This window comes from Microbacterium halophytorum (assembly GCF_002970975.1).
Taxonomy (GTDB): domain Bacteria; phylum Actinomycetota; class Actinomycetes; order Actinomycetales; family Microbacteriaceae; genus Microbacterium; species Microbacterium halophytorum.
The window spans coordinates 115,344-171,186 of the sequence record NZ_PNFA01000009.1; the positions used below are offsets into that span (position 1 = coordinate 115,344).

The 55,843-nt window shown below is 69.2% G+C and carries 58 protein-coding genes (1 of these 58 running past the window's edge); 30 read left to right on the forward strand and 28 right to left on the reverse strand.

All coding sequences use genetic code 11. From position 1 onward, the window contains the following. Positions 1–16 precede the first annotated feature (16 nt). Positions 17–853 (forward strand): aggregation-promoting factor C-terminal-like domain-containing protein, encoded by an 837-nt coding sequence (locus C0010_RS10710; RefSeq protein WP_105567073.1) that lies wholly within the window; start codon positions 17–19, stop codon positions 851–853. A gap of 241 nt (positions 854–1,094) precedes the next feature. Here the strand turns inward: C0010_RS10710 and C0010_RS10715 are convergent, their stop codons facing one another. The 4 genes from C0010_RS10715 to C0010_RS10730 are packed head-to-tail and all read right to left on the reverse strand — an operon-like array spanning position 1,095 to position 4,928. Further along, positions 1,095–1,853: an iron ABC transporter ATP-binding protein gene (locus C0010_RS10715; protein WP_105567074.1), complete on the reverse strand. Its 759-nt coding sequence runs from the start codon at positions 1,851–1,853 to the stop codon at positions 1,095–1,097. Further along, a complete protein-coding gene (locus C0010_RS10720; RefSeq protein ID WP_105567075.1) occupies positions 1,850–2,863 on the reverse strand; it encodes an iron chelate uptake ABC transporter family permease subunit in 1,014 nt (337 codons plus the stop codon). Before C0010_RS10720 ends, C0010_RS10715 begins: the two co-directional genes overlap by 4 nt. Next, the gene (locus C0010_RS10725; protein WP_105567076.1) at positions 2,853–3,863 is read right to left on the reverse strand and encodes an ABC transporter permease; all 1,011 of its coding nucleotides are present in this window, start codon (positions 3,861–3,863) and stop codon (positions 2,853–2,855) included. Before C0010_RS10725 ends, C0010_RS10720 begins: the two co-directional genes overlap by 11 nt. A gap of 36 nt (positions 3,864–3,899) precedes the next feature. After that, the gene (locus C0010_RS10730) at positions 3,900–4,928 is read right to left on the reverse strand and encodes a siderophore ABC transporter substrate-binding protein (protein WP_105567077.1); all 1,029 of its coding nucleotides are present in this window, start codon (positions 4,926–4,928) and stop codon (positions 3,900–3,902) included. A 225-nt stretch (positions 4,929–5,153) separates the two neighbouring features. Here C0010_RS10730 and bcp point away from each other — a divergent pair, with 225 nt between their 5' ends. Then, the gene (bcp, locus tag C0010_RS10735; RefSeq protein WP_105567078.1) at positions 5,154–5,627 is read left to right on the forward strand and encodes a thioredoxin-dependent thiol peroxidase; all 474 of its coding nucleotides are present in this window, start codon (positions 5,154–5,156) and stop codon (positions 5,625–5,627) included. A gap of 58 nt (positions 5,628–5,685) precedes the next feature. Here the strand turns inward: bcp and C0010_RS10740 are convergent, their stop codons facing one another. Then, positions 5,686–6,477, reverse strand: a complete 792-nt coding sequence (locus tag C0010_RS10740; protein ID WP_105567079.1) for an alpha/beta fold hydrolase — start codon at positions 6,475–6,477, stop codon at positions 5,686–5,688. Positions 6,478–6,708: 231 nt separating this feature from the next. Between C0010_RS10740 and C0010_RS10745 the strand changes: the two genes are divergently transcribed. Then, a complete protein-coding gene (locus tag C0010_RS10745) occupies positions 6,709–8,178 on the forward strand; it encodes an alanine/glycine:cation symporter family protein (protein WP_105567080.1) in 1,470 nt (489 codons plus the stop codon). Between the two features lie 166 nt (positions 8,179–8,344). On the opposite strand, the gene C0010_RS10750 is transcribed toward C0010_RS10745, so the two are convergent. Next, positions 8,345–8,914 (reverse strand): MarR family winged helix-turn-helix transcriptional regulator, encoded by a 570-nt coding sequence (locus C0010_RS10750; RefSeq protein ID WP_232531915.1) that lies wholly within the window; start codon positions 8,912–8,914, stop codon positions 8,345–8,347. 73 nt (positions 8,915–8,987) lie between these two features. On the opposite strand from C0010_RS10750, the gene idi reads away from it, so the two are divergent. The 12 genes from idi to C0010_RS10805 all read left to right on the forward strand — a co-directional run bounded on the left by idi (position 8,988) and on the right by C0010_RS10805 (position 19,944). Next, complete coding sequence (gene idi / locus C0010_RS10755; protein WP_105567181.1) at positions 8,988–9,530, forward strand: isopentenyl-diphosphate Delta-isomerase; 543 nt, start codon at positions 8,988–8,990, stop codon at positions 9,528–9,530. Further along, positions 9,523–10,587, forward strand: coding sequence for a polyprenyl synthetase family protein (locus C0010_RS10760; protein ID WP_105567081.1), 1,065 nt, complete (start codon positions 9,523–9,525; stop codon positions 10,585–10,587). Before idi ends, C0010_RS10760 begins: the two co-directional genes overlap by 8 nt. After that, the gene (locus C0010_RS15145) at positions 10,584–11,450 is read left to right on the forward strand and encodes a phytoene/squalene synthase family protein (RefSeq protein ID WP_174150292.1); all 867 of its coding nucleotides are present in this window, start codon (positions 10,584–10,586) and stop codon (positions 11,448–11,450) included. Before C0010_RS10760 ends, C0010_RS15145 begins: the two co-directional genes overlap by 4 nt. Further along, entirely contained in the window at positions 11,447–13,012 is a 1,566-nt protein-coding gene (crtI, locus tag C0010_RS15150) for a phytoene desaturase family protein (RefSeq protein WP_174150294.1), read from the forward strand. The genes C0010_RS15145 and crtI overlap by 4 nt, the downstream gene beginning before the upstream one ends. Further along, entirely contained in the window at positions 13,009–13,332 is a 324-nt protein-coding gene (locus tag C0010_RS10770) for a lycopene cyclase domain-containing protein (protein WP_105567082.1), read from the forward strand. Before crtI ends, C0010_RS10770 begins: the two co-directional genes overlap by 4 nt. After that, positions 13,329–13,664, forward strand: coding sequence for a lycopene cyclase domain-containing protein (locus tag C0010_RS10775; RefSeq protein ID WP_105567083.1), 336 nt, complete (start codon positions 13,329–13,331; stop codon positions 13,662–13,664). Before C0010_RS10770 ends, C0010_RS10775 begins: the two co-directional genes overlap by 4 nt. Next, positions 13,657–14,547 carry a prenyltransferase gene (locus C0010_RS10780; RefSeq protein ID WP_105567084.1) on the forward strand — a complete coding sequence of 297 codons (891 nt, stop codon included), beginning with the start codon at positions 13,657–13,659 and terminating at the stop codon, positions 14,545–14,547. Before C0010_RS10775 ends, C0010_RS10780 begins: the two co-directional genes overlap by 8 nt. After that, positions 14,544–16,016 (forward strand): SDR family oxidoreductase, encoded by a 1,473-nt coding sequence (locus C0010_RS10785; RefSeq protein ID WP_105567085.1) that lies wholly within the window; start codon positions 14,544–14,546, stop codon positions 16,014–16,016. Before C0010_RS10780 ends, C0010_RS10785 begins: the two co-directional genes overlap by 4 nt. Next, complete coding sequence (locus C0010_RS10790) at positions 16,013–16,510, forward strand: pyrimidine dimer DNA glycosylase/endonuclease V (protein WP_105567086.1); 498 nt, start codon at positions 16,013–16,015, stop codon at positions 16,508–16,510. Before C0010_RS10785 ends, C0010_RS10790 begins: the two co-directional genes overlap by 4 nt. A gap of 134 nt (positions 16,511–16,644) precedes the next feature. After that, complete coding sequence (locus C0010_RS10795) at positions 16,645–17,727, forward strand: ferrochelatase (protein ID WP_408631081.1); 1,083 nt, start codon at positions 16,645–16,647, stop codon at positions 17,725–17,727. A 155-nt stretch (positions 17,728–17,882) separates the two neighbouring features. Further along, entirely contained in the window at positions 17,883–19,142 is a 1,260-nt protein-coding gene (locus C0010_RS10800; RefSeq protein ID WP_232531916.1) for a GmrSD restriction endonuclease domain-containing protein, read from the forward strand. 52 nt (positions 19,143–19,194) lie between these two features. Then, positions 19,195–19,944 (forward strand): SDR family oxidoreductase, encoded by a 750-nt coding sequence (locus C0010_RS10805; protein ID WP_105567088.1) that lies wholly within the window; start codon positions 19,195–19,197, stop codon positions 19,942–19,944. A gap of 138 nt (positions 19,945–20,082) precedes the next feature. On the opposite strand, the gene C0010_RS10810 is transcribed toward C0010_RS10805, so the two are convergent. Beyond that, positions 20,083–20,910: a cytochrome c biogenesis CcdA family protein gene (locus tag C0010_RS10810; RefSeq protein WP_105567089.1), complete on the reverse strand. Its 828-nt coding sequence runs from the start codon at positions 20,908–20,910 to the stop codon at positions 20,083–20,085. 3 nt (positions 20,911–20,913) lie between these two features. Then, the gene (locus tag C0010_RS10815) at positions 20,914–21,717 is read right to left on the reverse strand and encodes a DsbA family protein (protein WP_105567090.1); all 804 of its coding nucleotides are present in this window, start codon (positions 21,715–21,717) and stop codon (positions 20,914–20,916) included. Positions 21,718–21,824: 107 nt separating this feature from the next. On the opposite strand from C0010_RS10815, the gene C0010_RS10820 reads away from it, so the two are divergent. The 5 genes from C0010_RS10820 to C0010_RS10840 all read left to right on the forward strand — a co-directional run bounded on the left by C0010_RS10820 (position 21,825) and on the right by C0010_RS10840 (position 26,760). Continuing rightward, positions 21,825–22,502 (forward strand): GntR family transcriptional regulator, encoded by a 678-nt coding sequence (locus C0010_RS10820; RefSeq protein ID WP_105567091.1) that lies wholly within the window; start codon positions 21,825–21,827, stop codon positions 22,500–22,502. A gap of 304 nt (positions 22,503–22,806) precedes the next feature. Then, positions 22,807–24,150 carry an MFS transporter gene (locus C0010_RS10825; protein ID WP_105567092.1) on the forward strand — a complete coding sequence of 448 codons (1,344 nt, stop codon included), beginning with the start codon at positions 22,807–22,809 and terminating at the stop codon, positions 24,148–24,150. Beyond that, positions 24,147–24,527: a thioredoxin gene (trxA, locus tag C0010_RS10830; RefSeq protein WP_105567093.1), complete on the forward strand. Its 381-nt coding sequence runs from the start codon at positions 24,147–24,149 to the stop codon at positions 24,525–24,527. Before C0010_RS10825 ends, trxA begins: the two co-directional genes overlap by 4 nt. A gap of 48 nt (positions 24,528–24,575) precedes the next feature. Further along, positions 24,576–24,974, forward strand: a complete 399-nt coding sequence (locus C0010_RS10835) for a VOC family protein (protein ID WP_105567094.1) — start codon at positions 24,576–24,578, stop codon at positions 24,972–24,974. Positions 24,975–25,056: 82 nt separating this feature from the next. Then, complete coding sequence (locus C0010_RS10840; protein ID WP_105567095.1) at positions 25,057–26,760, forward strand: AMP-binding protein; 1,704 nt, start codon at positions 25,057–25,059, stop codon at positions 26,758–26,760. A 51-nt stretch (positions 26,761–26,811) separates the two neighbouring features. Here C0010_RS10840 and C0010_RS10845 read toward each other — a convergent pair whose 3' ends face one another. After that, positions 26,812–27,381, reverse strand: a complete 570-nt coding sequence (locus tag C0010_RS10845; RefSeq protein WP_105567096.1) for a TetR/AcrR family transcriptional regulator — start codon at positions 27,379–27,381, stop codon at positions 26,812–26,814. A gap of 113 nt (positions 27,382–27,494) precedes the next feature. Between C0010_RS10845 and C0010_RS10850 the strand changes: the two genes are divergently transcribed. Continuing rightward, the gene (locus C0010_RS10850; protein ID WP_105567097.1) at positions 27,495–27,923 is read left to right on the forward strand and encodes an Ohr family peroxiredoxin; all 429 of its coding nucleotides are present in this window, start codon (positions 27,495–27,497) and stop codon (positions 27,921–27,923) included. Positions 27,924–28,064: 141 nt separating this feature from the next. Next, complete coding sequence (locus C0010_RS10855) at positions 28,065–29,480, forward strand: dihydrolipoyl dehydrogenase family protein (RefSeq protein WP_105567098.1); 1,416 nt, start codon at positions 28,065–28,067, stop codon at positions 29,478–29,480. Between the two features lie 113 nt (positions 29,481–29,593). Here the strand turns inward: C0010_RS10855 and C0010_RS10860 are convergent, their stop codons facing one another. From C0010_RS10860 to C0010_RS10875, 4 genes are all read right to left on the reverse strand, one after another. Beyond that, positions 29,594–31,765: a heavy metal translocating P-type ATPase gene (locus C0010_RS10860; RefSeq protein ID WP_105567099.1), complete on the reverse strand. Its 2,172-nt coding sequence runs from the start codon at positions 31,763–31,765 to the stop codon at positions 29,594–29,596. Between the two features lie 75 nt (positions 31,766–31,840). Then, the gene (locus tag C0010_RS10865) at positions 31,841–32,059 is read right to left on the reverse strand and encodes a heavy-metal-associated domain-containing protein (RefSeq protein WP_105567100.1); all 219 of its coding nucleotides are present in this window, start codon (positions 32,057–32,059) and stop codon (positions 31,841–31,843) included. A gap of 182 nt (positions 32,060–32,241) precedes the next feature. Next, on the reverse strand, positions 32,242–32,997 hold the full coding sequence (locus tag C0010_RS10870) for a lytic transglycosylase domain-containing protein (RefSeq protein ID WP_105567101.1): 756 nt from the start codon (positions 32,995–32,997) through the stop codon (positions 32,242–32,244). Between the two features lie 104 nt (positions 32,998–33,101). Continuing rightward, entirely contained in the window at positions 33,102–33,824 is a 723-nt protein-coding gene (locus C0010_RS10875) for an aminoglycoside 3'-phosphotransferase (RefSeq protein WP_105567102.1), read from the reverse strand. Between the two features lie 165 nt (positions 33,825–33,989). Between C0010_RS10875 and C0010_RS10880 the strand changes: the two genes are divergently transcribed. Next, entirely contained in the window at positions 33,990–34,661 is a 672-nt protein-coding gene (locus C0010_RS10880; protein WP_105567103.1) for a GAP family protein, read from the forward strand. Between the two features lie 73 nt (positions 34,662–34,734). Beyond that, positions 34,735–35,856: a serine hydrolase domain-containing protein gene (locus C0010_RS10885; RefSeq protein WP_232531917.1), complete on the forward strand. Its 1,122-nt coding sequence runs from the start codon at positions 34,735–34,737 to the stop codon at positions 35,854–35,856. Positions 35,857–35,873: 17 nt separating this feature from the next. Here C0010_RS10885 and C0010_RS10890 read toward each other — a convergent pair whose 3' ends face one another. Continuing rightward, positions 35,874–36,635: an AraC family transcriptional regulator gene (locus C0010_RS10890; RefSeq protein ID WP_105567104.1), complete on the reverse strand. Its 762-nt coding sequence runs from the start codon at positions 36,633–36,635 to the stop codon at positions 35,874–35,876. Between the two features lie 75 nt (positions 36,636–36,710). Here C0010_RS10890 and C0010_RS10895 point away from each other — a divergent pair, with 75 nt between their 5' ends. After that, entirely contained in the window at positions 36,711–37,535 is an 825-nt protein-coding gene (locus C0010_RS10895) for a sulfite exporter TauE/SafE family protein (protein WP_105567105.1), read from the forward strand. Positions 37,536–37,676: 141 nt separating this feature from the next. On the opposite strand, the gene C0010_RS10900 is transcribed toward C0010_RS10895, so the two are convergent. From C0010_RS10900 to C0010_RS10910, 3 genes are all read right to left on the reverse strand, one after another. After that, positions 37,677–38,774 (reverse strand): NAD(P)-dependent alcohol dehydrogenase, encoded by a 1,098-nt coding sequence (locus tag C0010_RS10900; protein ID WP_105567106.1) that lies wholly within the window; start codon positions 38,772–38,774, stop codon positions 37,677–37,679. 425 nt (positions 38,775–39,199) lie between these two features. Further along, complete coding sequence (locus tag C0010_RS10905; RefSeq protein WP_105567107.1) at positions 39,200–40,654, reverse strand: aldehyde dehydrogenase family protein; 1,455 nt, start codon at positions 40,652–40,654, stop codon at positions 39,200–39,202. 38 nt (positions 40,655–40,692) lie between these two features. Further along, on the reverse strand, positions 40,693–42,177 hold the full coding sequence (locus tag C0010_RS10910) for an APC family permease (protein ID WP_105567108.1): 1,485 nt from the start codon (positions 42,175–42,177) through the stop codon (positions 40,693–40,695). Positions 42,178–42,338: 161 nt separating this feature from the next. Here C0010_RS10910 and C0010_RS10915 point away from each other — a divergent pair, with 161 nt between their 5' ends. Together C0010_RS10915 and C0010_RS10920 are read left to right on the forward strand one after the other, a co-directional pair. After that, positions 42,339–43,271 (forward strand): LysR family transcriptional regulator, encoded by a 933-nt coding sequence (locus C0010_RS10915; protein WP_105567109.1) that lies wholly within the window; start codon positions 42,339–42,341, stop codon positions 43,269–43,271. Between the two features lie 161 nt (positions 43,272–43,432). After that, positions 43,433–44,776, forward strand: coding sequence for an aspartate aminotransferase family protein (locus tag C0010_RS10920; RefSeq protein ID WP_105567110.1), 1,344 nt, complete (start codon positions 43,433–43,435; stop codon positions 44,774–44,776). A gap of 171 nt (positions 44,777–44,947) precedes the next feature. On the opposite strand, the gene C0010_RS10925 is transcribed toward C0010_RS10920, so the two are convergent. Next, a complete protein-coding gene (locus C0010_RS10925; RefSeq protein WP_105567111.1) occupies positions 44,948–45,466 on the reverse strand; it encodes a GNAT family N-acetyltransferase in 519 nt (172 codons plus the stop codon). 372 nt (positions 45,467–45,838) lie between these two features. After that, positions 45,839–46,096, reverse strand: coding sequence for a hypothetical protein (locus C0010_RS10930; protein ID WP_158685464.1), 258 nt, complete (start codon positions 46,094–46,096; stop codon positions 45,839–45,841). Between the two features lie 46 nt (positions 46,097–46,142). Here C0010_RS10930 and C0010_RS10935 point away from each other — a divergent pair, with 46 nt between their 5' ends. The 3 genes from C0010_RS10935 to C0010_RS10945 all read left to right on the forward strand — a co-directional run bounded on the left by C0010_RS10935 (position 46,143) and on the right by C0010_RS10945 (position 48,241). Further along, a complete protein-coding gene (locus tag C0010_RS10935; RefSeq protein WP_105567113.1) occupies positions 46,143–46,841 on the forward strand; it encodes an SOS response-associated peptidase in 699 nt (232 codons plus the stop codon). Positions 46,842–47,157: 316 nt separating this feature from the next. Beyond that, positions 47,158–47,313: a hypothetical protein gene (locus C0010_RS15000; RefSeq protein ID WP_158685466.1), complete on the forward strand. Its 156-nt coding sequence runs from the start codon at positions 47,158–47,160 to the stop codon at positions 47,311–47,313. Between the two features lie 61 nt (positions 47,314–47,374). Next, on the forward strand, positions 47,375–48,241 hold the full coding sequence (locus C0010_RS10945) for a DUF4145 domain-containing protein (protein ID WP_105567115.1): 867 nt from the start codon (positions 47,375–47,377) through the stop codon (positions 48,239–48,241). Positions 48,242–48,609: 368 nt separating this feature from the next. Here the strand turns inward: C0010_RS10945 and C0010_RS10950 are convergent, their stop codons facing one another. The 9 genes from C0010_RS10950 to C0010_RS10990 form a co-directional block, all read right to left on the reverse strand. Beyond that, positions 48,610–49,119, reverse strand: a complete 510-nt coding sequence (locus C0010_RS10950; RefSeq protein ID WP_158685468.1) for a hypothetical protein — start codon at positions 49,117–49,119, stop codon at positions 48,610–48,612. Between the two features lie 71 nt (positions 49,120–49,190). Then, positions 49,191–49,520, reverse strand: a complete 330-nt coding sequence (locus C0010_RS10955) for a hypothetical protein (protein WP_158685470.1) — start codon at positions 49,518–49,520, stop codon at positions 49,191–49,193. A 302-nt stretch (positions 49,521–49,822) separates the two neighbouring features. Further along, complete coding sequence (locus C0010_RS10960; RefSeq protein WP_105567118.1) at positions 49,823–50,119, reverse strand: hypothetical protein; 297 nt, start codon at positions 50,117–50,119, stop codon at positions 49,823–49,825. After that, complete coding sequence (locus tag C0010_RS10965) at positions 50,116–50,394, reverse strand: hypothetical protein (RefSeq protein ID WP_105567119.1); 279 nt, start codon at positions 50,392–50,394, stop codon at positions 50,116–50,118. The genes C0010_RS10960 and C0010_RS10965 overlap by 4 nt, the downstream gene beginning before the upstream one ends. 3 nt (positions 50,395–50,397) lie before the next feature. Further along, entirely contained in the window at positions 50,398–50,835 is a 438-nt protein-coding gene (locus tag C0010_RS10970) for a hypothetical protein (protein ID WP_105567120.1), read from the reverse strand. Then, positions 50,832–51,641 carry a hypothetical protein gene (locus C0010_RS15155; RefSeq protein WP_198410830.1) on the reverse strand — a complete coding sequence of 270 codons (810 nt, stop codon included), beginning with the start codon at positions 51,639–51,641 and terminating at the stop codon, positions 50,832–50,834. Before C0010_RS15155 ends, C0010_RS10970 begins: the two co-directional genes overlap by 4 nt. Before the next feature lie 87 nt (positions 51,642–51,728). After that, positions 51,729–54,605, reverse strand: coding sequence for a serine hydrolase (locus C0010_RS10980; protein ID WP_105567121.1), 2,877 nt, complete (start codon positions 54,603–54,605; stop codon positions 51,729–51,731). Positions 54,606–54,699: 94 nt separating this feature from the next. Further along, positions 54,700–55,833 carry a M23 family metallopeptidase gene (locus tag C0010_RS10985; RefSeq protein WP_105567122.1) on the reverse strand — a complete coding sequence of 378 codons (1,134 nt, stop codon included), beginning with the start codon at positions 55,831–55,833 and terminating at the stop codon, positions 54,700–54,702. Then, positions 55,830–55,843, reverse strand: partial view of a hypothetical protein gene (locus C0010_RS10990; protein WP_105567123.1) — the 3' end only. Its footprint extends 1,093 nt past the window's final position; only the last 14 of its 1,107 coding nucleotides appear in the window; the start codon falls outside the window, past its right edge — the gene reads right to left on this strand; its stop codon occupies positions 55,830–55,832. Before C0010_RS10990 ends, C0010_RS10985 begins: the two co-directional genes overlap by 4 nt.

Genomic DNA, 55,843 nt, shown 5'->3' on the forward strand with positions numbered 1-55,843 from the left:
ACACATGGAACCCGGTATGACCTACGACTCCCCCCTCCCCTCGGCCTCCCCGATCTCGCCGGCGCGCGCCGCAAAGCCGCGCCGCACGCTGCGCCTCGCCGCCGTCGCCGCCCTCGTCGCGGGCGTCGCCGCCGCCGGAGCGATCGTCGCAGTCGCGCAGCCGGGCCAGGCCACGGAGGTCGCGGCGCACGCCACGCTCGCGAACGCCGAGGAGCTGCCCGCCGAGGTCACCGTCGGCACCGATGCGATCGCCGAGGCGAAGAGCGCGCTGGCGACGGCCGACAAGGCGAGCGAGGCGGCCGCCTCGAGCGTGAGCACCGAGAAGCTCGACAAGACCGCGGATGCCCTCGCCGACTACGCCGAGCTCTCCCGCGAAGACGTCGTCGGCCTCGCCGCCTCGGCGACCGAGCAGGCCGAGGCCGTCACCCAGCAGACCGCGGAGGCGGAGAAGCGCGCCGCCGAGGCCAAGAAGAAGGCCGCCGCCGAGAAGAAGGCTGCCGCGGAGGCCGCCGCCGCCGCGGAGGCGAAGATCGAGGCCGCACGCACGCCCGCCGGCGCGCAGGAGGCCGCCCGCGCGATCGCGGCGAACGAGTTCGGCTGGGGCGGCGACCAGTTCGGCTGCGTCTACAACCTGTGGCAGAAGGAATCCGGCTGGAACTACCAGGCCACCAACGCCGGCAGCGGCGCCTACGGCATCGTGCAGTCGCTGCCCGGCTCGAAGATGGCGTCGGTCGGCGCCGATTGGCAGACCAACCCGCTGACGCAGATCCGCTGGGGCCTCGGCTACATCCGCGACGCCTACGGCACCCCCTGCGCCGCGTGGGGGCACTCCCAGGCCATGAACTGGTACTGACCCTTCGGCCCGCGGCGGGCGCATCTCCGGCGTCGTCGTCGCTTGCAGTACCGAGTACAGCCGCACTCCTCCTCCTTGGAGCTGCATCCGCCGCGAACCGAAGCCGAACGGAGCGGGCGCATCTCCGGCGTCACCGCGAACCGAAGCCGAACGGAGCGGGCGCATCTCCGGCGTCGTCGCACACAAGCCACCCCGGCGACCGAGACCCCCATCATCGGTCGCCGGGGTTCCGTGCGTTCGGCTACGAGTAGTACAGCGCGACGGGGCGGCCGTCGATCTCGCGCACGTCGACGGCCGTGTCGTAGACGCGGCCGAGCACCTCGGGCGTGATGATCTCGTCGCGACCGGCATCGGCGACGATCCTGCCGTCGCGCATCGCGATGATCCGGTCGCTGTAGGTAGCCGCGAAATTGATGTCGTGCAGCACCACGACGATCTTCTTGCCGAGTTCCTCGCTCATCCGCCGCACGAGCTTCATGATCTCGGTCATGTGCTTCAGGTCGAGGTTGTTGAGCGGTTCGTCGAGCAACACGTACTTCGTGTCCTGCGCGAGCACCATGGCGATGAACGCCCGCTGCCGCTGACCGCCCGAGAGCTCGTCGAGGAACCGGTCGCGGAACCCGTCGAGATCGAGGTACGAGATGGCCTCGTCGATCTTGTCGCGGTCGACGCTGGTCAGCCGCCCCCGCGAGTGCGGGAAGCGCCCGAACTCGACGAGGTCCTGCACCGTCAGCCTCGCCGCGATCGTGTTGTCCTGGCGCAGCACCGCGATGGCGCGGGCCAGGTCGCGGCTCGGTGCCTTCGCGACGTCCATCTCGTCGATCCGGATGCTGCCGGCATCCGGATCGATCAACCGGCCGATCAGGCCGAAGAGCGTCGACTTCCCCGCCCCGTTCGGGCCGATGAGCGCCGTGACGCCCTCGTCGCCGAGCTCGAGCGAGACGTCGTCGAGCACGGTGTTGCCGTTGTAGTGCTTGCTCGCACCGTCGAGCACGATCATCGCGCCCCCTTTCGCAGAACCAGGTAGAGGAAGAACATGCCGCCGGCGAACTCGATGATCGTGGACAGCGCGCCTCCGAAGCCGAACAGCTGCTCGAGCACGATCTGCCCGCCCAACAGGCAGATCATGCCGAGGGCGACGGCGGCGGGCAGCGTCCAGCGGTGCCGGAACGAGCCGGCGTACGAGTACGCGAGGTTCGCCACGATCAGGCCGAAGAACAGGATGGGCCCGACGAGCGCCGTCGACGCGGCCACCATGACCGAGACGACCAGGAACAGCAGCATGACGAGGCGTCGGTACGCGATGCCGAGCCCGACCGCCACCGGCTCGCCGAGCGTGAGCACGTCGAGCTGGTTCAGCAGCGGCACCAGCGCGGCGCAGCCGCCGACGACCAGCACGGCCGTGAACAGCAGCAGCGTCGGGTCGGGCCGCGTCAGCGAGGCGAACATCGCGTCGGTGACGACCTGGAAGTCGAGCGGGTCGAGCATCCGCTGCATCCACTCCGTGAAGCTGCGGAAGAAGGTGCCGAGCACGATGCCGACGAGCAGCATCAGGTGGATCGAGCGGCGCTTGCCGGCGAACATCCACGTGAACAGCAGCACGCTGAAGGCGACCATCACGACGACCTGCAGCACCCACAGCATCAGGGAGTCGGCGGACAGGAACCCGCTCGCGCCGAACACGAACACCATCACGGTCGTGATGAGCCCGTAGAACGAGTCGAAGCCCATGATCGACGGGGTCAGGATGCGGTTCTGCGTGATCGTGTGGAACACGACCGTCGAGACGCCGACCGCGACCGCAACCACGGCCATCGCCGCGATCGTGAGCCCGCGGATCTTCGCGGCGAACGCATACGACCCCGGCACGTCGAAGAGCAGGTAGAAGGCGGCGAGCGCGACGACCGCGGCGCCGAGCACGCCGAGGCGCACGCCGGGCCTGGCCCACTGCTCGCGGGTGCCGGCGCGGGCCCGCGGTGCGGCGGTCCTCTCGAGAGCGTCAGTGGACACGGCTCCCCTTCCGCAGCAGCAGCCAGAGGAACAGCGCGGCGCCGATCACGCCGACGACCACCGAGAGCGGGATTTCGTACGGGAACCGCACGACGCGGGCGACGATGTCGCAGCCGAGCACGAACACGGCGCCGAGGCCGGCGACCCACGGGATCGCGCGGCGCACGTTGTCGCCGATGATCAGGCTGACGATGTTGGGCACGACGAGGCCGAGGAACGGCAGCATGCCAGCGGTGACGAGCACGGCCGACGTGATCACGGCGATCAGCACCATGCCGATCGCGACGACGTGACGGTAGTTCAGGCCGAGGTTCGTCGCGAACTCCTCACCCAGGCCGATCACGCTGAAGCGATCGGCGGCGATCCAGGCGATGATGACCATCGCACCGGCGAGCCAGAGCAACTCGTAGCGACCGCGCATCACGGTCGCGAACGAGCCCTGCGACCACGTGCCGAGCGCCTGCAGCAGGTCGAGCCGGTACGCGAAGAACGTCGTCACGGCACCGACGACGCCGCCGAGCATGATGCCGACGAGCGGCACGAGCACGAGCGATCGGACGGGAACGAACCGGATGATCCGCAGGAACACCCAGGTGCCGAGCAGGGCGAACAGCGACACCAGCACCATCCGGAGCGGGATCGGCATGCCGGGGAAGAACACGAGCGCCGCAAGCATGCCGAGCGAGCCGAACTCGGTCACGCCCGTCGTCGACGGCTCCACGAACTTGTTGCGCACGAGCATCTGCATGATGAGCCCGGCGATCGCGAGCGCGGCGCCCACGAGGACGAGCGCGAGCGTGCGGGGGAAGCGGCTGGCGGCGAGAAGGAACAGGGCGTCCTCGTCACCGGCCGCGACGGCGTCGAGCGAGACCGATTCGGAAGCACCGATCAACAGGCTCGCGCCCGAGAGCGCTACGAGGAGAACGCCGATCAGCACCCCCACCCAGGTGCGCCTGGGGCGCCGGGTGGGGGTGCTGCGCTCTGCTGTCGTCGCCGTCACGGCGATACGGGAGGCATTGCGAACGGACCTGGTGCGTTACGAGAGTGCGCCGGCCATGTCGTCGATCATGAGCTGTGTGGTCTCCAGGCCGCCGTAGACGATGTACCAAGCCGTCGGGTCGAGGTAGACGATCTGGTCCTCCTCCGCCGCCGTGGTCTGGTTCACGATGTCGTTGTCGAGCACCTCGGAGGCCGCGGCCGCGCCCTCCTCGCCGACGGCGGCGTTGCGGTCGGTGACGAACAGGTAGTCGGGGTCGTTCTGCTCGAGGAATTCGAACGACACGGGCTCGCCGTGCGTCGCCGCCTCGATGTCGTCGGTGACCGGCTGCACGCCGAACACGTCGTAGACGAGGCCGCCGCGCAGGTTGCGGCCCGAGAAGTCTCCGTTCGACGGCTTGAGCGCGCTGATCTCGTCGCCGGCGACCATGACGCTCAGGCCCGTGCCGATCTCGGCCGTCTTCTCGTTGATGTCGGCGATCTGCGCCTCGAGGTCCTCGACGGCGGCGGCCGCCTCGTCCTCCGCGCCGAGCACCTCACCGAGGAACGCGGTGTTGCGCTCGAGCGTGTCCTCGAACGAACCCTCCGACGAGAGGTTCACGGTCGGCGCGAGTTCCGAGAGGTCGTCGTACAGGCCGGCCGAACGGCCGGCGACGATGATGAGGTCGGGCTGCGACGCCTCGATCTCGACGAGGTCCGCCTCGAAGAGCGTGCCGGCGTTGATCGCGTCGTCGGCGAGGCCGTCCGCGAGGTACTCGGGAACGGAATCGAGCGGGGCGCCGGCGACGGCCGGGCCGCCGAGCGCCGTCCAGGTGTCGAGCGAGGCCATGTCGAAGATGACGACGTTCTCCGGGTCCTTCGGAACCTCGACGGTGACCTCCTCGTACACCGGCTCCTCGTCCTCGCCCGCCGTGTTGTTCTGGAACGTGAACTCGACCGTCTCGGCCGCTGCCCCGTCTTCGGAAGCGCCGTCCGCGCCGGCTTCGGCGGACTCGGATGCGCAGCCTGCGAGTGCGAGTGCGGATACCGCGACGAGGGAGAGGGTCGCGATCGGACGGTTGAAGGCCATGACTGCTCCAGCTGTGTGTATGTGATGGCGAGCGGCATCGTCGGCGCTGCGAGGGAGGACCGAGGTTAGGATATGCAAACCTTGTCGATCTGCTGGGAAGGCTACCCTAACCAAACTCGCGTTGCCAAGCCGATCCGTTTTCGATGACGCCGATCTCCGCCTCCGGGGCCGCCTTCGCTTCCCCTCCCAGGCCCTTCCCCGCCCGGACGCTCCTAGGCTGGAGGGATGACTGAACGCCTCGCAGAAGGAACCCCCGCACCCGACTTCACACTGCGGAACCAGGACGGCGAGACCGTCTCGCTGGCCGACTTCCGCGGCGAGAAGGTCGTGCTGTACTTCTACCCCGCCGCGATGACGCCCGGGTGCACGACCCAGGCGTGCGACTTCCGCGACTCGATCGCGTCGCTCGCCGGCGCCGGCTACACGGTCCTCGGCGTCTCGCGCGACGAACCCGCCAGGCTGAAGCAGTTCGCCGAGCGCGACGGGCTGACGTTCCCGCTGCTGAGCGACCCCGACCACGCCGTGCACGACGCGTATGCGACCTGGGGCGAGAAGATGAACTACGGCAAGGTCATCGAGGGCGTCATCCGGTCGACGTTCGTGATCGACGAGCAGGGCGCCATCGACAAGGCCCTTTACAACGTGAAGGCGACGGGCCACGTCGCCCGCCTGCGCAAGCAGCTCGGCATCGACGCATAGTCCGGCAGACGCACCCGTTCCCCCGCACCACACAGCACCGCTCGAGTGCGGGTGCTCCTCAGGCGACGCCGAAGAACTCCACGCCCGCGTCGCGGAAGTCGCGCGATCCGGGGGCGTTGAAGTGATTGCGGCCGGGGATCTCGAAGAACCAGCCGTCGGGCGCGCCCTCCGCCAACCGGCGCGACTGCTCGAGGATCGTGTCCTTCGACCCCGTCGCGAACAGGATGGGCTGCGGCGGCGGGTTGCCGAGATCGGGGTCGTCGGCGTCGAAGCGCATGCCCTCTGCGAGCGCGATCAGCGAGCGAAGCTCGTTGCCAGGCACGCGATCGGCGAGCTTGACGTAGTTGATCGTGTCGCGGTCGGTGACCTCGGTGCCGTGTTCGAGGTAGGCGTGCGCCTGCGCGAGGTCGATGCGGCCGAGCGGCTTGCCGTCGGGGATGCCGCCCAGCACGGCGCGATTGAGGCGGTGAGGCAGCGCCACCGCGGTGTGCCAGCCGACGCGGGCTCCGAGCGAGTAGCCGAGGTAGTGGAAATCCTCGACGAGGTGCTGGTCGAGGATCGTCTCCAGGTCGGCGACGAGGTGGTCCATCGAGAAGTCGTCCGGCTCGTGCGGCTTCTCGCTGAGGCCGTGCCCCCTCTGGTCGACGCCGAGCACGCGGAAGCCGGCGCGGGTGAGCTCGCGCACCCATCCGGTCGCCGCCCAGTTGTCGCGGCAGCTCGAGGCGAAGCCGTGCACTGCCAGCACGGTCGGGGCATCCGGATCGCCGAAAGAATAGGTCGCGAGCCGGAAGCCGTCCGAGCTCATCACGTACTGCGGGTCGGGCATCTCGGTGATGAGCGGAACGGCCATTCCCCCATTCTGCCCCTCCTCGCACATCCGGGCTCGGGCGATCGCCGGGGATTCCGCTCCGGAGGCCGGCCGTGCCCGCCCCGCCCCGCCCCGCACCGCCCCCGAGGCAGCGGATGTTTCGCGCGGCGAAACTCCCGCACGCGCCTCTAGCGGCCGAGCGCGCCCGCGCACTACGCTCAGCGAAAACGAGACGCCGGCGCCCCGGCGGCGGTGCGACGAAAAGGACGACACGTGACAGATGCGATCCAGGGCTTCCTCGATGCCGCGAGCGGCTTCGTGTGGGGGCCGTACCTGCTCATCCCCCTGCTGCTCGGCACGGGCCTGTACCTGACCATCCGGCTCGGCGGCATCCAGTTCGTCCGGCTCGGCGCGGGGCTCGGGCTGGGCCTGCTGCGTCGCCGCGACCGCGACGCCGACGGTGACATCTCGCAGTTCCAGGCGCTCACGACGGCGCTCGCGGCGACGGTCGGCACCGGCAACATCGTCGGCGTCGCGACGGCCCTCGCGGTCGGCGGCCCCGGCGCGCTGTTCTGGATGTGGATCACGGGCCTCGTCGGCATGGCCTCGAAGTACACCGAGGCGTTCCTCGGCGTGCGCTTCCGCCGCACGGACGCGGCGGGCGAGCGCAACGGCGGCCCGCAGCAGTACCTGGAGCGGGGCATCCCGAACGTGTTCGGCAAGATCCTCGCCTTCGCGTTCACGATCTTCGCCGTGCTGGCCTCGTTCGGCATCGGCAACATGACGCAGGGCAACTCGGTCTCGGCCAACCTCGAGTCGAGCTTCTCGATCCCCACGTGGGTCACGGGCATCGTCCTCACGGTCATCGCGCTCATCGTCCTCGTGGGCGGCATCAAGTCGATCGGGCGCGTCACCGCCGGCCTCGTGCCGATCATGATCGTCTTCTACGTGCTCGCCGCCCTCTACATCCTGATCGCGAACATCGGCGACGTGCCGGCGGCCCTCGGCCAGATCTTCGCCGACGCGTTCACGGGCTCCGCCGCGACCGGTGGCTTCGCCGGCTCGGCGATCATCATCGCGATCCAGATGGGTGTCGCCCGCGGCATCTTCTCGAACGAGTCGGGCATGGGCTCGGCCGCGATCGCCGCCGCCGCGGCCCAGACGAGCCACCCGGTGCGCCAGGGCCTCGTGTCGATGACGCAGACGTTCATCGACACGATCATCGTCGTCACGATGACGGGCCTCGTCATCATCACGACGGGCACGTACGCGGCCGTCGACGAGGCGGGGGATCAGCTCGATGCGGCGCTCATGACTGGCGAAGCGTTCTCGAACGGGCTCCCCGGCGAGTGGGGTCACTACATCGTCACGATCGGCCTATGCCTGTTCGCGTTCTCGACGATCCTCGGCTGGTCGTACTACGGCGAGCGCACGGCCGAGAAGCTGTTCGGGCGGCGCGCGGTGATGCCGTTCCGCGTCATCTTCTCGCTCGTCGTCTACGTCGGCTGCACCGTGCAGCTCAGCCTCGTGTGGTCCTTCTCCGACGTGATGAACGGCCTCATGGCGCTGCCGAACCTGATCGGGCTGCTCGTGCTCTCCGGCCTCGTCGCTCGCGAGACGCGCGCCTACCTGAAGCACGACCCGAAGCTGAAGGCGAGCAGGGCCGAGATCGACGCGTTCATGCAGGGCGAACCCGGGTGGGACGACTGGCGCAAGACGGAGCAGAAGGTCGAGACCCGGTAGCAGCCCGAGCCCCGTTCGGCAGTCCCGGATGCGCGATTCGCGCACCGGTGCCGCCGAGCGGGGCTGAGTACCCTCTCTCCGCGCGCGGCGCGTCGGTCACCGACGCTCGGCGGCTCGACTCACACAGGCCTGGGCGCCGCCCGTTCGGCGCGCGCGTCGCATGCCGCTACTCCGTCAGGTGTGCGGAACCGTCGAGGTCGCCCTGTGGCATGTCCGCCTCGATCAGCGCTTCGAGGAAGCGGATCACAGCGTCGCGATCTTCCGAACTCATTGCTGCCGCAGCGGTGAATCGCCGCGCGTGCTGGCGTCCGATGGTCTCGTGTGCGGAGCGGCGAGTCTCTTCGGTGACTTCGATGCAAGTGGTCCTGCGATCGGTCGGATGCGGCACCCGGACGAGGTGTCCGCCCGCAACGAGACGGTCGACCAGCTTCGTCGTCGACGCGCTCGAGATACCGACCTCCCTGGCGATGTCCTTCGGCGTCACGACGCGTTGCTGCCGTTGTGACCGGATGATCATGCGGATCGCACGCATGTCGCTCTCGTTGAGCCGCATGTAGCGCTTGGACGCTTCAGAGAGCGTTCGCGCGGCCTCCTGCCATCCGCGCAGCGCTTCCATCACGCGAACGCACTGCTCCAGTTCAGCGTCGGACAGCCGCGAGCGATCTACGAGGTCGGAATCCTTCGTGAAATAGCGCACGTCGGTCTCAGACGCTGCTCCTCGTTCTGGCTCGGCCACGATGACAGCCTACTCTTTCCTATGCTACGTTGAACTCTCGCCTAGCTAAAGAAATTGAGGTCCACCCGTGGAGATGGTCGTTCTCGTCGACAGCGACGGTTCCCCTGTCGGCGCACAGAGCAAAGCGAGCGTGCACGGCGCCACCACCCCTCGCCACCTCGCGTTCTCCTGCCACGTCCTCGATTCGAATGGCCGCCTCCTCGTAACCAGGCGCGCGCTGGGCAAAAGGACGTGGCCCGGTGTCTGGACGAACGCGTTCTGCGGCCATCCGGGCCCCGGCGAGGACCTCCATGACGCAGTGCGCCGCCGTGCCGAGTTCGAACTCGGTCTCGCGATCGACAGCATCGTGTGCGCGCTTCCTGATTTCAGCTACTCCGCGCGCGACGCGTCGGGAATCGAAGAGAACGAGCACTGCCCGGTCTTCATCGCCACGGCTGTGTCACCGCTGTCACCGAACCCCGATGAAGTCGCCGAGCTCCGATGGACCAGCGTTTCGTCCCTGTCGATCGCGACCACGGCCGTTCCCTGGGCCTTCAGCCCGTGGTTGACAGCCCATTTTCCCGAGCTCCTCCCGTACCTCTCTCGTATCGCCACCGAGTCGAGGCGTCATGCTTGAACCGACGGCACGACTCGGCGACGTCTCTGTCGCATTCGAGAGACGCCTGATGGAGGTGATCGCGGAGCGGCGGGAGCGCTCGCGCGCCTTTGCGACGCCCTATGGTCAGTTGTGGGACTCCCTGGAGCGGATGGCACGGGGTGGGAAGAAGCTCCGGCCGAGGCTGCTGCTCGACGCGTACCAGGCGCTCGGCGGCATCGATGAGCGCGCGGCTCTCGACGCGGCGTGCGCCCTGGAGCTCCTCCACATGGCGCTCGTGATCCATGACGACGTGATCGACAAAGACCTCATGCGCCGTGGCGAGATGAACATCTCCGGGCGCTTCGCATCCGAAGCGATGCTGCGCGGCACGACCAGACGCAGTGCGAACGCCTGGGGAGAGGCGTCATCTCTTCTCGCAGGTGACCTGATGCTCACGCTGGCGCACTCGCTCCTCGCCCGCCTCGACCTCCCGGACGCCCAGAGGCAGATGGTGCTCGATATCTTCGACGACACCGTCTTCGAGAGCGCGGCCGGCGAGCATTACGACGTCTGGCTGAGTATGCACCTCGAGCCAGCAAGCCCGCGAGATGTGCTCGCGATGGTGGATCAGAAGACGGCAGCCTACTCGTTCCAGGCCCCGCTCGCCCTGGCTGCTGTGCTGGTGGGAGCTTCGGCAGGTCTCCGAGAGGAGCTGGCGGCCATCGCTCGCCAGATCGGCGTCATCTACCAGTTGCGCGACGATGTCCTCGGGCTGTTCGGCGACGAGCGCGAGACGGGAAAGTCCATTCTCAGCGACCTGCGCGAGGGCAAGGAGACCCTCCTGATCGCCTACGCCCGTTCCGACGACGCCTGGGCCGAGGTCGAACCGCTCTTCGGCGACGAAGCACTCAGCCCCGCTGGTGGGCATCGACTGCGTCGAGTCGTCGAGGAGTCGGGAGCACTCGTCTTCGTGGAGTCCCTCATCGCCGAACGGAGCGAGAGCGTGCTCCGACTGATTCAGGAGACCTCTCTGCCCGATGCACTGCGTGAGCAGTTGGCCGTTGCCGTCACCGTCTGCAGCACCCGCGCCTCATGACCGCCACAGGCCTGGAACTGTACAGCTCCACGGCGGAGGAGAGCTCCGCCGTGGTCATCCGGCGCTACTCGACGTCCTTCGCGTGGGCCAGTCGTCTGCTCGGCGTTCCCCTGCGAGACCACATCGCGCGCATCTATGCGCTCGTCCGCATCGCCGACGAGTTGGTCGACGGGCCGGCGGAGACCGCAGGAGTCGACAAGGCAACGCGACACCTGCTGCTCGACGAGCTCGAGGCGGAGACGGAACGAGCTCTCCGGCTCGGCTTCAGCACCAATCTCGTCGTGCACGCCTTCGCATCAACTGCGCAAGCACACGGCATCGACATGGACCTGTGCCGGCCTTTCTTCGCGTCGATGAGACGTGACCTCGAAGCCGCGACCTTCGACGCTGCGGAACTGGACGCGTATATCTATGGGTCTGCCGAAGTCGTCGGGCTCATGTGCTTGGCAGTGTTCGAACACGGCGTTGCCCGAAGGAACGATGAGCGCGAGCGACTGAACAACGGGGCCCGCCACCTCGGGGCGGCATTCCAGAAGGTGAACTTCCTCCGCGACTTCGCCGACGACCGCGACGGCCTCGGGCGCGCGTACTTTCCGGGCACCGAGCAGGAGTTGACGCAGCGCGCCAAGTCCGACATCGTCGCGTCGATCCGTGACGATCTGCGCATCGCCGATGACTCGATTCCGCTTCTCGCCTCGAGCGCCCGGGCATCCGTCTGGGCTGCGCGTGCGATGTTCGGCGAACTGACGGATCGGATCGATTCGACGCCGGTCTCCGTGCTCACGAAGGAACGCGTTCGCGTTCCCAACGCCGTCAAGGCGCGTATCCTCGCCCGCGCGCTCGGGATGAAGGCGATCCGGTGAACACATCATCATCGCGCGCGATCATCATCGGCGGAGGCGTTGCCGGGCTCGCCACGGCGTGCCTCCTCGCACGCAACGGCCACCGGGTCACGGTTCTCGAGAAGAACGGCGAGCTCGGCGGCAGGGCCGGCACGTGGGAGAGCGGTGGCTTCACCTTCGACACCGGGCCCTCCTGGTACCTCATGCCCGAAGTCTTCGACCACTTCTATCGCATGATGGGGACGACGACCGCGGACAGGCTGGATCTGGTTCCTCTGCAGCCCGGTTACCGGGTCTACGGCGAGCCTTCGGCAGTCGCCGCCGAGGGACCGATCGATGTCTGCTCCGGCGCCGATGCCGTCGCACGCATGTTCGAGGAGCGCGAGAACGGGGCCGGCGGGCGCTCACGCTCCTACCTCCGCTCGGCGTCCAAGACCTACCGCGCGGCGGTGGATTCTTTCCTGTACAACCCGCTTTCGTCGTGGCGCGATTTCGCCTCACGACAGGTTCTGGCATCAGCGCCCGCAGTCCTCCCCTTGCTGACGCGATCGCTGTGGTCGTTCGTCGGCCGCAGGTTCACCGATAATCGCCTTCGCCAGATCCTCGGGTATCCCGCCGTCTTCCTCGGCACGTCACCGTTCGAGGCGCCAGCGCTCTACCATCTGATGAGCCACATGGATCTGGTGGATGGTGTGAAGTATCCCCTCGGAGGCTTCCGTGCCTTCGTGAGCTCTCTCGTCGATCTCGCACGAGAGAACGACGTCGAACTGTTGACCGACAGCAGCGTCACCGCCGTTTCGAGCGAGAACGGTGCGGTGCGCACTGTTCGGTACGAACATGCCGGCCGAGCGATCGAGCTGGATGCCGACATCGTCGTCTCGGCGATCGACGAGCACCATGCCGAGACGGAGCTGCTCGCGGAATCGGACAGGTCCTATCGACCCGGGCGCTGGCAGCAGCAGGTCTCCGGGCCGAGCGCCGTGCTCGTGATGCTCGGCGTCGCGGGCGACCTGCCAGAGCTGCTCCACCACACCCTGTTCTTCTCCGATGACTGGCACGAGAACTTCGACGCGATCTTCGGGTCTCCGACGCGCGTGCCCGGCCGGCCCTCTCTCTACGTCTGCAAGCCGAGCGCGACCGACGACGGCGTCGCTCCCGCCGGGCACGAGAACCTCTTCGTGCTCGTTCCCCTCCCCGCCGATCCCGGCATCGGCTACGGCGGCACGGACGGCTCGGGGGACGAGCAGGTGAACGCGATCGCGGATGCAGCGATCGCGCAGATCGCGGCATGGGCGGGAGTACCCGATCTCGGCTCGCGCATCGTCGTGAGGCGCACGGTGGGGCCGGCAGACTTCGCCGCGGAATTCAACAGCTTCCGCGGCAGCGCACTCGGCCCGGCCCATACGCTGCGCCAGAGTGCGTTCCTCCGCGGCGTCACGAAGTCCCGCCGCGTCTCCGGACTGTTCTACGCCGGCGCGACATCCGTGCCGGGCGTCGGCCTGCCCATGTGCCTCATCAGTGCGGAGCTTGTTCTGAAGCACATTCGGGGAGACCACTCCCCCGGCCCCGTGGAGGTGACATGAGCGGCGTCTACGTGGCGTGCCTGCTCGTCAGCACGGCCTGCCTCATCCTGCTCGACGCCCGATTCGCGCTGGCCTTCGGGCGTCGTCCGGCGGCCACCTCCATCGCGCTCTTCCTCGGCGTCGCATTCTTCATGGCGTGGGACGCCGTGGGCATCGGCCTCGGAGTGTTCAGACACGTCGATTCGCGCTGGGCGACCGGCGTTCTGCTCGCGCCCGAGTTCCCCCTGGAGGAACTGCTCTTCCTGGTCTTCCTGACGTACCTCACGCTCATTCTGCTGAGCGGCTGGCAGCGATGGCGAGAGCGGAGGCGGCAACAGTGACCTATGCACTGATGTCGTTGCCGTTCATCGGTGCCGGTCTCGTCGTGTTCGTCGTCGGTGCCGTCCACGCCCACCGGCGCGGCAGCGCCCGCCGGTATCTCACCTCGTGGGCAGCGGCGACCGCCGCGCTGCTCGTGCTGACGGCAGTCTTCGACAACGTGATGATGGCGGCCGGGTTCTTCGGCTACGGCAGCGAGCAGATCTCCGGCCTGAGGCTCGTGCTGATGCCCGTCGAGGACTTCCTCTACCCCATTGCCGGCGCGCTGCTGTTGTCCGGCGTCTGGCAGTTGTTGGACGGACAACGCGGGCCGAGAGGACACAGCGATGACTGAGCGCAGGAGTCTGCTCCGGTCCCTCCTGGTCGCGTCCCGCCCCGTGAGTTGGATCAACACCGCCTATCCGTTCGCCGCCGTCTACATCCTGACGACCGGGCGGATCGATCTCACTCTGGCGGTCGGCACCGTCTTCTTCCTCGTGCCGTACAACTTGGCGATGTACGGCGTGAACGACGTCTTCGACTACGAATCCGACGTCGCCAATCCTCGGAAGGGCGGCGCCGAGGGCGCAAAGCTGCCACCCCGACTGCACCGGGCGACGCTCGTGTCGGCTGCTGTCCTGACGGCTCCGTTCGTCGTGGCGCTCGTCGTGCTCGGTTCCCAGCACCCGGCGTCATGGGCCGTGCTGGCCATCAGCCTCTTCGCCGTCGTGGCTTACTCCGCGCGAGGCCTCCGATTCAAGGAGATCCCCGTGCTCGATTCGGTCACTTCGAGCACGCACTTCGTCACACCAGCGCTCTACGCGCTCGCCCTCGCCGGCACGACGATCACGCCCGCGATCGCATTGACGATGATCGCCTTCTTCTGCTGGGGCATGGCCAGCCATGCGTTCGGCGCTGTGCAGGACATCCTTCCGGACCGAGACGCGGGCATCGCATCGATCGCCACGGCCTTCGGAGCGGCCGCCACCGTCAGGCTCGCCGTCGCGCTCTGGGCAACCGCAGGGGCGCTCATGCTGTTCACGCCGTGGCCCGCGAACCTCGCCGCCTTCGCCGCGCTCCCCTACATCATCAGCGTCGCACCGTATCTGACTGTCGACGATTCGCAGTCGGCGGACGCGAACCGCGCGTGGCGGCGCTTCCTCGCCATCAATTACGCGGTGGGCTTCGCGATCACCCTGCTGCTGATCTTCTGCGCTTCGGAGGGACTGTTCTCATGACGCACGTGCTCGTCACCGGCGCAACAGGCTACATCGGGGGTCGTCTCGTGCCGCAGCTGCTCGACGCAGGGCATGACGTCAGCGTGTACGTCCGCTCCCCCGAGAAGCTCGACGACGTGCCCTGGCGCGGTCGAGTGCGCCTCTGCACGGGAGACCTATCGGATGCCGACGCGACTCGTCGTGCGATGCACGGCGTGGACGTCGCCTTCTATCTGGTGCATTCGATGGCCTCTGGTCGAGACTTCATGCGGGCCGAGGCCGAAACTGCCGACTGCTTCGCACGATCGGCCGAAGCCGCGCACGTGGGGCGGATCGTCTATCTCGGCGGTCTTCACCCCGAAGGCACTGCCCTGTCCGACCATCTCGCGTCCCGCGCCACGGTCGGGCAACGATTCCTGGACTGCTCCGTGCCCGCCATCGTGTTCCAAGCGGGAATCGTGATCGGTTCCGGGTCCGCGTCCTTCGAGATGATCCGTCACCTCACCGAGGTGCTGCCGTACATGCCCGCGCCGCGCTGGGTGCGCAACTACGTCCAACCCATCGCGATCCGCGACGTGCTGCATTATCTGGTCAGCGCAGCGACAGCAGAAGGAGAGCTCAACCGCACCTTCGACATCGGTGGTCCCGACATCCTGCGCTACGGGCAGATGATGAACGGCTACGCCGTCGAAGCAGGGCTTCCTCAACGGCGCATCGTAGCACTCCCCGTCCTCACACCGTGGCTCGCCTCGCAGTGGGTGAGCCTCGTCAGCCCCGTCCCCCGACGAATCGCGGTCCCGATCATCGCGTCGATCCAGAGCGACTGCGTCATGAGGGAGCACGATATCGACGCGCACATCCCGCCGCCGGAAGCAGGATTGCTGTCCTACCGCTCCGCTGTTCGCCTGGCGCTGACCCGCGAGGCCGAAGGACAGGTGGAGACGAGCTGGCAGAACGCCACCGTGGCCGGCGCACCGAGCGATTCCCTCCCGAGCGACCCGGAATGGTCCGGCCATACCGTGCTGACGGACGTGCGGCAGCGGGACAGCACCGCATCCCCCGACGCCCTTTGGGACGTGATCGAAGCGATCGGCGGGGAGAGTGGCTGGCATTCCTTCCCGCTCGCTTGGGCCGCCCGAGGCTGGATCGATCGACTTGTCGGCGGCGTGGGTATGACGCGCGGACGACGGCACCCGACCCGTGTGAACAGCGGCGACGTCATCGACGTGTGGCGCGTGGAATCCATCGAGCGAGGACGCCTGCTGCGGCTGCGAGCCGAGATGCGACTGCCTGGCCGCGCCTGGCTCGAGCTGAGCGTCGAGCCGACGGACGAAGGCTGCCGCTACCAGCAGCGCGCGATCTACTTCCCGAGAGGCCTGTCGGGCCGCCTGTACTGGGGGGTGCTGCTGCCGTTCCACAGCATCATCTTCCCGGGCATGGCCACCAGCATTCTTCGCGAGGCCGAGCGCACGTCGGAAGCCGCGCGATGAGGCTCTGGTCCGTGCATCCCCGCTACTTCGACCGCCAGGCGCTCGTTGCGTGCTGGCGCGAAGGCCTCCTCGCGCAATCCGTGATCGCCGAACCCGGCCGAGGGTACTCGCGCCACCCCCAGCTTCGAAGGTTCCGGGAGGCGGCCGAGCCCCGCGCCGCGATCGGCGACTACCTCAGCGCGATCGTCGACGAGGCGGACGCACGCGGGTATCGGTTCGTCCGCGAGAAGATCCGGACGACGGGTTCGCCCGCGCAGCTGACGGTCGGCAGCGGACAGCTCGCCTACGAATGGGAGCACCTGCGCGACAAGCTGCGGCTCCGCAGCTCCGACGTGTGGGCGCGCTGGCAGAGCCTGGCCGTTCCCGAACCGCATCCGAGCTTCGTCGTGGTCGACGGTCCGGTCGCGGACTGGGAGAAGGTCACGGCGCGCGCTTCGGCGGAGCGGGCCCCTGTGCAGAGACATACCTATGAATCGGAGGACACACCACGATGAGCATCGCACCAGATCGAGCGGATCGACGCGAGACGAAGCCACCTGCCGCATCCGGCGCGCATTTGGAAGAGGGGGCGTCCGTTCCCTCGGCGACATCGGCCTCGCGCGGCGGCGCGGAACACAGCACTCAGCCGATGGCCTACGACGCGGTGCTGCTTTCGGGATTCGGCGGCCCCGAGGGCCAGCAGGATGTGCTGCCTTTCCTCAGGAATGTCACGCGCGGCCGCGGCATCCCGGACGACAGGCTCGAGGCCGTCGCCCACCACTACCGCGCGTTCGGCGGCGTCAGCCCCATCAACGAGCAGAATCGCGAGCTCAAGCGCGCTCTCCGCACCGCCCTCGCACAGGCAGGTCTTGATCTTCCGGTGTATTGGGGGAATCGCAACTGGGCGCCCTACCTCGATGAGGCCCTCGAGCAGGCCGCCAAGGACGGGGTCCGCACCATGATCGCCGTTCCGACGAGCGCGTACTCGTCGTACTCGTCGTGCCGCCAGTACCGCGAGGATTGGGCTGATGCGCTCGAAGCGAGCGGGCTGCAGTCAACCCTCCAGATCGACAAGGTCCGTCAGTTCTTCTCCCACCCCGGTTTCATCCAGCCGTTCATCGACGGGGTCCGCGAGGCGGTCGCGGCGGCGTTGCAGGCCGGTCACGACCCCGCGGCCACCGAAGTGCTGTTCTCTACGCACAGCATCCCGACGGACGACGCCGCACGGTCCGGAGCGGGCCTGTTCACCGGAGTCGAGGGCGGAGGCTATGCCGCACAGCACCTCGCCGTCGCGGAGGAGGTCATGGCGAAGGCGGCGCCGGGGCTCGCATGGCAGCTCGTGTACCAGTCGCGCTCGGGCCCCCCGTCGCAGCCCTGGCTCGAGCCGGACATCAACGATGCTCTGGAAGCGCTCCGAGGACGCACGGCCGTCGTCGTGGTTCCGATCGGGTTCGTGAGTGATCACATGGAGGTGATGTGGGATCTCGATACCGAAGCCCACGAGACGGCATCGCGCCTGGGCCTGTGGTTCGCACGGACGCCGACGCCGGGGACCCACCCGGACTTCGTCGATGCGCTGGTGGACCTCGTGCAGGAGAGGATCGCGGGTCGCGCCGCAGGCGAACGCGCGAACGCGACAAGCATCGGACCGTGGTTCGACGTGTGCCGCCCCGGCTGTTGTGAGAACCCCCGCCTCGGCTTCAAGCCGGCGATCGCCGGCTTGCAACCGTAGCCGGACTCGTATCGAGTCGAGCATGCCCGGAGGCCTCGGATCGCATGACCGCGGTGCGTCTCCGGCCAGGCATCGGTATATTGAGGCGGTCGCCGGCAGCGCCCGCCGGACCGCCCGTTGCCGGCGCCGCGCGCCGCCGATCGCCTGGAGCGCCCGTGACCAAGACCCCCGCCGTCGACCGCCCGTTCGTGCCGGGCGCATGGTGGTGGTTCGCCATCGTGCCCCTGCTCGTGATGCCGATCGCGATCTACGGGTTCGCCGGGGCGCTCATGGGGATCGTCACGGTCGGCCTGCTCGCGTCGATCACGGCGCTCGCGACGAAGCGCGGCGGCGTGTTCCGGTTGCCGTCGCGCGCATGGGGTTGGAGCGTGCTCGTCGCGTCGATCGCTCTCACAGTGCCCGCGGGCGCGCTGTTGCCCGACCCGCCCGCGGCACCCATCGCCGCCGAGCGCGAGGCGTCGCCGACTCCCGACCCCATGCCCACCGCGGAGTCGCCGTCGCCCGAACCGGAGCCGACGCCGAGCGCGGAGCAGACGCCCTCCGAAGAGCCGACGGCCGAGCCGGATGCTCCCGCCGACGGCACCGGGTCATCCGGAACCGACGACGCGGACCCCGGCACGGCGCTCGCGCTGCTCGGCACGCTCGCGGTGAAGGGCACGGCGCCCGAGACCGGATACGACAGGGTCGGCGACTTCGGGGAGTCGTGGCTCGACGTCGACGGGAACGGGTGCGATACGCGCAACGACATCCTGCAGCGCGACCTCGCGAACGAGGTGCTGGACGGCGCGTGCGTCGTGCTGTCCGGCGACTTCGTCGACCCCTACACGGGCGCGTCGATCGACTTCGTGCGGGGCATCGACACCTCGCGCCTCGTGCAGATCGACCACGTCGTCGCGCTGAAGGACGCCTGGCGCACGGGGGCGCAGCAGCTCTCGCAGGAGGCCCGCATCGCACTCGCGAACGACCCCGTCAACCTGCTCGCCTCCGACGGCTCGACGAACGCGTCGAAGGGCGCATCGAACGCCGCGAGCTGGCTGCCGCCGAACAGGGCGTTCCGCTGCGAGTACGTCGCGCGGCAGATCTCGGCCAAGGCGAAGTACGGCCTGTGGGTCGTGCCGCCCGAGCGCGACGCGATGGAGCGCGTCCTGTCGTCGTGCCCCGAGCAGCCCGCGTTCGCGTCGGCGGACGACGGCCCGCGGGTAGACCCGACGCCGCAGGCGCCCCCGGCCGAGCAGCCCGCCCCGCAGGAACCCGCGCCGCCGCGGGAGCCGGCCGCGCCGGAGCCGCCGGCCGCCGACGTGTCGTACGAGAACTGCACGGCGGTGCGCGACGCGGGCGCCGCCCCGATCCGTACGGGCGACCCGGGGTACAGCCGACAGCTCGACCGGGACGGCGACGGCATCGCCTGCGAGTAGCCGCCCCCTCGGGCATACTGGCCTCGGACACGACCACGGCGAAGGGGCCCGGATGACCAGGACAGCAATCGTGACCGGTGCCGCGCGGGGGATCGGCGCCGCCGTCGCCGCGCGGCTCGCCGCCGACGGGAACGCCGTCGCGGTGCTCGACCTCGACGAGGCGGCATGCGCCGACACGGTCGAGGCGATCCGCGAGGCGGGCGGTTCCGCGGTCGCGGTGGGCGCCGACGTGACAGACGCGGAATCGGTCGCGACGGCCGTCGAGCGCGTCGCGGCCCAGCTCGGGGCGCCGACGATCCTCGTCAACAACGCCGGCATCCTGCGCGACAACCTGCTGTTCCGGATGAGCGAGGACGACTGGGACGCCGTGCTCACGGTGCACCTGCGCGGTGCGTTCCTGATGAGCCGCGCGGTGCAGGCGCACCAGGTCGAGGCCGGCTGGGGCCGCATCGTGAACCTCTCGAGCACGTCGGCGCTCGGCAGCCGCGGGCAGGCGAACTACTCAGCGGCGAAGGCCGGGATGCAGGGCCTCACCAAGACGCTCGCGATCGAGCTCGGCCGCTTCGGCGTGACGGCGAACGCCATCGCGCCCGGCGTCATCGAGACCGAGATGACCGGCGCCGTCGCCGACCGGCTCGGCGTCACCCGCGAGGAGTTCTTCACCGAGGCCGCGAAGGACGTCCCCGTCGGCCGCGTGGGCACCCCGGCCGACATCGCGAACGCCGCGTCGTTCTTCTGCTCCGAGGCCGCGGGCTACGTCAGCGGCCAGGTGCTGTACGTCGCCGGCGGCCCCAGGGCGTGACGCCGCGCAGGATCGAGGAAGCCCGGCGGTTCCGCGGTGCCTCCGCAATATCGAGGAGCCGCGGCAACATCGAGGACGAATGGGCCGAATCCCTCCTCGATCCTGCGGAATCTCCTCCGGGATGCGCCCTGGCCGGGCTCAGGCATCCTCTGCGGCCCGCAGCTGCCTGCGCCGGAGCACCCGGCTGACGCCCCACCCCGCCGCGGCGAGCGCGAGCACCGCGATCACGACCACGGCATCCGGCACGCGGTCGGCCGCCCGGCCCGCGGCCGCCTCGAGCGCGATCTGCTCGCTGGCGCCGAGCACGCCCGTGAGCGCGGCTGTGCCGTCCGTGACGAGCAGCAGCATGCCGAGCGCGATCGTGACGGCGCCGCTGACGATGCCCGTCCAGGTGTTGCGCCACGGGCCGATCCGGAGCTCCCGCGGCCTGACGAAGCGCTTCACGAACGGAAGGCGGCCCCACACGAGCGCGAGCACGAGCAGCGGTGCGGCCATGCCCGCCGCGAAGAAGAGCAGCACGAGGCCGCCGTACAGGGCGCTCCCGCTCACCGCCGCGACGGTCAGCACGGCGCCGAGCAGCGGGCCCGCGCAGACGCCCGCGAGGCCGTACACGGTGCCGAGCGCGTAGACGGCGACGCCGGATGTCCCCTCCGCCGCCGAGCCGCCGCGGAGGAACGGGAGCGGCACGTTCAGCAGCATGATCGCGCCCAGCACGATCACGATGATGCCGGCGATCGTCACGAGCAGCTCGCGGTTCGCGTTCACGAAGGCGCCGAGCGTGCCGGCGAGCACGCCGAGCGGCACGAGGGTCGTGATCAGGCCCAGGTAGAAGACGCCGGTGCGCGCAACGAGCTGGCTCGGCCGCGAGAACGCGTAGGAGAAGAACGCCGGCAGCAGCATGACCGAGCACGGGCTCAGCAGCGTCAGAAGCCCGCCGACGAACGCCCCGAGGAAGCCGATGCCCACGGGCTACTCCGCCCCGGCGATCGCTTCGTCGAGGAAGTCCCGGAACACGTCGAGCGGCTGCGCGCCCGCGACCGCCGTCTCGCCCGCCACGAAGAACGGCACGCTGTTGACGCCCAGCCGCTGCGCGTACTGCGTGCTCTCGTCCGCCGCGGCGCGCAGCTCGGGGGAATCGAGGTCGGCGGCGAACCGGTCGAGGTCGGGCACGCCCGCGTCTTCTGCGAAGGCGATGAGCTTCTCGCGGGGCATGTCCGGGTGGCCGCTCTCGGGCGCCGCGGCATATGCGGTGCGGAGGTATTCGAAGAACTTCCCCTGCTCCCCCGCGGCGCGCGCCGCGACGGCGGCCTCGGCCGACTCCTCGCCGAAGAACGCCACGTCGTTCACCTCGAGCCGTACCTTGCCCGCGTCGACGTACTCCTCGACGATCGTCGGGAGCGAGTCGACGCTGAACGCGGCGCAGAACGGGCAGCGCATGTCGGTCCATTCCACGAGCACGACGGGCGCGTCGACGTCGCCGATCGCCATCGGGTCGCCTTCCTCGCGGCGCACGTACGGGCCCTCGGCGGCGGTCTCGGCGGCGGCGGAGCCTCCGTCGGCCTCGGCGCCGGTGTCAGGGCTCGCCGCCGGCTGCTCCGCGCTGTCGCGCTGCGCCGCATCCGGCGCATCCCCCGACGAGCCGCCGGAGGTCAGCTGACCGACGACCACGATGATCGCGAATGCGCACACGAGGCCCGCGCCGATCAGCCACCGCCTCGCCGTGCGGGACGGGCGCGTGCGCTGCGCTGCGGTTCGGTCGGTCTGCTCGGCCATGCGCCTAGGATACAAGCGGTGTACGACAGGCGCCCACGCGCGGGCACGCCCACGGCCGCCGGCAGGTGCCACATGTATCCTTCCGACAGGGAGAGCGGGGACAGCACATGGCCGAGCAGAGCGCAGCGGAACGGGCGTACACGACGATCCGCGACGACGTCCTCGAGGGGCGCCGCCTGCCGGGCGAGATGCTCGGCGAGGCCTCGCTCGCGGCCGACCTCGGCGTGAGCCGCACCCCCGTCCGCGCCGCCCTCGTGCGCCTGCAGGACGAGGGCTGGATCGCGATCTACCCCAAGCGGGGCGCGCTCGTGCAGGGCATGACACCCGAGCAGTCGGCGCAGCACGCCGACGCGCGGCTCGTGCTCGAGACGACGGCGGCGGGCCGCGTCGACCCCGCGAGGCGCGACGAGTGCGCCGACGCGCTGGCCGCCACGATCGAGGCGCAGACCGAGGCCTGCCGCGCCCGCGATGCGCGCCGCTTCATCGACCTCGTCCTGGCGTTCCACCGCGGCTTCGTCGTCGCCGGCGGCAGCGAGGTGCTGCTCGAGCTGTACGACCGCCTCGCCGACCGCCATCGCTATCTGCTCTTCGCCTGCGGCGAGCACCTCCTCGGCCGCTGCGAGGAGATCATCGACGAGCACCGCCGCCTCATCGCGCACCTCCGGGCCGGCGACGTCGAGGCCTTCGCCGACACCCTCCGCGGCCACATCGCCGAGAGCGGGCACCTCCCGGCCGAGCCGCCCTCGCTCGCGGGCGTACTGGCCACGGCGCCGCCCACTGCCTGAGCCCGGGGCCACCGCCCTGGCCGCGCATGGGTCCGACCGCCCCGGCCCTTCCCCTGTCCCATCGCGCGCGCCAGCCGCGACGCCGCCCGGAGGCGGTGCCGCCCGCATCCGCCCCCCTGCCACCTCGCCTCGCACCTCCTGCACAGCGGCGATCACTCGCATCCGATCCTTGGATACAAGTTGCGTGTAAGCTCGGTGCGGGCCCGGCTCCGCGCCGCTCCACGCGAGCGGCGCGCCGAGAGCGGGTGCGCCCGAACGGCAGAACCCGGATGATCGGGAACGAGCACGAGAGCGGCAGGAGACGATGAGCAGAGACGAGACGGCCCCGTCCGCACCGTCGCCCGCGCCCGCAGGGGCCGCCCGCCGCAGCGATGCGGCCGTGCAGCGACGCACCATGCTCGTGCTCGCCGTCGCGCAGGTCGTCGGCACCATCGGCGTCGGGATCGCGCCGTCGATCGGCGTGCTCCTGGCCGGGCAGGTCACGGACGACGAGGCCTGGGCGGGCCTCGCGCGCACCTCCAGCACGCTCGGCGCCGCGCTGCTCGGCCTCCCGCTCGGAACCCTGGCCGCCCGTCGCGGTCGGAGGGTCGCGCTCTCAACAGGGTGGTGGATCGCGGCATTCGGTGCGGGCCTGCTCGTCGTCGCGGCCCAGTGGAGCGAACCGTTCACACTGTTCCTGGGGCTCCTCGCGATCGGCGCCGGCAGTGCCGCGAGCCTGCAGTCGCGGTTCGCCGCGACCGATCTCGCCGACCCGAAGCACCGGGGGCGATCGCTCGCCCTGATCGTGTGGGTCGGCACGATCGGCAGCGTCCTCGGCCCCAACCTCGGCGTCCCCGGCGAGGCCGTCGGGCGCGCGACGGGCCTGACGGTGTTCGCTGCCGCGTTCCTCATCGCTGCCGTGTGTCTCGCGCTCGCGGGCGTCCTCGTGCTCCTGCTCCTCCGCCCCGATCCCCTGCTCCGGCGCCAGGCCGCCGTTGCCGCGGCCTGCGCCGCCGACCCCCGGGCGCCCGTGCCGGATGACCGCGCGGCATCCGGAGCCGCCGAGAAGCCTCGGCGCGGCGACAGGGTCCGCCGGATCTTCGCCGAGATGCGCCGCAACCCCACGGCGCGGCTCGCGCTCATCGGCATCCTGACGGCCCAGGTCGTCATGGTCGCCGTGATGACGATGACGCCCGTGCACATCTCGCACGAGGGCGGCTCCCTCACGCTCGTCGGCATCACGATCAGCCTGCACGTCGTCGGCATGTATGCGCTGGCCCCGCTCGTCGGCATCGCCGCCGACCGGCTCGGCGCGCGCTCCGCGATGGGCTTCGGCGTCGTCGTGTTCGCCGCTTCGCTCGCGATCGGGGCGCTGCGGCCCGGCGACATGGGCTGGATGATGGCCTCGCTCATCCTGCTCGGCGTCGGCTGGTCGTTCGTCAACGTCGCCGGCTCGGCGCTGTTCAGCACGGCGGTCTCCGAGTCCACCCGCGCAGCATCGCAGGGCGGCATCGACGCGCTCGCGAACCTGTGCGGCGCAACGGCCGCGTTCGCGGCGGGCCCCCTCCTCGCTGCGACGAGCTTCTCCGTGCTCTCCGTCGTCTCGGCGGTCCTGCTCGTTCCGTTCACCGCACTCCTGATCCTCTCGACGAAGGGACATCGCTCATGACCACTCGAAACCTCACCCTGCAGGAGTTCGACGCGACCATCGATGCCGACGGCATCGTGCTCGTCGACTTCTGGGCCGAATGGTGCGGCCCGTGCCGCCAGTTCGCGCCGGTCTTCGAGGCGGCCTCCGAGCGCCACGCCGACGTGACGTTCGCGAAGGTCGACACGGAGGCGGAGCGCGAGCTCGCCGCCATGGCGCAGATCACCTCGATCCCGACGCTGATGGTGTTCCGCGACGGCATCGGCATCTTCTCGCAGCCGGGTGCGCTGCCGGCGCAGGCCCTCGAGTCGGTGATCGAGCAGACCCGCGCGCTCGACATGGACGAGGTGCGCAAGCAGCTCGCCGCCCAGGAGCAGGCCGAGCGCAGCGGCGACTGACGGGGCGCTCGCCCCATCCGGCACTCGCCCGCCTGTTAGCGTGGCGCCATGCCCGTCTTCGACCACCTCGGCGCGTCGGTCCTGGATCTGCCCCGCGCGATCGCGCAGTTCGACCCGATCCTCACCGCCCTCGGCTTCGAGAAGACCGAGATCGACGGCTCCGTTTCGTGGTACCGCGACGGCGAGCCGGAGTTCATCCTCTTCCCCGTTCGCGAGGACGAGACCGGGCCGCACGTGCACGGGCGCGTCGGCTGGCAGCACCTCGCGTTCGCGGTCGGAACGCCGGATGAGGTGGACCGGCTGCACGCGATCGCCGAGGCGGCCGGCTGGACGACCGTGCGAGCCCCGAAGCCGTACCCGCGCTTCACGGAGCGGTACTACGCCGCCTTCGTCGAGGACGACAGCGGCATCCGGATCGAGTTCATGTTCAACCCGCCCTCCGCGTAGCGCCGGGGCGCCGCGGCGCCCGCGGGCCGTCGTCGTACGATGAGCCGAGCAGAATCGGCACAGACGCGCGCAAGGAGCACCGATGACGGAGCACAAGAACGACCCGCACGAGGCCCTGCGCGCGGCGCGCGACCTGCTCGTCGATGCCCGCACCGACTCCGCCCGGGCCGCCGCCGAGTTCTCGTGGCCGGATGTCGGCGAGCGGTTCAACTGGGCGATCGACTGGTTCGACCGGATCGCGCGCGGCAACGAGCGCACGGCGCTCCGGATCGCGGAGGAGGACGGCCGCGAGGCGGCGTACTCGTTCGACGAGCTCGCGACCCGCTCCGACCGCACGGCCCGCTGGCTCGAATCGCGTGGCATCGGCAGAGGCGACGCCGTGCTGCTGATGCTCGACAACCAGGTCGAGCTGTGGGAGGCGATGCTCGCCGTCATGAAGCTCGGCGCCGTGCTGGTGCCCACCACGACGGCGCTCGGCGCGGCCGACCTGGGCGACCGCCTCATCCGGAGCGACGCCAGGGCCGTGATCGCGAACCCCGCCGACACGGGCAAGTTCGCCGCGGTCGACGGCGACTTCCTGCGCGTGGCGATCGGGGCGGTCGACGGCTGGACCGACTACGCCGAGGCTCGGGGCCACGCGGACGCGACGCCGTTCGAGACGGTGACGGCCCCCGACGACCCGCTGCTGATGTACTTCACGTCGGGCACGACGCAGGCTCCGAAGCTCGTGCAGCACACGCAGTACTCCTACCCCGTCGGCCACCTGTCGACGCTGTACTTCCTCGGCCTCCGACCCGGCGACGTGCACCTCAACGTCAGCTCGCCCGGCTGGGCGAAGCACGCGTGGAGCAGCTTCTTCTCGCCCTGGCTGGCCGAGGCGACGATCTTCGTCCACAACCGGGCGCGCTTCAGCCCCGAGGCGCTGCTCGAGCAGATCGAGCGGGTGGGCGTCACGACGCTCTGCGCGCCGCCCACCGCGTGGCGCATGCTGGTGCAGCACCCCCTCGCGGGCCGCGCGACGTCGCTGCGCGAGATCGTCGGCGCGGGCGAGCCGCTGAACCCCGAGGTCATCACGCACGTGCAGCGCGAGTGGGGCCTGACGATCCGCGACGGGTACGGCCAGACCGAGACGACGGCGCAGGTCGGCAACGCGCCGGGCGCCGAGGTGCGCTTCGGGTCGATGGGCAAGCCGCTGCCCGGCGTCCCGGTCGTCCTGATCGACCCCGCGACGGGCGCCGAGGCCGAGGAGGGCGAGATCTGCCTCGACCTCTCGCGCAACCCGCGCAATCTGATGTCGGGCTACCGCGCCGACGCCGAGCGCACCGCCGCCGTGATGGCCGACGTGCTGTACCACACGGGCGACATCGCCTCGCGGGACGGCGAGGGGTACCTCACGTACGTCGGCCGCACGGACGACGTGTTCAAGTCATCCGGGTACAAGATCTCGCCGTTCGAGCTCGAGAGCGCGCTCATCGAGCACGCCGCCGTCGCCGAGGCCGCGGTCGTGCCGGCGCCGGACGCCACGCGGCACACGGTTCCGAAGGCATACGTCGCCCTGGCGTCCGGATGGGAGCCGGACGAGCGGACGGCGCTGGCGGTCCTGACGCACGCGCGCGATGCCCTCGCCCCGTACCTGCGCGTGCGCCGCGTCGAGTTCGCCGAGCTGCCGAAGACCATCTCGGGCAAGATCCGCCGCGCCGAGCTCCGCGCTCGCGAGGAGGCCGGCACCGGTGCCGACGGCGAGTGGCGCTACGAGGACTTCCCGGAGCTGAAGAGCGGGGCCTGACCGCCGCCGGACCCGCGAGGCCGTCCATCGAGCGCGAAGCGGCTGCGGGGGTCAGAGGTTCGCCGCGATGACCGAGTCGAACGCCTCGGCGAGCCCGGCCGCGACGGTCGCGCTGTCGCCGAGGTAGCCGTTGACCATCGCCCCGTCGCGGAGGAGCATCAACAGTCGCGCCGCGGCAGCTGCATCCCGCACGCCCGCCTCAGCCGCGATCTCAGCGAAGGCGCCGAGCATCCAGGCTCTGTGCTCCGCGACGGCTGCGCGCACTGGGTCGTTCGGGTCTGAGAACTCGGCGGCGGCGTTGATGAACGAGCAGCCCCGGAACCCGGGTTCGCAGCTCGCGTTGCCGATGCCGCGGGCGAGCGTGCGCAGCCACCCTGCAGGGTGGCCTGTCTCGCGCAGCGAGGCGTACCAGGCCCGCTCGCGCTCGCCCTGCAACGCGAGGTAGGCGACGACGAGGTCGCTCTTGCTCGGGAAGTGTCGGTAGAAGGTGACCTTCGTGATGCCCGCCTCCGCGATAACGCGGTCTGCGCTCGTGGCACGGATGCCGTCAGCATAGAACAGCTCGCTCGCGGCGTACAGGATGCGGTCCCGCGCCGAGGGCCCCGTGCTTCGACTCGCCATGTGCCGCTCCCTGTCGTCGTTCGATCGGCTTGCACCAGTGTACGAAGTAGTCTACCGTCGTCATGTAGACGAACTAGTACGTCTACTAAAATCCACATCCTAGGGAGAAGCCCATGGCCACCACGCTCTACACCACCACCGCAACGGCGACCGGCGCGGGTCGCGCTGGAGGCCGTGCCGTCACGGACGACGGTGCGCTGGACGTAACCCTCGCCGTTCCGACGTCCATGGGTGGCCCCGGCGGCGCGACGAACCCCGAGCAGCTCTTCGCCGCCGGCTGGGCGTCGTGCTTCCACTCCGCACTGAAGATGGTCGCGGCCCAGAAGAAGACCGAGCTCGCCGATTCCTCGGTGTCCGCGGACATCGCATTGGCCAAGACCGAGGACGGCGGCCTCGCGCTGAGCGCCGCGATGCGCGTACACATCAACGGAGTCGCGCAGGACGCGGCGGACGCCCTCGTCGCCGCGGCGCACGAGGTCTGCCCGTACTCGGTCGCAACCCGGGGCAACATCGCCGTCGACCTGACGACCACGGTCGCCTGAGCCGTGCCGGTTCCCTTCCGGCGCCCGCGCGATGCGGGTACGATCGCGTCGACGGCCTGCTGATCGCGCCCACCACCGGGCGCGATCAGGCGTCGTGACTTCCGCCGCTCGACCTCACGCGAAGCCGAAGGGAAACCGCCCATGACGACGAACGCCCCGGATGAGGCCGACTACGACCTGATCGTCATCGGAGGCGGGCCCGTGGGCGAGAACGTCGCCGACTTCGCCGCGAAGAGCGGCGTCCGCGCCGCGATCGTCGAGGGCGAACTCGTCGGCGGTGAGTGCTCGTACTGGGCGTGCATGCCGTCGAAGGCCCTGCTGCGCAGCGGGCACGCGATCCGCGCGGCCCGCCGCCTGCCCGGCGCGCGCGAGGCCGTGACGGGCGATCTCGACGCCGCCGCCGTGTTCGCGCGCCGCGACGAGTTCACGAGCGGGTGGAGGGACGACGGCCAGGTCGCGTGGCTCGACTCCGCCGGCATCGACCTGATCCGGGGCCGCGGGCGCCTCGTCGGGCGCGGCCGCGTGCAGGTCGGCGAGCGCGTGCTCACCGCGCGGGCCGTCGCCCTGGCGACGGGGTCGGTGCCGAATCCTCCCGCCGTCCCCGGGCTCGCCGAGTCGAGGGCATGGGGCACGCGCGAGATCACCTCGGCCGATCGCGTTCCGCGGAGCCTCATCATGTTCGGCGGCGGCGTCGCCGGCACCGAGATGGCGTTCGCCTTCTCGGCGCTCGGCTCCCGCATCACCGTGCTGTCGCGAGGCCCGCTGCTGGGCCGCGAGGAGCCCTTCGTCGGCGAGCTCCTCGCCGACGCGCTGGCAGCCGAGGGCGTGGACGTGCGCATCGGCGCCGTGCCCGAGCGCGTCGAGCGCGCAGCGGACGGCGCCGTCGCCGTCGAGCTGGCGGACGGGACGTCCGTGCGCGCCGACGAGCTGCTCGTCGCGACGGGGCGCCGCCCCGCGACCCGCGGGCTCGGGCTCGACGCCGTCGGCGTCGGCGAGGAGCTCTCGGTTGACGACACCATGCTCGTCGACGGCACCGACTGGCTCTACGCCGTCGGCGACGTAAACGGCAGGGCGCTCCTCACCCACCAGGGCAAATACCAGGCCCGCGCGGCGGGTGCCGCGATCGCCGCGCGCCTCACGGGCGGCGCCGTCCGCGCCGAGCCCTGGGGCGCGCACGTCGCGACGGCCGACCACGGCGCCGTTCCCCGCGTGGCGTTCACCGACCCGGAGGTCGCCGCCGTCGGGCTCACCGAGGCGAAGGCGCGCGAGGCCGGGCACGATGTGAAAACGGTCGAGTTCGACCTCGGCAGCGTCGCGGGCGCCAGCCTGCACGCCGACGGGTACACGGGGCGCGCGAAGCTCGTCGTCGACTCGTCTCGCGACGTCATCCTGGGTGCGACCTTCGTCGGCCAGGACGTCGCCGACCTCGTGCACTCGGCGACCGTCGCGATCGTCGGCGAGGTCGCAATGGACCGCCTCTGGCACGCCGTGCCGTCGTACCCGACCATCAGCGAGGTCTGGCTGCGGCTGCTCGAGGCGCACCGCAGCGCCGGCTGAACGCGGAGAGCACCGGGCCGTGCGTTCGCACGACCCGGTGCTCTCCGGTGCCCGCAGGGGCCTCTCGCCCATCCGGATGCGGCGCTCTCGCCGAGCGGCGCATCCGGAGAGCCTCAGCGGAAGCGGCGCAGCCGGAGGCTGTTCAGCACCACGAAGACCGAACTGAAGGCCATGGCGGCGCCGGCGAGCATCGGCGCGAGCAGGCCGAACGCCGCCAGCGGGATCGCCGCCACGTTGTACGCGAAGGCCCAGAACAGGTTGGTCCGGATGACGCCGAGCGTCTTCCGCGACAGGCGCACGGCGTCGCCGGCGACGCGCAGGTCGCCGCGCACGAGCGTGAGGTCGCTCGCCTCGATCGCGACGTCGGTGCCCGTGCCCATCGCCATGCCGAGGTCGGCCTGCGCGAGCGCCGCGGCGTCGTTGACGCCGTCGCCGACCATGGCGACGCTGCGCCCCTCGGCCTGCAGGGTCTTCACGACGTCGACCTTGTCGGCCGGGAGCACACCTGCGATCACCCGGTCGATACCGACTTCGGCGGCCACGGCGCGCGCCGGCTCCTCGGCGTCGCCCGTCACGAGGACGGGCTCGAGACCGAGCGCCCGCAGCTCGCGGACGGCTTCCGCCGACGAGGGCTTGATGCGGTCGGACACCGCGAGCACGCCGCGGGCCTTCCCGTCCCACGCGATCGCAACGACCGTCTCACCGCGCGCCGAGGCGGCGTCGAAGGAGGCTCGCAGCTCCGCGCCGAGCGGAGACGCCCAGTCGTCGAGGAGGCGCGGGCGCCCGATCACGACGGCGCGGCCGTCGACGATGCCCTGCGCGCCGAGCCCCTCGAGATTGCGGAAGTCGGTGACCGCTCCCGCCGCCTCGGACGCCTTCGCGATCGCGCGGGCGATCGGGTGCTCCGAACCCGACTCGATCGCGGCCGCGACGCCCAGCACCTCATCCGGGTCCTCCCCCGCGGCCGGCACGACGGACGTCAGCTCCATCCGGCCCTCGGTCACGGTGCCCGTCTTGTCGAGGACGATCGTGTCGATGCCGCGGGCGCGTTCGAGCGCGTCGGCGTCCTTGATCAGGATGCCGTTCTTCGCGCCCGTCCCCGTGCCCATCATGAGCGCGAGCGGCGTCGCGAGCCCGAGCGCGCACGGGCAGGCGATGATGAGGACGGCGACGGCGGCGGTGAACGCGGCCGCGGCCGGCTGGCCGAGCAGGAGCCACGCCGCGAGCGTGACGATGGCGAGGCCGATGACGATCGGGACGAAGATGCCCGAGATGCGGTCGGCGAGGCGCTGCGCCGCGGCCTTCGACGCCTGCGCGTCCTCGACGAGCTTGGCCATCTGGGCCAGCTGCGTGTCCTTGCCGACGCGCGTCGCGCGCACGACGATCAGGCCGCCCGCGTTGATCGTGCCGCCCGTGACGTTCGATCCGGGCGCGACCTCGACGGGCACCGGTTCGCCCGTGATCATCGACTGGTCGACGGCGCTGGAGCCCTCGACCACCGATCCGTCCGTCGCGATCTTCTCACCGGGGCGCACGACGAACTCATCGCCGACCGTCAGAGCGGTCGCGGGGATGCGCTCCTCGACGCCTCCGCGGCGCACCGCGACGTCCTTCGCGCCCAGGTCCAGCAGGGCGCGCAGCGCGTCGCCCGCGCGGAGCTTGCTGCGGGCCTCGATGTACCGGCCCGCGAGGATGAACGTCGTCACGCCCGCCGCGGCCTCGAGGTAGATCGAGCCTGACCCGTCGGCGTCGGTCGCGAGCAGCGACCAGCCGTGCGTCATGCCGATGTGCCCCGCCGTGCCGAAGAACAGCGCGTACAGGCTCCAGCCGAGCGCGGCGAGGGTGCCGACCGAGACGAGGGTGTCCATCGTCGCGGCGCCGTGGCGCAGGTTCGTCCACGCGGCCCGATGGAAGCCCCACCCGCCCCAGATCACGACCGGCACGGCGAGGGCCAACGAGACCCACTGCCATCCGGGGAACTGGATCGGCGGGATCATCGCGAGGGCGACGACCGGGACGCTCAGGATGATGCTGACGATCAGGCGGTTGCGCAGCGGGGTCAGGTGGTCTTCCTCGATCTGTTCGAGGGAGGCGCCGTAACCCGCGGACTCGACCGTCGCGATCAGGTCGTCCGTCGTGGTGCCGTCGTCGAAGGCGACGTGCGCCTTCTCCGAGGCGTAGTTGACCTGGGCGGTGACGCCGTCCATCTTGTTGAGCTTGCGCTCGATGCGGTTCGCGCACGATGCGCACGTCATGCCCTGGATGTCGAGCTCAAGCTCGGCCATGATGCCTCCATTATGCGGTGGTCGATGAAGATCTTCGGCGACCCGGATGCGGCGGCCCCGCCGGGTCGCGCCGGTTCAGCCGCGGTCGGCCGGTGCGGCGAGCGCATAGCCCGCCTCCTCGACCGCCGCGGCGACGGCGGCGTCATCCACCTGCTCGGCGGTGACGGTGAGGAGGCCGCTGGCGAGGTCGACGTCGACGCCGGAGACGCCGGGAACCTCGGAGACCTCCTCCGTGACGCTCATCACGCAGTGCTGGCAGGTCATTCCTTCGACGGTGTAGTTCTTCGTGGCCATGATGGGTCCTTCCCTCGGTGTGCCGTACATCGGTGACAACAGGATACCCCCCTGGGGTATTCCCGCACCAGCCCGAGATCTTCGATTCCGGGCGCGGCTGACGGGACGGACGCCGCCCTGAGCGGATCCGCGCCCGCCCTACGGACCGTCCCCCGCGGCGCGGCCGCCGCTCCCCGGTCCGGTCAGCGTGCCGCGGCCGCGTACCGCTCCGCCGCCGTCGCGACGCGCGTCTGGTAGTCGAGGGTGTCGTTGTACGAGCGGATGGCCCGGATCCACTGCTCGCCGTCGGCGAGGGTTCCGTCGAGCCGACACAGGTAGCGGGCCGCCGTCGCCGCCGCGTCGTCGATGCTGTGCGGGTCGGCACGGCCGTCGCCCGAGGCGTCGACGGCCCAGCGCGCCCACGTCTCCGGGATGAACTGCATCGGCCCCACCGCGCGGTCCCAGGCGGCATCGCCGTCGAAGGCACCGCCGTCGGTGTCGGGGATCGCCATCGTCTCGTTCGTGCCGTCGAGCGGGATGCCGACGATCGCCGGGCGCGCGACGCCGTCCGCGTCGATCGCACCGCCCTGCAGCGTGCCGTGGTGGCTCTCGACCCAGCCGATGCCCGCGAGCGTGTTCCAGCCGACGGCGCATCCCTCCGTGCCGGCGCCCACGTCTGCCGCGGCGTATGCGGCGAGCGCGCGCTCCGGGATGCCCGTCGCCTGCGCGGTCTCGGCGAGCCACGCGGGGTCGGCCGTTCCATCCTCGGCGGTCGGAGCGGCGGCGGGCGTCGCGACCTCGGCGCTCGTGCCGGAGTCGCCGGGGAAGCCGCCGGAATCGCGCGGCGCGAGCACGACCGTCGCGATCAGCGCCGCGACGCCGAGCACGGCCAGCAGCGCGATGGCACCGACGACGATGGCCGCGCCGACGGCGACCTTGGCCCCGCGCGTCGCTCCCACCGCACCATTGTCGCGCGCTCCCCCAGGGGAAAGCCGAGTGCGCCCTCAGCCCGACGCGCGGGAGACCGGCGCCCGCACGCCCGCGCCGGCGGGCCGCCCGCGGGTCACGTCGCGTTCCACAGGTTCCGGTAGTAGGCGGCGCGCACCGGATCCGGATCGATCCCGTACGCCTCGAGGAAGGCGTCGTCCCAGCCGGGCCCGTAATTCCATTCGAGGCTCATCGCCGACACCGCGATGTCGGCCCACCGGTCGCCGACGCCGAGCGAGCCGAGGTCGACGTGTGCGGCCCAGGCGCCGTCCTCGGAGAGCAGCGTGTTGGGCGCACAGGCGTCGCCGTGGCAGACCACGAGGCGATCAGCGCTCGGCGGTTCGCGCAGCTCGGCGGGCACGTCGATGCTCCGTGCCGCGGCGCGGGCGAGGCGCGAGGGAACGGACCAGTCGAAGGGGCATTCACCGACAGGGAGGGCGTCGTGCAGCGCACGCAGCCCGGCGCCGATCGCCCTCACCGCCGTTGCGGGCTCCGCGCTCCAGCGCGGCGCCACAGCCGATTCACCGCCGAACGCCTCGGTGACCAGCCATTCCTCATCCGGACTCTCGCCCTGTTCGACCACCTCCGGGACGGGCGTCCATCGGCCGGCCCAGGCCAGGCGGTCCGCCTCATCGGCCATGCTCGCTTCGTCGTGCCGCGGGCCGTGCTTGATGAACCGTCCGCCCGCACGCCACGTCACCCCGCCGAGCTGATTGAGCCACACGGGAACGAGGTCGGCGCCGCCCGCCAGGGCACGGACCCTCGGAGGAACGGGGAGGCCGCCGTCGGGAATGGTCACCCGCGCAGACTACACAGGCACGTCGCACCACCGCCCGCGGGTGAGGCCGGGCCGCCCCGGCCCGCCAGCGATGAGAGGCTGTGCTCACGGCATCGAGCGGCCGCCGGCCCGGCGTCGCTCAACGGCTTCGACCACCGCCGCCCACCGCACGACGAAGGAGAACTGATGGCAAGCACCATCGGGGAGATGCTCCCCCTCGCGCTCGGAGTCGCGATCAGCCCGATCCCGATCATCGCCGCCATCCTGATGCTGCTCTCGCCGAAGGCGCGCGTGACGAGCATCGGGTTCCTTCTCGGCTGGGTCATCGGCATCATCGCCGCCGTCACCGCGTTCACGCTGCTGTCGTCGGTGCTCCCGGAGAGCGACCCCGACGCCTCCAAGCCGATCCGGGGCGTCGTCCAGCTCGTCCTGGGCGCCCTGCTGTTCCTGCTGGCGCTGAAGCAGTGGCGGGGGCGCCCCGCACCCGGCGAGGAGGCCGCGCTGCCCGCCTGGATGAAGGCGATCGACACGTTCTCCTTCGTCGCCGCATTCGGCCTCGGTTTCCTGCTGTCGGCGCTGAACCCGAAGAACCTGATCATGGCCGCCGGGGCGGGCACCGACATCGGCGCGGCCGGACTGCCGACGGAAGCGGTCATCGTCGTGATCGCGGTCTACACCCTGATCGCGGCCTCGACCGTCCTGATCCCCGTCGCCGGATACCTCGTCGCCGCGCAGAAGCTCAGCGGCGCGCTCGACGCGCTGCGCGACTGGCTCACCAAGGAGAACGCAGTCATCATGACGGTGCTGCTGCTCGTGATCGGCGTCTCCCTGGTCGGCAAGGGCATCGGCAGCTTCTGACCGCGGCGGGCGGGGCGGGGATGTCGGGGTATCCCCCTTTCGGAGCGGGCCCGCGCGTCACTAGCGTGGGGCCGTGGACACACGGGCTGAGGACGCACCGCGCGCGCTGCGCGCCGTCATGGACGACCACATCGCACGGGGCACGGCACCGGGGATCTCGGTCACGACCGGCACCCCCGGCGGCGATATCGAGACGATCACGGCGGGTGACCTCGCGGCGGACGCGATCGTGCGCATCCAGTCGATGACGAAGCCCGTCACGGCGGTGGCGGCGCTGCGGATGGTGCAGGACGGGCGGTTGGGCCTGGACGATCCCATCGAGGCGTGGCTGCCCGAGCTCGCCGATCGCCGCGTGCTGCGCACGCCGACGTCATCCCTCGACGACACCGAGCCCGCCGAGCGGCCGATCACGCTGCGGCACCTGCTGACGAACACGTCGGGATACGGGATGATGACCGCCCCGTGCCCCCTGCAGGACGCGATGATCGCGAACCGGACGCAGGCGGGCCAGGAACCGGTCGAGCTCGGCGCGCAGGAGTGGCTGGAGGCCGTGGCGTCGCTGCCGCTCGCGTTCCCTCCGGGCACGGGCTGGCGCTACCACCACTCGTTCGGCCTGCTCGGCATCCTGCTCTCGCGCGTCGCGGGCGGCCCGCTCGAGGGGCACCTGCGCGAGTCGCTGTTCGAGCCGCTGGGCATGGCCGACACGGGGTTCGTCGTGCCGCAGGAGGACGCGCATCGCCTCCCGGCCGCGCACCGCCACGACCGCGACGGCGCGCTGGTGCAGTCGGAGCCCGCCGGCGCCGGCTTCTACGTCGCGCCGGCCGCGTTCGACCTCAGCCACGCGGAGCTCGTGTCAACGGCCGCGGACTATTCGGCCTTCGCGCACATGCTGGCCGACGGCGGACGGCATGGGGGCCGGACGATCCTCGATCCGGGCCTGCTCTCCCAACTGCGCACGGACCAGGTCCCGGATGCGGCCAAGGCAGCCGACAGCTTCTTCCCGGGGTTCTGGGACGGCACCGGGTGGGGATGGGGTGTGTCTGTGCTGACGTCGGGGCCGCACGCGGGGCGGTACGGCTGGTCGGGCGGCTTGGGAACCGACATGTACATCGACCCCGACGGGTCGTTCCTGGTCATCCTGACGCAGGTCGAGATGGGCCCCGAAGTGATGGGGCTGTTCGCGGACCTGCAGTAGTGGCCCCGTCCAGCGCGTCAGCGCGTGCGCAGACTCGAGGGCGGTGACCGGAAGGCCCGAGTGAAGGCGTACGAGAACGCAGCCGGCGTGGCGTAGCCGAGCCTCCCAGCGACCTCGCTGACGTTCTGGTGCCGCAGCATCGGAACCGCGGACAACAGCCGGGCGCGCGACCGCCATGCGCCGGGGCTCATTCCGACGTCCTCGCGGAACCGCCGAGAGAAGGTGCGCTCGCTCATTCCCGCGTCGCGCGCCCACACGACGTTCCCGACCGCGAGGTCCGGGTCGGCGAGATACCGACGGCACAGCTCGGTGAACGGTGCCGCGCGCGGGATCGGAATGTGCAGGGGCACCTCTCGCAATCGGGACGCTTCGTGAAGGACGAGTTCCAGTACGGCCCCGTCGCGCTCGCTCAGCGCATCACGGGGGTCGATGTCGGAGGCAGCCAGCAGCAGCTCCCGCAGGAGAGGGCCGACCTCGACGACCCGGCATTCATCAGGCCACCAGGTGACCACCGCGGGGTCGACGTAGAGGCTGTTGGTCTCGACGTCGAGCATGCGCACCTGGTGCCGCGTGCCCGGAGGGATCAGCGCCGCCCGCTCCCCCGGCACCGTCCACGCCCCGTGATCGGTCTCGACGAGCATCGTCCCCGTCGCCGCATAGAGGAGCTGCGCTCGCCGATGCTCGTGCCAGAGGAGCAGATGCCCGGGCGGATAGGAGGTCGCGATCGGCAGCACCGGTACCGGCAGCGCGTCGACTTCCGCAAGCATCACGTTCCGCACCCGATCAGGCTAGCGGCCGGAACTCGACTGTTCCTGCCCCACATTCGAATGCGCGCAGTTCAACGGCTCGCTGAGATGGGTTCAGTGATCGTCCTCGCGCTCGTCCTCATCGGAGTCCTGACCGGCCTGACCACCGTGCTGTTCGGTTTCGGAGGAGGATTCGTCACCGTCCCCGTCATCATCTGGGTCGACGCGGCAGTCGGCTCCGACGTCGGGACGGTAGCCGTCGCAACGTCCGCGATCGTCATGGTCGTGAACGCCGCTGTCGCCACCGCGGCTGCGCCTCGCCCCGTTCTCGCCCGTCTCCGCGGGCGGGGCGCGCTCCTGTGCCTGCTCGCCGCAGGCGGGCTGTTCGGTGCTCTGGCCGCCCTGGAGGCCCCCGCGGAGGTGAACTCGTGGGGCTTCGTGATCTACGTGGCGGTCACGATCGTCGACGCGCTCGCCCGGCCCGGCTTCCTACGGTCCGCGGATGCCCCGAGTGACGAAGCGCCATGGCGAGCGATCCCGACCGCCCTCGGCGCGCCCATCGGTGCGGTTGCGTCGTTCCTCGGCGTCGGCGGCAGTGTCATGACCGTACCGCTCATGCGCCGCGCAGGCCTCCCGATGAGGTACGCCGCCGCCCTCGCGAACCCTCTGACTCTCGCGATCATCGTCCCCGCCGCGGCCGTCTTCCTGTTCGCCCGTCGCCTCTCCGATAGCCATGGTGCGCTGCTCCCCGTCGGCGTCGTCGACCTCGGCGCAGCCGCCCTCCTCCTCGCCGGAGCGATTCCCGTCATCGTCGCGGTGCGCCGCCGCCCGCCGTACATTCCCGACCGAGTCCACGCCCGGGCGTACGTAGGTCTGCTCGCCGTCGTGGTGGCAGTTATGCTCATCCCCCTGCTCCGGACGCGCGGCGCGTAGCCGTTCAGAGCGGCTTCGTGCGCGCGAGGCTTCCCAGCAGCACGGATCGGCGGCGCCTCCTCTGGCTTTGCGGCACCGCCCTGAGCGTGCGTGGCGGGCAACCGAGCGCGTGACACCGGTCGCCCGCCGCGCGGGCTCGCGTCAGAAGACGACGACCGGCTTCAGCGTCACTCCCGACGCGGAGTCCTCGAACGCCTGGTTGATATCGGCGAAGGGGTAGCTGCGGACGAGCTTGTCGAAGGGGAACAACCCGGCCTCGTAGAGCGCGACGAGCCTCGGCACGAAGCTCGACGGCACGGAATCGCCCTCGACGATGAACGACACGCGCACGCCGATCGGCAGGAGCGAGCCGATGTCGAGCGGCGCCTCGGTGCCGAGAGCCGCCGCGCCGACCACGCCGAGGTGCCCGCGCACGCGCAGGGAGCTCGCCGCACCCGTGAAAACCGCGGGCACGCCGGTCGTGTCCAGCGCGTACTCCGCGCCGCCGCCCGTGATCTCCTTGATCCGTACGGCCGCGTCTTCGACGGACGTATCGATGACGTGCGTCGCGCCCAGCTCCTTGGCGAGCTCGAGACGGCTGGGCACGCGATCGATCGCGATGATCGTCGTGCATCCGGCGATCACCGCGGCCAGCAGGGCCGACATCCCCACCGCACCTGCGCCGAAGATCGCGATCGAGGAACCGGCGGGCGGATTCAGCGAGTTGAGCACGGCGCCCGCGCCGGTCTGGATGCCGCAGCCGAGCGGCGCGAGGATCTCCAGCGGGGCGTCGTCCGGAACCTTCACGACGCACTGCACCGGAACGTTCGCGTGATCGGCGAACGAGCTCTGCCCGAAGAAGTGCGACGACACGGGCGACTCGCCCTGAGAGAGCGACGTGCTGCCGTCCGCCCGCGCGCCGCCGAAGTTGCGGCCGTAGAAGTCGACGCAGTATTGGGGCGTGCCCGTGCTGCAGTTGGCGCAGTGCCCGCAGTAGTTGAACGACAGGACGACCTTGTCGCCGGCTTCGAAGCCGTCGACTCCGGGACCGACGGCGTCGACGACGCCGGCGCCTTCGTGTCCGAGCACGGCGGGGAGCGGCGTCGGGTACCACTGATCGCGGACGATCGCGTCGGTGTGACAGACGCCGGATGCGACCATCCGGACGCGGACCTCGCCCGCACCCGGTTCGCCGAGTTCCAGCTCGGTGATCGTCAGCGGGGTCTTCGGTGCGGTGGCGACCGCTGCGGTGACCTTCATGGGTTGTCCTTCCTGGAATCACGAGATCCGTTCACGGCTCTGGCGCCGGCGATGCCGACCACTGGTGGGGACGGTGCTGGTCCCGACCGGCTCCTCGCTCGTCGGCGAGGAGATATCCGTGGGGCGAGCCTACAAGGGCGGCGCGAACCGAACAGCTCCGCGCCCGCCGGTTGGCGGCGTATCGTCCCCTGCCGGGCCGGCCCTGCGCAGACGAACGGGCTCGAGCCCGTAAGAATCTGCAAGTTCGGGCCCGTTCATCTGAGCTCGCCAGGTCTGGGCGGGGTCAGCCCGTCAGAAGTCCCATTCGCCATCTTCCATCACTACGGCCTCTCTGATGGCGCACGGCGGACCTGGGCCGACCGATCTTCGTCTCCGCGGCAACACCGCCGATGGGCGGGGAATGCGCTCGTTCGGTGCTCCTTCTGTCAGAACGGGTACTTCGCGATGTCGGCCTGCACCGTGACCCACTGGGTCTCGGTGAACGCCTCGATGTTGGCCTCATGCCCCCCGAAACGAGCTCCGGTTCCCGACGCGCCGACGCCACCGAACGGGGCAACAGCTTCGTCGTCGACCGTCTGGTCGTTGATGTGCACGATGCCCGACGGGATCCGCTCACTGAGCTCGAGCGCGCGGTAGGCGTTGCTCGACAGGATGCCGAGGGACAGCCCGTACTCCGTGGCGGTCGCGAGATCGATCAGTTCATCAATGGTCGAGAACTTCGTCACGGGTGCCACAGGGCCGAAGATCTCCTCAGCGAAGGCACGATGATCCGGCGCGACGTCGGCGAGCACCGTGGCGTCATAGAACAGATCTCGGTGCGTGCCACCGGCCGCGAGGACAGCGCCCGCAGAGATCGAATCCTGAACAATGCCGTCGATCTTCGAAAGCTGGTTGCCGTCAATGATCGGACCGAGAGGCGCGCCGTCCAGCGGGTTTCCCGTGGGGATTCCCTTCGCCTTCGCCGCGAGGAGCTCGACGTACTCGTCGTACACGCGTTCGTGCACCAGATGGCGTCCCGTCGTCATGCAGATCTGGCCCTGATGCAGGAAGGAACCCCAGGCGCCGGCTGAGGCCGCGGCTTCGACCTCGACGTCATCGAGCACCACGATGGCGTTGTTGCCTCCCAGCTCGAGATGGGCGCGCTTGAGCAGGCGGCCCGCGCGTTCGCCCACGATGCGACCTGCCTGAGTGGAGCCAGTGAACGAGATGACACGCACCGTCGGCTCTTCGACGAGGGCGCTGCCCACCTCCGCGCCGCCGGGCAGCACGTGGAAAAGCCCGTCGGGGAGCCCCGCTTCTTCTAGGATCGCCGCGAACACCAACCCACCGGACACGCTCGTGCGCGGGTCTGGCTTCAGGAGGACCGCGTTGCCGAGAGCGAGCGCAGGCGCGACAGAACGCGCGGTCAGAATGCCGGGGAAGTTGAACGGCGAGATGACGCCCACGGTACCGACCGGCGTGCGGCGCGCCATGCTGAGGCGCGGCTTGCCGCTGCGCAGAATCTGACCGTACGGCATCTGTGCAGTGGCCGCGGCGAAGTAGAACTCCGAAGCTACGAGCCCCGACTCGTACTCGGCCTTTCCTTCGCCCGAACCCGCCTCACGCATGAGCCAGTCCTGCATGACGGAAGCACGTTCCGTGAAGAGATCGCCCGCGAGGCGCAGGATCCTCGACTTCTCGTCAGCGGGCACGCGCTCCCACTCGCGCTGAGCCTTTGCGGCGCTCGCCGCCGCCGTTGCCACATCCGCGGCGGAGGCCACGCCGTAGCGACCGATCTCGGCTCCGGTCGCGGGCTCTCGCACGGGCGCAGACTCCGTCGCCGCGCGCCACCCCTCACTGAAGAGCTTCCCATCCCAGGTCGACAGTTCGAAGAACGTCATCGTTTTCCTTCCAGTTCACGGTGTTCAGTAGGCATCGATCAACGATCGCAGCCATCGGATATCGGCTCGTCGATGTGGACGACGCCGGTGGACAAATCGACCGTGCTCTTCGTTGCGCGGGAACGGACGATGCCGGTCACGAGCCCAACAACAGCGGCGATCGGGAGGAGCCACGGCAGCAGCGTCGCCGGGCCCTCGGTGACGCCGGTGAGCAACGGGAAGTTGACGACGGCCAGGACGATCGCGCCGACCAGGCCGACACCGCCGAGCGCGGGAGCGATGAAGTTCGCCCAGGCCCCGCTGCGCGCTCCGCGATTGCGCATGAAGTATCCGACGACGGCGGCCGCGCCGGCCGCTTGGAGCACGAGGACCCCGAGTGTGCCCACCCCGACGAGCCACAGATAGATTGTCAGGAACGGATCCGCCTGGGCGATGACGAACACCAGCAAGACGACGGCCGTAAACAGGGAGAGGACGATGCTCGCCGTGCTCGGGCTCTTGAAGCGGCGATGGGTCCTACCGAGTCGGCGGTCGAGGAATCCAGCCCGGCCGAGCGAGAACAGGTATCGACTGAGCGTGTTGTGGAATGCGAGGAGAACGGCGATCAGGCTCGTCACGACGAGGATGCGCATCACGACCGTCGACCATTCGCCGACGTACTGCGTGTTCGCGGCGAACACGAACTCGACGGGGTCGGCGATCGCTGCGGCCTGCACGTCCTCGGAGCCGTACGCCAGCCCGAGCGCCCACATTGTGGCGGCATACATGACGCCGATCACGATGATCGACGCATACGTCGCCCGGGGAATCGTCTTCTTAGGGCGACGCGCTTCCTCACCGTAGATCACAGTCGCTTCGAATCCGACGAAGCACGCGAAGGCGAACAGCAGTCCGGCGCCCATCTCCGGCGAGAAGACGTTGCTCGGCATGAACGCGTCGATGTTGAGGCCGCCCGCCCCGCCGGTCGCAATAACAACGACGTCGAAGATGACGAGGATGAGCACCTCGAGGATCATGAGCACGCCCAGCACGGAAGCGGAGAGCTGGATGTCCAAGTAGCCGAAAACGCCTATCAAGACGACGCCAGCGAACGCGATCACCTGCCACGGGATGCTCCAGCCGAGCAGGCTGGAGAACAGGTCTGCCGTGAACACTGAGAACTGTCCGATCAGCCCGATCAGCATTCCCGCATACGCGAGCATCGCGACGCCCGCCATCAGATAGCCGGCGTGCCGTCCGAGCCCCTTCCCGGCGAACGCGGCGAACCCACCGGCGCTGGTGACGTGGCGGCTCATCGCGGCGAAACCGACGCCGAACAGGAGGAGCACGAGCGCGGCGATGACATACATCGCCGGCGCGCCAACGCCGGAGAACGTGAACACCACCGGCCCGGCGCCGAGAACTGCTGCCAGGGGAGCAGCTGTCGCGACGACGAAGAACACGATCGCAGATACACCGAGCGATCCGCGTTTCAACGTCGTCTCGTCGTGGGCTCCGCCAGTACCGGCAGCGTGGTGAGTCATAGTCGGCTCTCTTCGTTGAGTCGGCCAAGCGGGCCGAGGTAGGTCTGCGCGCTCGCAACATCGCGTCGTACCATCGTCTGACCGGGGGCGAGGAGCGGCAACGCCCGAATCACGATCGCTCGATCGCCCCAAGCGATCGCCGCGCGCAGAGGAGGAGAGCAATGGAGCTGCGTCAACTCCGCTACTTCGCGCGCGTTGCCGAGACGCTGCACTTCGGTCGCGCCGCCCAGAAGGAGTACGTGACCCAATCGGTCATCAGTACGCAGATTGCCTCGCTCGAGAAGGAGCTGGGCTTCCGGCTCTTCGACCGCACCAGTCATCGCGTCAGCCTCACTCCTGCCGGCGAGGCCTTCCTGAAGGACGTGGAGCAGACGCTATCCGCACTGGGCACGGCCGTAAGCCAGGCACGGAACATCGCGATGGGCCCGAATCGGCGGTTGCGCGTCGGGGTCTTCGGCGAGGGGGCCGGGCCCCTGACGCACTTGATCCTGTCGGCGTTCCGAGCCGAAGGTGCGTCCGCCGACATCCAGTTCGTGGAGCTGTCGATGGTGAATCAGCGCACTGCGCTGATTGACGGTGATGTCGACGTCGCGCTGTTGCGCCTGCCGATCACCGACGACAGGCTCGACGTCTTTCCGTTGTTCGCCGAACCTCGAGTGGCGGCGATTCCGGCGGATGACGAGTTGGCGGATGCACCGGAGCTCTCGGTCCTCGACCTGTTGGACAGGCCGTTCGCCGTCGCTGCCGATGGGACGCCTGCGGATTGGCGCTCGTACTGGTCCTTCGATCTTCAGCGCGGGGAGCACAGCCGGGTCGGCGGAGAAGTTCGCTCGGTTCAGGAGAGCCTCGCCACGATCGCCTATGGGAAGGCGGTCGACACGTTCCCCTCGACCGCCGCCGCAATGTTCACTCACCCAGGGGTGCGCTACGTAGCGCTCGCGGATGCCGAGCCTTCCAGTCTGGCGCTCGTGTACCTCGCACGCCGCGCCTCGGATCGAACCGTTGAGCAGTTCCGCTCGGTCGCGGCGCAGATCGTCTCCCAGCACCTCTCGCTCGTCCCGGGAGCTGTCAGCCTCATCCGCCCCGAGAAGTGACGATCGCGATCCGCGATCGCCCGATCGCGGATGCGTCGTTGCTCGATGCGGCCGTGCATCCGACGATGAGATGACTTGCCACTGTCCGCCACCCAGACCAGCGGGTCGTCTTCGACGACGCATGCCGTGAGGCACAGCGTCACCCCGCGATGGAGGAACCAATGCCTGCGCTCACGCTCGAGTCGAGCCTCGACAAGTTCTCGACGAAGTTCGCCGCTTCGGCCGAACTAACCCGTGAGGGCAGGAGTCTCATCCCGGGCGGGTACAGCCGGAACTCGTTCAACTTCGGCCCACACGCGGTCTTCGCCGAGAGCGGCGACGGCGCGTATATCCAGACGGTCGACGGCAACCGCCTCCTGGATCTGAACAACAACTACACCGTGAACGTCCTGGGGCACAACCACCCCGCGATCACGGATGCGCTCACCGCCGCGATCCCCACCGGCTTCTCGTTCGGCAACCCCAGCCCCGCCGAGGCTGACCTCGCACGCATCCTGATCGATCGCGTTCCGTCCGTGGAGAAGATCCAGTTCTCCTGCTCCGCCACGGAGTCGTGCATGAGCGCGATCCGCGTGGCCCGTGCCTACACCGGCAGGACGAAGATCGCCAAGTTCGAGGGCGGGTACCACGGCTTCAGCGACCTGCTCCACGTCTCGTCACACCCGAACCCGGCCCTGAGCGGCACGTCGGATGCGCCGAATCCACTCCCCGACAGCGGCGGCATCCCGACCGCAGACGTCGACAACATCGTTCTACTCACCCAGAACGATCTCGCCGGGTGCGAGCGCACACTGCGCGCGCACGCCGCCGAGATCGCGTGCGTGATCATGGAGCTTCAGAGCGGCGCTGGCGGGCTCGTCGTGCTCGATCAGGACTTCGTCGAAGGGATTCGCGCTCTCACGAAGGAGCTCGGGATCGTCCTGATCTTCGATGAAACGATCAGCCTGCGCGCCAGCTTCCACGGGCTGCAGGGCGTGTACGGGGTGACACCCGATCTCACCGTCATGGGCAAGATCATCGGCGGCGGCATGCCCCTCGGCGCGGTCGGCGGCTCCGCTGAGGTAATGCAGGTCCTCGAGGACGGCCGTGTCACGATCTCCGGCACCCACCACGGCCACCGTCTCGCTCTGGTCGCCGGCGCAGCGTGCATGCAGGAGCTGGACGAAGCGGCGTTCGAAAGGCTGAACGGCTACGCCACCCGGATCATGACCGAGGTGAACTCGTGGTCGCAGAACCGCAACAGCCCGCTCGCCGTCTACGGCAAAGGCTTCTCTCATCTGGCGTACGGATACATGAAGGAGCCGGGGTTCGCGATCACCACGCACCGCGACTACTGGCGGAACCTGGATGGCGAGAAGACCCAGATCATCTCGCTCGAGCTCGCGAACCGCGGGTTCTTCCCTGTACATCGCGGCGAATTCTCGCTGTCGCTGCCGATGACCGATGCCGACATCAGCTCGTTCATCGAGACGCTTCAAGCCATCGTCGAAGACCTCGAGAGCTGACACTCAGGGACGCCCCTGTCGTGAACCATGCGTCCGATGCGCGTGACGCCGCTTCGGTCGCCCGCGAATCACAGGCTGCTCGCGTGTACGCCTGCCGCGCTTTGGACTGCGGCGCTCGAGAACTACACGGCCTCTTTGCCCGCCTTCATCAGCGGTGCCCCGTCGCCGGGCTCACGCACCCACTCGCCGCTGCATCAGCACGGTGTCCAGCCACTGGTCGTGCTTGAACCCGACCTCCTTCAACCGGCCCACGTCCTCGAAACCGAGGCGTCGGTGAAGCTCGGCGGAGGCGGGGTTCCCGGTGTCCACGACCACCGCGACCATCTGCCGGCATCCGGCAACGCCGGCACGTTCGATCAGCACCGACAGCAGCGCCTTACCGATACCGCGGCCCGCGGCCGAAGGCGCGACGTAGATCGTGTCCTCGACGGTGTGCCGATAGGCGGCCTTCGGGCGCCACGGCGCGACGTAGGCGAAGCCGACGACACCCGTGTGGTCCTCGGCAACCAGGAAGGGCAGGCCGTGCGCCTCCAGATCCCGGCACCGCTGTTCCCACTCCTGGACATCCGGCGCCGTCTCGGCGAACGTCACGACGGTATTGCGGACGTAGTGCTCCATGATCGCCGCGATCTGACGGAGCTCGGCCGTCTCGGGGATCGCGTCGCGAATGGTGGCAGCAGCGTGATTCACGGCGCTCAGCCCTTTCTCATGGGGGACGACGAAGCGCCGCCGGGCGCACAGGCCCGGCGGCGCGTCACACTGGCGGCGCGGCGGGACCTCAGAATGCGAAGTAAGGCCAGTCGTCGTCCTCGGTGGCCACGGCCTTGCCGATGACGTATGACGAGCCAGAACCCGAGAAGAAGTCGTGGTTCTGACCTACCTCGGCCCTCGCAAGCCTACCCGCGGAATCATGCGACAGATGCCGACAGTTTGCGACACCTGCGACGGGGTCGAATCACGTCGAATGTGGGCAAAATGTGGGCACGCGGGGATCCACTCACGTGAAGCCCGATCGCCCGGCCTTGTCCTCTCTGCGACGAGCGCGATGAGGGTTGCGTAGGCTCATCGACCAGTGGGTTCGTTCGGTCCTCCCTTGTGGCCGAGGCTAGAGACGTACGCGGCGTTCGCGCGTTCGACGGCTACTTTGAGGGACGTGGCCCAGCCGATCACGTCGCCGCGGAATTGGACGCGGTACCGCGGTCCTGCCTCGGTGCGGCGCAGTTCGATGAGGCCGTACTGTTCGCCGAGGGTGGTGGCCATGGTCCACTTCCCCGGCTCTTGCTCGTCCGCTTGGAAGATCGGATGCCACCTCGCTGTCATGGCCGCGAGGGTACCCGCGCCTGGCGACGCTCTGTAAGCTCACGGCATGTGCGGACGTTTCGCCATCGATGACAAGGTCAACGAGTCGATCACGGACTTCGTCGAGCAGACCGGCCGGAAGCCCGAGGACTGGGCCCCTGACTGGGAAGCCCGGTGGAACATCGCGCCCACGACGCAGATCCCCGTGCTGCTCGACTCGGCGAAAGACCGGCAGCTCCGGTTCGTGCGGGCGCGCTGGTCGCTAGTCCCACCATGGTCGGACGCGATCGCACCGAAGTTCCCGACCTTCAACGCCCGTACCGAAGGCATCGCCGAGAAGGCCACCTGGAAGCGCCCGCTGAGGACGTCGCGGTGCATCATCCCGGCGAACGGCTATTACGAGTGGACCGGGGAGAAGGGCTCCAAGCAGCCGTGGTGGATCCACCCCGCCGACGGCCACATCGGGTTCGCCGGCCTCTACTCCTGGTGGCGCCCCAAGGGCACCGACGACGACTGGACCCTCACTGCGACGATCCTCACCACCGCGTCAGTTCCGCACCTCGCCAACATCCACGACCGCAACCCCGTGACCCTCCCCCAGCGGATGTGGGAGCACTGGATCGACCCGACTGTCACCGGCGACCAAGCCCTCGCCGACGAGGCCATCGCCACGCACCAGGACGAGGCCGCAGCGCTCGACTACTACCCCGTCGCACCGTTCAAGACCGGCGACAGCGGGCCGCAGCTCATCGAGCGAGCGGCGTAAGATCAGGCAGTGCCCTACCGCGTAACGCTCCGATCCGCCCAGACACTCGACATCGAAGCGCCGGCAGGGTCCCTCCCCGAGTTCACGCCAGCGATCCGCGCCGCAGTCCCCAACGGATTCGAGCTCGCTTCCGCACGAGCCCACGCTGGCACCGGCGTCGCTCGCGCTACGGAGACCAGAGAAGTGGAGATCGCGACCCTCGACGAGCTCCCGGCCGGCGTTCCCGATGGTTGGCAAGCGCTCAGCGTGTACGAGGTGTAGAAGCCACAGCATCCAAGCCGCGCGACCGGCCGGGCACCTCGGTACGCTCGCATACATGCCACGCAGGCTCGTCTGGTCCGAGGTCCGCGATCTCCTCGACATCGCCGCCTGCGTCGACGTCGACGAACTGATCGGAGCACTACGCGAGTACCAGGCCGATCCGCCGCTGCCGAACGAGCCCGTCGACCCTGACCTCGACTACGACGAGTAGCTGCCGATACGCGATCGCCGAAGATTGAGCCTCCGTCGCCCAGGACGATCACTGGTCGGCAATGCGCGCCTACCTCTCCGCCACGCTGAACTGGGGCTACGCTGTACGATTCGATACGCTGGCGGTCATGTCCGCCAGCGACCCGCAGAGTTCCGCCGGGGCGGGTTACGTTCACGTAGCCGCGAACCTTGGATCTTCGACAGGCGCTTTCCTGTGCCCGAGATGCAACAAGCACAGTTCGTTTCAACGGGCCCCGCTCAAAGTATCGACCACCGGCGGCCCACGCGGCAGCAAGCTAACGCACTTCCAAGACGACCACGAGTTCGGGATCGGCACGGTCGGGCTCGTGTCTGAAGAACTGGCCGTTCAGTGGTTCGCGGCGGTCTGCATGTGGTGCCGTCGGTCATCGGTGTGGCGCGACGACGAACTCATTTATCCAGTTCCTAGCGCTGACATCCATCCGCACCCGGACATGCCGGAAAGCGCAGCGAGCCTGTTCCGAGAATCGGCCGCTGTCCTCTCGACCTCGCCACGTGCGGCTGTGGCACTTGCCCGAGCATCACTCGAGACGTTCCTCAAGCATCAATATCCCGATGTCAAGCGGAAAGATCTCAACCAGCGGGTGGGACTTCTACACGGACAGGTGCGCAACCCGGTCTGGCAGACGCTCACAGCCCTACGCGTAGTCGGGAATGACGCGCTGCACGATGGCATCATCGCGATCGATGTCGACGGCACTGACGTAGGTACGATCCGGTCGTTGCTCCAGGCCGTGAACCTCTTGGTCGAGGAACTGATCACTCAGCCAGCTGCCGCGCAACACCTCTATGACCAACTACCAGAGGCAAAGAGAGTAGGCGCTGAGCAGACCGCCACACGGATGTCGACGGCGGGGCTGCCCGATGACACCACGCCCGTAGCAAGCTGACCTTCCGCGCACGACGAAAGCGCCCCGGCTACTCTCCCGTAAGAGAGCGCCGGGGCGCAGTGTGTGGCGTCGAAGTCAGACCGAGCCGTCGCGGGCATCCGTCTCAGAGGCGATCGCTCGTGCCGCACTGTCCGTGGGTGGTGCGGCGCCGGTCCTCTCAGCCGAACGAAGCGGCGAGCCCCGGGATAACCCGCGGGAGCCTGACTCGCCCGCACGGAACACACCTCGCTAGGCTCTGTGCCGCAACGCCTTGCGTCATGTGCTATATCGTGTAATAGTTGAGTCGTGCCCGCCCCCGAGGGGGAGAGGGAAGTCACCCCTGGGAGATCCTGTCGCTGATGGGGCCCAGGGGTTCGGCGTTTCTGGGGTCAGTATCCTTGGTTCGTCGGAAGAATCCAGGCCTGCCGCTCGAATCCATGCTCGCCGCCGTTCTGTATGGACTCGCAGACCGCACCGCACACGGCATCGGCGATCCAGAGTAACGGCTCGGCCGGTCCCGGCATGTGGTCGATACGGAAGTTTCGATCCACGACACGTTTGTTGCGCAGTGCGTCCAACATCTTCCTGTCTCGCACGTCGTCCGACTTGCCCCGCGATTCGAACACTGCGCGGTCGACCCCAACTTGGGACAGTTCGTACAGAAGCACCTCGATGCACGCGCGGCGGGAACGTTCAGGCGTTTCGTGGATAGTCGTTTTTCGCACAGCAACGAAGTGCATCAGGCTTAGGCCGAGCAAATCCGACACCACTTTTCCCTGCCGCGCTGGGTCCAGATTCGTCCAGTGGAGCTTGCGCGCCCCGGCCGGGAGACTTCGCCGCAGCGCATTGCGCGTGGACTCTTCACCGTCTTCACTTATGACGAACGAAGCAGTGAGCACGAACGGTAGCCCGCTCCCAGTCCCCCCTACTTGGGCCTCGTCAACGTAGGCGCATTCCACCGGCGCGCTACCTACGTCAGGCGGGCTCGGATGCGGTCCCAGTCAAGATTCGATACGGCGTCATCGAAACTGTCCGCTGGATTGTGCATCCGGTCCAACAGTTCGTCGTTCTCGTCATGAAGGTCGATGGTCCACTGCTCGGCTCCGAGGTACGTCTCCGGGTTCTCGCCCGCTGGCCACCGTGTGACTTCCACGCGAACGGATTCAGGCCCGCTCGCCGTCTCGACATCCAGGTGGAGCGTCGTTGTCTCGACGAGATCAAGCCCGTGCGGAGTCGCGCTGATACCGCGCTTGGCGAGCGCGTCAAGCATCATCTTGGCATGGCGTTCACGAGTAGTCATGCCTCGACTTTAGATCAGTATCACCCCATGAGCGCCACCGTCTACGGGATAACGTCGTCGCGATCTCGCCGGAGAATATGGATGCGTCTCCCCTGCCGCCAGTTGCCCCGTCCGGGGCGATCAGCGTTTCATGTGTAGACGGTCGCGGGGAGCCCGCCGCAGTCTCGCCTGCCGTGACGCGTACGAAGACTGACCGCAACGAAGAAGCGCGCCCCGGCCGCTCCCTTGTGAGGAGCAGACCGGGGCGCAGTTCTGTACCAGCGCTTTATGCTTTGGTCTTCGCGTTCACTGCGGCGCGGCCATCAGCTTTCACCTCGCGGGGTAGAGCCGAGGCCGATCTTCTTCAGCCACGCGTCGACGGCAGGAATCGCCATGACGCGTGAGATCGCGGCACTGATCGCTGCGGCACCCGCGATGACGCCGGCCGCCCACGCGACCCAGGACGCCGGCAGAACGTCCGCGACAGCGTCGAGCACCTGCGGTGCGACGAGAACGAACGTGGCGAGGATGCCGGCGAGGGTGACGGCAACCTGCACGGCGGTACGCAGGGCACGCTGCGCCTTGAACCAGATCTCGCCCGAGGGCTGAGTAGTGCTCATGGTTTCTCCTTCGTGTGATGTGCGGACGTCGACGGCCAGTCGGGCAGATCCCCGGGGCCGAGACAGGGCGCGTCGATGATGATGCGGCGGTGTACCGCGAGGGCTTCGCGCAGGATTCGGTTGTCGCGCTCGGCACGATCCGCGCGGTCGATCTCCTGCCGCCGGAGTGCGACCTTCGTGTCGCGTGCCCGGTTCCACTGCTCGACGGCGGTCTTGATGACGAGGCTGACGACGCCGCCACCGATGAGGGCGACGACCCACTGGGTAACATCCATCAGCTACCCCCGGCGTGGCTCGTAGTCCCACCTGCGGGTGAGCATCATGCGGACGATGAAGACAGCGGCGGCGAGGACGATGAAACCCATCTGTGTCCAGCGTGACGATCCGGGTTCGGCGTTTATCTGCGCGGCGAGGACGGTTGCCTCGTAGATGCCCGCCCCGGCGAGGATGAGACCGATCGAGGATCGTTCCACCCACCACCAGCCCGGCAGCACCGCGACCGTGCCGCCGAGCCCGCCCAGCGTGATCAGCACCGCCCAGAACAATGTCAGTGCCGTCCCGAGCCGCCATTCGACCGACGACGGCGGGTTCGTGATCGTCACCATCCCGACCGCCGTCGTGATCAGGTACACGCAGAAGTAGAACGCTTTCAGGTGCCGCGGCTCGCTGATCGCCTCCCACAACCGCCGCACTGCAGAGACGGCACGCATGATCACCCCTTGAGGCGTTCGGCGGTCTTCGTGAGGATCGCGTCTGCGAGCTCGGACGCCTGCACCTCGGTCACCTGGCCGGCGATCGCGTCCGCGAGGGCCTGCACGTCGATGTCGCCGCCGCCCTGCGCGCGTTCGATCTGCTGCGCACCGATCTCCGACATGATCGCGCCCGTGAGGGAGCCGTGCGTACGGACGCCCTTCTTTCCGAAGCGCACGCTGTCGTAGATCGCGAGCACGCGATCCGCCATGCGCTTGATCAGGTCACCGATACCGTTCCGCGCCCACACGTGCGCGGCCATGTCCTCGTACGGGAAGGTGCGGATAACCTCCGCGGCAACCCGCTTCACGTCTTCACTGGAAAGGGGCATGTCTTCCTCCTCGATCTCGCCTGCCGCGCTGGCAGTGCTGTAGTTGATGGGTGCGCCAAGAATGGTCTCGGTCCACCCGAAGTAGGGCCGGCCGATCTGCGCTTCACGCTGGTCGATCGTGCAGACGCCGACCTCGCCGTACTTCGGGTAGTCGGTAGCGACGACTCGGCCACCGCCGAGGCTGATCACGACATCGCCCGCGTCACTCCCTGCCTTCGGCCCCCACCAGACGGGGACACCTGCGGGCGGGTTACGGTCGCCGGCGTGCTTGCCCGGGCTCCCGTACCAACCGGCCGTGGCCGTCTGATAGTCGCCATTGGCGAGGCCCGCCGCTCCCGCCTGCGCGTACGCCTGCCACACGTAGTAGAGGCACGCGCCGTGATGGGCGAGCTCGCCCCAATTGCGGAGGATGCTCGCCGCCTTCGCTCCGTCAGCTGCCATAGTGTCCCTCCCGGGAAATAGGAAGCCCGCCCGGGTTTCAAGCCCGGGCGGGCTGTCAATTCGCCCCGATCGGGGGCTGTATCGGGGTTAGGCGACGGATGCCGTGTTTGCGTTCGTGAACCACGCCACCGATGCGCGCAGCACTTCGCCGGTCGTGTTGCCGCGCACGATGATCCGGCCGTTCGGATTCACCTGGATGGGGCACCGCTTGACCGTCGAGTGGTCCGGCGTGGCGTCTCCGTAGGCGAACGTCGTCGGCGTGTATCCCTGGGGGATTCCGCTCGTGACATCGGCTCCTTCAGGCAGCTCGATCCCGGCGATCGTCAGCGTCACTCGATCGCTCGATCGTGTGACCGAGATGTGGCCGCCGGGCGACCCCACGACGGCTCCGGGGAATCGGTCGGTGATGTCGAGCTCCGTCAGCCCGGCTCCTCGAGGCTCGTACCGGGAATCGAGCTCGTGCCGCGTGTAGCTCGAGCCGTCCGCGAGGATCATCGCCATATCGAGGTCCGTGCTCATCGCGGACGCCGATCCGGCAACGAGTGCTGCACCGTCGAGGACGGCTCGCGCGTCGGCGTACCGTTCGTTGATCGGATTCGCCCCGAGGGTCACGACCGTGCGGCCGTCGCTGGTGACGAAAGCGACGTTGCCGACGATCTGCGTACTCCCTGTGAGGCCTCCCGTCTTCCCTGCCCGGAACTCGGGCAGGTTGCGCGCGGTCGGATCGATCGTGTGCACCGCGTCCAGGACGCGTGCGTTCGGACCAGTCACCTCAACCTGTGCCGTGTACTGCCCCATGATGTCGATCAGCGTCGGGTCCTCTGCATCGATCCGCTCGATGAGCTCCGCGAGCTGCTCCGCGGTCGCACGGTTCGAGAACGACAGGCCCGACGTGTCGTTGAAGATCGCGCCTTCCCAGCCCCACGACGTGGCCTGCGTGTTCATCGCGGTGATGAAGTCGGCCATGCCTGTGCCGATCTGTTCCCCGACGACACGGCCCATGACGCGCGCGGCGGCGTTGTGCGAGGGCAGCATCATCAGCTCGAGCAGACCGCGATAGGTGATCTGGTCGCCGTCCTGTAGGCGCGGGAGCGTGCCCGACCCGGTGAGGCCGTCCGCCGTCGTCACGGTCACGGTCTCGTCGAGACGTGCGTCCGTGATCGTCTGGCGTGCGAGCCAGGCGGTGAGCATCTTCGTCAGCGATGCCGGGATGATCGGCTCGCTCACGTTCTTCTCGAACGTGACCGCGCCGGCTTCACGCATGATCGCCGCCTTCGACGACAGCCCGTCGACCTGGTAACCAGGCGGATTGGAGCGCGCCGTGAGCAGTCGCTCCATCCGCTGTCGCACCTCGGCTGAGGGCACACCGTCGAAGATCGCGATCGCGCCGATCTTGCCGTCCCACGTGTAGGCAGCGTTTCCCGACGAGTGTCCACCGATCGTGAGACCGGACATCGGCATGGTGAACGGGTGGTCGGGTCCGCCGGAGCCGTCGTGGTACTGCGCGACGCCGTCGATGAAGAAGCGAGAGCCGGTGTTGCCGTTGAACAGCGCGCCGATCACGTGCATGTCGGTGTCCTGCGTCGAGTTGCGAGCCATCCGGTTGTGGCCGGCATAGTACGCCCACGACTGGTTGCCGGTGCCAGCGACGAAGATCGCGTTGCGGTCGGCGGTCGAGCTGTCGACTGCGAAGTTCCCCGTCCCCATCTCACCCGTGCGCGACTGCGCGACCACCATGATGAACGTTGGCTGCTCCTTGGCGGCCGCGAAGGGGCCCGTGCGGAGGGAGTGCTCCCCGCCGGCCTTCATGTAGTCCAGCGCGTCTGATGCGCCGAACCCATCAGGAGCGAACGCCGGGCGGCGTGCGTACGACGGTGCGACGGCGTCGGGAAGGTTCCCAAGCGCGTCGCGCAGCCGGTCGACCTGCCCGTCAATGATGTCGCGGGTGCGGGCGTTCGATGGGTCGTAGACCGCGGCCCAACCATCAGCGATCGCGAGATCCACCAGCGCCTGTGCTTCCGCCGAGGGCGACACGTCGTCTTCCCAAGCGAGGCGACGCCATCCGGTGAACGTCGTTACCCCGTCGGTACTCAGCCAGCCGCGACGCACCCACTCGCCCGACGACTCGGTGTAGGACTGTCGCACGACGCCGGGGTGATCCGTCGGGTCGACCTTGAGGATCGCCGGCGACGGCGGCACAGCGTACGGAAGGCCCGCGCGAGCAACGCCGGACTCGATCCGGTACGTGCCCGCGTGCGCCTCGTCGACGAGCGTGTCAGCATCAGCCTCGAGCACGCCGCGCGGCATCGAGACGATGTCGGACGACACGATCATCTGCCATGCGCCCCAGGCCGAGCTCGACACGACCTCACGCCATGCGGCGGGCCTACCTGCTACGTAGACGCGCTGGACTTCCGAGAGGCCGGGAGCGGCCGAGACAACCTCAGCAGTCGCTTCGTTCTGCAGCGGGAGCATCCACTCCGGCAGTCCCTGGATCGTCGCACCGACTCGCCAGTTACCCGCCCACTGCCGGCCGCGCATGTCGTCCATGTGCGTGCCCTCAGGCACCGCACCGCGAGTGATCAGCGCCGCCCCCAGCGAGCGCAGCACGTCCTCCGTGATCGACGTCGGCGACGGGATCAGAGCAGACAGGGTGCCGCCGGGGAACAGTTTGTGGACGCCCGGGAGCTCGGCGTACGCATACGCCTTCCTCTCCGGGTCATCCGTCGTCGACAGCCAGCGGGCCGCGATCTTGTACTCCGTCTCCGGGCGGCCCTTGAGATGCACCGTGTACTCGCCCGTCGCGGCGTCCACGAGCTCCGCCTCGCCCTCGACCGCCGGGACCATAGCGTTGTCGACGACCATCGACTCCACGGGGCGGAAGAACACCTGCGGTGCACGCTCAGGCTCGATCGCTTGCCCCACCACGTCCTTCAGGTAGAAGGACACATCAAACTCGGCCATAACGCCTCCCCAGGCGGTCGCAATCTTGAGATACTGAGATGACCCTAGCGGTCGCTAGCGACATCTCCCCGGATCTCTCCGGGCAGAAGTGGACCTACGCGGCGTCCTGTGCCGCCATATAGGCCTCGAAGTCCTCGGTCGCGCCGAAACTCGGCATGGAGGCCGATGGGCCCGACCAGAAGGTGATGTGGCAGTGGGCGCCGTACCCGTAGTCGCTACCGAAGCCAGACGCCCCGGAGACCGCGACGACATCGCCCTGCGAGACCTGCTGCCCGACTGTCACGGGCGAGCCGGACAGATGCAGGAACCGGAACCAGGCGCCGCCGTCCGTCTTCATCGCGACGTACCGGCCGGTCGCGTTCGCGTTCGACAGGTTCACTTGCGTAATCTCGCCGTCAGCGGGCGCGTACACGCTCGTCCCGATCGGGCATTCGACGTCCGTGCCCGGCTCGGCGCTCGGCGGGTTGCGATCCTTGTGGCCCTGCCAAGACGACGAAACGCCCCACTGGGAGGCGCTCACGGGCCAGATGTAGCCCTCGGGATTCAGAACCGGTGGATCACCCGGGTCCCCCGGATCGCCGCCGTCTCCGGACCGTGGTGTCTTGTACAACTGCCCAGACGCGTCAGCGGTGACCAGGTAGTCACCTGCCCCGTCCGGCAGGCCCCGCATCGCGAACGCATCACCCACGAGATCCACAGCCGTCTCACCCTGGATGATGACGATGCCGTCGTTGCCGAAGATGTACGACGGCCCGGTGCCGAGTTGCATCGCCGCGACATCGCTGCCGAGGATGTTGAACCGCTTGAGCGTGATCGGCTCTGGGCCGTTGACGACGACCTCGCCACCGTCATGCACGGTGACGTCGCCGCCTGAGCGGACGTTGAAGCCGGCACCACTCTGGACGTTGTACGTGCCGGTCTGGTCGAAGGTTCCCTCGAGCGAGGTGTCGCCTGTGATCGCGAGGTCGCCGTCGATCGAGGTGTCACCGGTGATCGTCGTCGGTCCAACGACGCCGAGCGTCCCGGAGATGTCGACCTGCCCGGACAGAACGGCACGCCCGACGAGCTCGAACAGCCCCTCGACGCGGATGACCGAGCCGTCCTTCATCCGGACGCTGCCACGATCCGTCGACGCGTGGCGCAACGGGTTCGCCCGGAGCATGGCCCGAAGCGCCTTCACTTCCTCCTTGAGCGCCTGGAACTCGGCCGGGTTGACGACGCTACTCACAGCGGCACCA

What these genes read in the sequence shown, in the direction of transcription:
- C0010_RS10710 (WP_105567073.1), top strand. Translation starts at nt 17, where the DNA reads ATGACCTACGACTCCCCCCTCCCCTCGGCCTCCCCGATCTCGCCGGCG.
- C0010_RS10715 (WP_105567074.1), bottom strand. Translation starts at nt 1,853, where the DNA reads ATGATCGTGCTCGACGGTGCGAGCAAGCACTACAACGGCAACACCGTG.
- C0010_RS10730 (WP_105567077.1), bottom strand. Translation starts at nt 4,928, where the DNA reads ATGGCCTTCAACCGTCCGATCGCGACCCTCTCCCTCGTCGCGGTATCC.
- bcp (WP_105567078.1), top strand. Translation starts at nt 5,154, where the DNA reads ATGACTGAACGCCTCGCAGAAGGAACCCCCGCACCCGACTTCACACTG.
- C0010_RS10740 (WP_105567079.1), bottom strand. Translation starts at nt 6,477, where the DNA reads ATGGCCGTTCCGCTCATCACCGAGATGCCCGACCCGCAGTACGTGATG.
- idi (WP_105567181.1), top strand. Translation starts at nt 8,988, where the DNA reads ATGGTCGTTCTCGTCGACAGCGACGGTTCCCCTGTCGGCGCACAGAGC.
- C0010_RS10760 (WP_105567081.1), top strand. Translation starts at nt 9,523, where the DNA reads ATGCTTGAACCGACGGCACGACTCGGCGACGTCTCTGTCGCATTCGAG.
- C0010_RS15145 (WP_174150292.1), top strand. Translation starts at nt 10,584, where the DNA reads ATGACCGCCACAGGCCTGGAACTGTACAGCTCCACGGCGGAGGAGAGC.
- C0010_RS10770 (WP_105567082.1), top strand. Translation starts at nt 13,009, where the DNA reads ATGAGCGGCGTCTACGTGGCGTGCCTGCTCGTCAGCACGGCCTGCCTC.
- C0010_RS10780 (WP_105567084.1), top strand. Translation starts at nt 13,657, where the DNA reads ATGACTGAGCGCAGGAGTCTGCTCCGGTCCCTCCTGGTCGCGTCCCGC.
- C0010_RS10785 (WP_105567085.1), top strand. Translation starts at nt 14,544, where the DNA reads ATGACGCACGTGCTCGTCACCGGCGCAACAGGCTACATCGGGGGTCGT.
- C0010_RS10790 (WP_105567086.1), top strand. Translation starts at nt 16,013, where the DNA reads ATGAGGCTCTGGTCCGTGCATCCCCGCTACTTCGACCGCCAGGCGCTC.
- C0010_RS10795 (WP_408631081.1), top strand. Translation starts at nt 16,645, where the DNA reads ATGGCCTACGACGCGGTGCTGCTTTCGGGATTCGGCGGCCCCGAGGGC.
- C0010_RS10805 (WP_105567088.1), top strand. Translation starts at nt 19,195, where the DNA reads ATGACCAGGACAGCAATCGTGACCGGTGCCGCGCGGGGGATCGGCGCC.
- C0010_RS10815 (WP_105567090.1), bottom strand. Translation starts at nt 21,717, where the DNA reads ATGGCCGAGCAGACCGACCGAACCGCAGCGCAGCGCACGCGCCCGTCC.
- C0010_RS10820 (WP_105567091.1), top strand. Translation starts at nt 21,825, where the DNA reads ATGGCCGAGCAGAGCGCAGCGGAACGGGCGTACACGACGATCCGCGAC.
- C0010_RS10825 (WP_105567092.1), top strand. Translation starts at nt 22,807, where the DNA reads ATGAGCAGAGACGAGACGGCCCCGTCCGCACCGTCGCCCGCGCCCGCA.
- trxA (WP_105567093.1), top strand. Translation starts at nt 24,147, where the DNA reads ATGACCACTCGAAACCTCACCCTGCAGGAGTTCGACGCGACCATCGAT.
- C0010_RS10835 (WP_105567094.1), top strand. Translation starts at nt 24,576, where the DNA reads ATGCCCGTCTTCGACCACCTCGGCGCGTCGGTCCTGGATCTGCCCCGC.
- C0010_RS10840 (WP_105567095.1), top strand. Translation starts at nt 25,057, where the DNA reads ATGACGGAGCACAAGAACGACCCGCACGAGGCCCTGCGCGCGGCGCGC.
- C0010_RS10845 (WP_105567096.1), bottom strand. Translation starts at nt 27,381, where the DNA reads ATGGCGAGTCGAAGCACGGGGCCCTCGGCGCGGGACCGCATCCTGTAC.
- C0010_RS10850 (WP_105567097.1), top strand. Translation starts at nt 27,495, where the DNA reads ATGGCCACCACGCTCTACACCACCACCGCAACGGCGACCGGCGCGGGT.
- C0010_RS10855 (WP_105567098.1), top strand. Translation starts at nt 28,065, where the DNA reads ATGACGACGAACGCCCCGGATGAGGCCGACTACGACCTGATCGTCATC.
- C0010_RS10860 (WP_105567099.1), bottom strand. Translation starts at nt 31,765, where the DNA reads ATGGCCGAGCTTGAGCTCGACATCCAGGGCATGACGTGCGCATCGTGC.
- C0010_RS10865 (WP_105567100.1), bottom strand. Translation starts at nt 32,059, where the DNA reads ATGGCCACGAAGAACTACACCGTCGAAGGAATGACCTGCCAGCACTGC.
- C0010_RS10880 (WP_105567103.1), top strand. Translation starts at nt 33,990, where the DNA reads ATGGCAAGCACCATCGGGGAGATGCTCCCCCTCGCGCTCGGAGTCGCG.
- C0010_RS10895 (WP_105567105.1), top strand. Translation starts at nt 36,711, where the DNA reads ATGGGTTCAGTGATCGTCCTCGCGCTCGTCCTCATCGGAGTCCTGACC.
- C0010_RS10900 (WP_105567106.1), bottom strand. Translation starts at nt 38,774, where the DNA reads ATGAAGGTCACCGCAGCGGTCGCCACCGCACCGAAGACCCCGCTGACG.
- C0010_RS10905 (WP_105567107.1), bottom strand. Translation starts at nt 40,654, where the DNA reads ATGACGTTCTTCGAACTGTCGACCTGGGATGGGAAGCTCTTCAGTGAG.
- C0010_RS10910 (WP_105567108.1), bottom strand. Translation starts at nt 42,177, where the DNA reads ATGACTCACCACGCTGCCGGTACTGGCGGAGCCCACGACGAGACGACG.
- C0010_RS10915 (WP_105567109.1), top strand. Translation starts at nt 42,339, where the DNA reads ATGGAGCTGCGTCAACTCCGCTACTTCGCGCGCGTTGCCGAGACGCTG.
- C0010_RS10920 (WP_105567110.1), top strand. Translation starts at nt 43,433, where the DNA reads ATGCCTGCGCTCACGCTCGAGTCGAGCCTCGACAAGTTCTCGACGAAG.
- C0010_RS10930 (WP_158685464.1), bottom strand. Translation starts at nt 46,096, where the DNA reads ATGACAGCGAGGTGGCATCCGATCTTCCAAGCGGACGAGCAAGAGCCG.
- C0010_RS10935 (WP_105567113.1), top strand. Translation starts at nt 46,143, where the DNA reads ATGTGCGGACGTTTCGCCATCGATGACAAGGTCAACGAGTCGATCACG.
- C0010_RS15000 (WP_158685466.1), top strand. Translation starts at nt 47,158, where the DNA reads ATGCCACGCAGGCTCGTCTGGTCCGAGGTCCGCGATCTCCTCGACATC.
- C0010_RS10945 (WP_105567115.1), top strand. Translation starts at nt 47,375, where the DNA reads ATGCGCGCCTACCTCTCCGCCACGCTGAACTGGGGCTACGCTGTACGA.
- C0010_RS10955 (WP_158685470.1), bottom strand. Translation starts at nt 49,520, where the DNA reads ATGACTACTCGTGAACGCCATGCCAAGATGATGCTTGACGCGCTCGCC.
- C0010_RS10960 (WP_105567118.1), bottom strand. Translation starts at nt 50,119, where the DNA reads ATGAGCACTACTCAGCCCTCGGGCGAGATCTGGTTCAAGGCGCAGCGT.
- C0010_RS10965 (WP_105567119.1), bottom strand. Translation starts at nt 50,394, where the DNA reads ATGGATGTTACCCAGTGGGTCGTCGCCCTCATCGGTGGCGGCGTCGTC.
- C0010_RS15155 (WP_198410830.1), bottom strand. Translation starts at nt 51,641, where the DNA reads ATGGCAGCTGACGGAGCGAAGGCGGCGAGCATCCTCCGCAATTGGGGC.
- C0010_RS10980 (WP_105567121.1), bottom strand. Translation starts at nt 54,605, where the DNA reads ATGGCCGAGTTTGATGTGTCCTTCTACCTGAAGGACGTGGTGGGGCAA.